47 protein-coding genes and 3 tRNA genes (2 of these 50 running past the window's edge) are annotated in these 57,671 nt (G+C 57.6%); 31 read left to right on the top strand and 19 right to left on the bottom strand.

From position 1 onward, the window contains the following. Both cobU and cobS read left to right on the top strand, forming a co-directional pair. Positions 1-344, top strand: the 3' portion of a protein-coding gene (gene cobU, locus ROR01S_RS05075; RefSeq protein ID WP_004867051.1) for a bifunctional adenosylcobinamide kinase/adenosylcobinamide-phosphate guanylyltransferase. 202 nt of this gene lie to the left of the window's left edge; only the last 344 of its 546 coding nucleotides appear in the window; its start codon lies beyond the left edge, outside the window; the stop codon is at positions 342-344. Continuing rightward, a complete protein-coding gene (cobS, locus tag ROR01S_RS05070; RefSeq protein ID WP_004867049.1) occupies positions 341-1,084 on the top strand; it encodes an adenosylcobinamide-GDP ribazoletransferase in 744 nt (247 codons plus the stop codon). Before cobU ends, cobS begins: the two co-directional genes overlap by 4 nt. Before the next feature lie 220 nt (positions 1,085-1,304). On the opposite strand, the gene ROR01S_RS05065 is transcribed toward cobS, so the two are convergent. From ROR01S_RS05065 to ROR01S_RS05055, 3 genes are all read right to left on the bottom strand, one after another. Next, positions 1,305-1,381: transfer RNA gene (locus ROR01S_RS05065), tRNA-Met, on the bottom strand. 46 nt (positions 1,382-1,427) lie between these two features. After that, positions 1,428-1,504: transfer RNA gene (locus ROR01S_RS05060), tRNA-Met, on the bottom strand. Positions 1,505-1,554: 50 nt separating this feature from the next. Beyond that, a tRNA-Met gene (locus ROR01S_RS05055) sits at positions 1,555-1,631 on the bottom strand. Positions 1,632-1,846: 215 nt separating this feature from the next. On the opposite strand from ROR01S_RS05055, the gene mltA reads away from it, so the two are divergent. Next, complete coding sequence (gene mltA, locus ROR01S_RS05050; RefSeq protein WP_004867047.1) at positions 1,847-2,944, top strand: murein transglycosylase A; 1,098 nt, start codon at positions 1,847-1,849, stop codon at positions 2,942-2,944. Positions 2,945-3,077: 133 nt separating this feature from the next. Continuing rightward, entirely contained in the window at positions 3,078-3,896 is an 819-nt protein-coding gene (tcdA, locus tag ROR01S_RS05045; protein ID WP_004867045.1) for a tRNA cyclic N6-threonylcarbamoyladenosine(37) synthase TcdA, read from the top strand. A 314-nt stretch (positions 3,897-4,210) separates the two neighbouring features. Here tcdA and csdE read toward each other — a convergent pair whose 3' ends face one another. Further along, positions 4,211-4,642 carry a cysteine desulfurase sulfur acceptor subunit CsdE gene (csdE, locus tag ROR01S_RS05040; protein WP_004867043.1) on the bottom strand — a complete coding sequence of 144 codons (432 nt, stop codon included), beginning with the start codon at positions 4,640-4,642 and terminating at the stop codon, positions 4,211-4,213. Further along, positions 4,642-5,847 (bottom strand): cysteine desulfurase CsdA, encoded by a 1,206-nt coding sequence (gene csdA / locus ROR01S_RS05035; RefSeq protein WP_064359164.1) that lies wholly within the window; start codon positions 5,845-5,847, stop codon positions 4,642-4,644. Before csdA ends, csdE begins: the two co-directional genes overlap by 1 nt. A gap of 443 nt (positions 5,848-6,290) precedes the next feature. Between csdA and gcvA the strand changes: the two genes are divergently transcribed. The 3 genes from gcvA to rlmM are packed head-to-tail and all read left to right on the top strand — an operon-like array spanning position 6,291 to position 8,716. Next, positions 6,291-7,208: a glycine cleavage system transcriptional regulator GcvA gene (gene gcvA / locus ROR01S_RS05030; protein WP_015585849.1), complete on the top strand. Its 918-nt coding sequence runs from the start codon at positions 6,291-6,293 to the stop codon at positions 7,206-7,208. Between the two features lie 19 nt (positions 7,209-7,227). Beyond that, entirely contained in the window at positions 7,228-7,623 is a 396-nt protein-coding gene (locus ROR01S_RS05025; RefSeq protein WP_004867038.1) for a DUF423 domain-containing protein, read from the top strand. Next, positions 7,616-8,716 carry a 23S rRNA (cytidine(2498)-2'-O)-methyltransferase RlmM gene (rlmM, locus tag ROR01S_RS05020; RefSeq protein ID WP_004867036.1) on the top strand — a complete coding sequence of 367 codons (1,101 nt, stop codon included), beginning with the start codon at positions 7,616-7,618 and terminating at the stop codon, positions 8,714-8,716. Before ROR01S_RS05025 ends, rlmM begins: the two co-directional genes overlap by 8 nt. Before the next feature lie 63 nt (positions 8,717-8,779). On the opposite strand, the gene fucR is transcribed toward rlmM, so the two are convergent. The 5 genes from fucR to fucP form a co-directional block, all read right to left on the bottom strand. Continuing rightward, a complete protein-coding gene (gene fucR, locus ROR01S_RS05015; RefSeq protein WP_004867034.1) occupies positions 8,780-9,496 on the bottom strand; it encodes an L-fucose operon activator in 717 nt (238 codons plus the stop codon). A gap of 56 nt (positions 9,497-9,552) precedes the next feature. Then, complete coding sequence (fucU, locus tag ROR01S_RS05010; protein WP_004867032.1) at positions 9,553-9,975, bottom strand: L-fucose mutarotase; 423 nt, start codon at positions 9,973-9,975, stop codon at positions 9,553-9,555. A 1-nt stretch (position 9,976) separates the two neighbouring features. Further along, positions 9,977-11,395, bottom strand: coding sequence for an L-fuculokinase (fucK, locus tag ROR01S_RS05005; protein WP_004867030.1), 1,419 nt, complete (start codon positions 11,393-11,395; stop codon positions 9,977-9,979). Positions 11,396-11,494: 99 nt separating this feature from the next. Next, on the bottom strand, positions 11,495-13,270 hold the full coding sequence (gene fucI, locus ROR01S_RS05000; protein WP_015585850.1) for an L-fucose isomerase: 1,776 nt from the start codon (positions 13,268-13,270) through the stop codon (positions 11,495-11,497). A 30-nt stretch (positions 13,271-13,300) separates the two neighbouring features. Beyond that, the gene (gene fucP / locus ROR01S_RS04995) at positions 13,301-14,611 is read right to left on the bottom strand and encodes an L-fucose:H+ symporter permease (RefSeq protein WP_054829051.1); all 1,311 of its coding nucleotides are present in this window, start codon (positions 14,609-14,611) and stop codon (positions 13,301-13,303) included. Between the two features lie 602 nt (positions 14,612-15,213). Between fucP and fucA the strand changes: the two genes are divergently transcribed. Together fucA and fucO are read left to right on the top strand one after the other, a co-directional pair. Further along, a complete protein-coding gene (fucA, locus tag ROR01S_RS04990; protein WP_004867024.1) occupies positions 15,214-15,861 on the top strand; it encodes an L-fuculose-phosphate aldolase in 648 nt (215 codons plus the stop codon). Positions 15,862-15,886: 25 nt separating this feature from the next. After that, positions 15,887-17,035, top strand: coding sequence for a lactaldehyde reductase (gene fucO / locus ROR01S_RS04985; RefSeq protein WP_015585851.1), 1,149 nt, complete (start codon positions 15,887-15,889; stop codon positions 17,033-17,035). Positions 17,036-17,088: 53 nt separating this feature from the next. On the opposite strand, the gene xni is transcribed toward fucO, so the two are convergent. Together xni and ROR01S_RS04975 are read right to left on the bottom strand one after the other, a co-directional pair. Further along, entirely contained in the window at positions 17,089-17,850 is a 762-nt protein-coding gene (gene xni, locus ROR01S_RS04980; RefSeq protein ID WP_032690927.1) for a flap endonuclease Xni, read from the bottom strand. Between the two features lie 120 nt (positions 17,851-17,970). Continuing rightward, positions 17,971-19,914 carry a sigma-54-dependent Fis family transcriptional regulator gene (locus ROR01S_RS04975; RefSeq protein WP_004867018.1) on the bottom strand — a complete coding sequence of 648 codons (1,944 nt, stop codon included), beginning with the start codon at positions 19,912-19,914 and terminating at the stop codon, positions 17,971-17,973. Between the two features lie 271 nt (positions 19,915-20,185). On the opposite strand from ROR01S_RS04975, the gene ssuD reads away from it, so the two are divergent. The 8 genes from ssuD (at position 20,186) to ROR01S_RS04935 (ending at position 29,692) form a co-directional block, all read left to right on the top strand. Further along, positions 20,186-21,358, top strand: coding sequence for an FMNH2-dependent alkanesulfonate monooxygenase (gene ssuD / locus ROR01S_RS04970; RefSeq protein WP_004867017.1), 1,173 nt, complete (start codon positions 20,186-20,188; stop codon positions 21,356-21,358). Positions 21,359-21,404: 46 nt separating this feature from the next. Next, positions 21,405-22,802, top strand: coding sequence for an FAD/NAD(P)-binding protein (locus ROR01S_RS04965; RefSeq protein WP_015585852.1), 1,398 nt, complete (start codon positions 21,405-21,407; stop codon positions 22,800-22,802). A gap of 71 nt (positions 22,803-22,873) precedes the next feature. Further along, on the top strand, positions 22,874-24,280 hold the full coding sequence (locus ROR01S_RS04960) for an LLM class flavin-dependent oxidoreductase (protein ID WP_004867015.1): 1,407 nt from the start codon (positions 22,874-22,876) through the stop codon (positions 24,278-24,280). Continuing rightward, a complete protein-coding gene (locus ROR01S_RS04955; RefSeq protein ID WP_004867014.1) occupies positions 24,277-25,296 on the top strand; it encodes a methionine ABC transporter ATP-binding protein in 1,020 nt (339 codons plus the stop codon). The genes ROR01S_RS04960 and ROR01S_RS04955 overlap by 4 nt, the downstream gene beginning before the upstream one ends. After that, a complete protein-coding gene (locus tag ROR01S_RS04950) occupies positions 25,293-25,991 on the top strand; it encodes a methionine ABC transporter permease (protein ID WP_004867013.1) in 699 nt (232 codons plus the stop codon). The genes ROR01S_RS04955 and ROR01S_RS04950 overlap by 4 nt, the downstream gene beginning before the upstream one ends. Then, on the top strand, positions 25,988-26,866 hold the full coding sequence (locus ROR01S_RS04945) for a MetQ/NlpA family ABC transporter substrate-binding protein (protein ID WP_004867012.1): 879 nt from the start codon (positions 25,988-25,990) through the stop codon (positions 26,864-26,866). The genes ROR01S_RS04950 and ROR01S_RS04945 overlap by 4 nt, the downstream gene beginning before the upstream one ends. 170 nt (positions 26,867-27,036) lie before the next feature. After that, entirely contained in the window at positions 27,037-28,458 is a 1,422-nt protein-coding gene (locus tag ROR01S_RS04940) for an MFS transporter (RefSeq protein ID WP_064359163.1), read from the top strand. Positions 28,459-28,468: 10 nt separating this feature from the next. Further along, a complete protein-coding gene (locus ROR01S_RS04935) occupies positions 28,469-29,692 on the top strand; it encodes an acyl-CoA dehydrogenase family protein (RefSeq protein WP_015585854.1) in 1,224 nt (407 codons plus the stop codon). Positions 29,693-29,732: 40 nt separating this feature from the next. Here ROR01S_RS04935 and ROR01S_RS04930 read toward each other — a convergent pair whose 3' ends face one another. The 5 genes from ROR01S_RS04930 to queF form a co-directional block, all read right to left on the bottom strand. Then, positions 29,733-30,671, bottom strand: coding sequence for a sulfonate ABC transporter substrate-binding protein (locus ROR01S_RS04930; protein WP_004867009.1), 939 nt, complete (start codon positions 30,669-30,671; stop codon positions 29,733-29,735). Between the two features lie 154 nt (positions 30,672-30,825). Then, positions 30,826-32,193: an L-serine ammonia-lyase gene (locus ROR01S_RS04925; protein ID WP_004867008.1), complete on the bottom strand. Its 1,368-nt coding sequence runs from the start codon at positions 32,191-32,193 to the stop codon at positions 30,826-30,828. Positions 32,194-32,248: 55 nt separating this feature from the next. Then, complete coding sequence (locus ROR01S_RS04920; protein ID WP_004867007.1) at positions 32,249-33,538, bottom strand: HAAAP family serine/threonine permease; 1,290 nt, start codon at positions 33,536-33,538, stop codon at positions 32,249-32,251. Between the two features lie 584 nt (positions 33,539-34,122). Next, positions 34,123-35,490 (bottom strand): nucleotide 5'-monophosphate nucleosidase PpnN, encoded by a 1,368-nt coding sequence (ppnN, locus tag ROR01S_RS04915; protein ID WP_004867006.1) that lies wholly within the window; start codon positions 35,488-35,490, stop codon positions 34,123-34,125. Positions 35,491-35,601: 111 nt separating this feature from the next. After that, on the bottom strand, positions 35,602-36,447 hold the full coding sequence (gene queF, locus ROR01S_RS04910; protein ID WP_064359162.1) for an NADPH-dependent 7-cyano-7-deazaguanine reductase QueF: 846 nt from the start codon (positions 36,445-36,447) through the stop codon (positions 35,602-35,604). Positions 36,448-36,515: 68 nt separating this feature from the next. On the opposite strand from queF, the gene syd reads away from it, so the two are divergent. From syd to ROR01S_RS04870, 8 genes are all read left to right on the top strand, one after another. After that, entirely contained in the window at positions 36,516-37,061 is a 546-nt protein-coding gene (gene syd, locus ROR01S_RS04905) for a SecY-interacting protein (protein WP_015585857.1), read from the top strand. An 803-nt stretch (positions 37,062-37,864) separates the two neighbouring features. Beyond that, positions 37,865-38,194, top strand: coding sequence for a YqcC family protein (locus tag ROR01S_RS04900; RefSeq protein ID WP_048023726.1), 330 nt, complete (start codon positions 37,865-37,867; stop codon positions 38,192-38,194). Further along, complete coding sequence (gene truC, locus ROR01S_RS04895; protein WP_004867002.1) at positions 38,194-38,988, top strand: tRNA pseudouridine(65) synthase TruC; 795 nt, start codon at positions 38,194-38,196, stop codon at positions 38,986-38,988. The genes ROR01S_RS04900 and truC overlap by 1 nt, the downstream gene beginning before the upstream one ends. 2 nt (positions 38,989-38,990) lie before the next feature. Continuing rightward, positions 38,991-39,434 carry a flavodoxin gene (locus ROR01S_RS04890; RefSeq protein WP_004867001.1) on the top strand — a complete coding sequence of 148 codons (444 nt, stop codon included), beginning with the start codon at positions 38,991-38,993 and terminating at the stop codon, positions 39,432-39,434. Positions 39,435-39,927: 493 nt separating this feature from the next. Continuing rightward, on the top strand, positions 39,928-41,280 hold the full coding sequence (gene gudP / locus ROR01S_RS04885; RefSeq protein ID WP_004866997.1) for a galactarate/glucarate/glycerate transporter GudP: 1,353 nt from the start codon (positions 39,928-39,930) through the stop codon (positions 41,278-41,280). Positions 41,281-41,282: 2 nt separating this feature from the next. Beyond that, entirely contained in the window at positions 41,283-42,638 is a 1,356-nt protein-coding gene (locus ROR01S_RS04880; RefSeq protein WP_071824691.1) for an enolase C-terminal domain-like protein, read from the top strand. Positions 42,639-42,653: 15 nt separating this feature from the next. Further along, positions 42,654-43,994, top strand: a complete 1,341-nt coding sequence (gene gudD, locus ROR01S_RS04875) for a glucarate dehydratase (RefSeq protein ID WP_004866993.1) — start codon at positions 42,654-42,656, stop codon at positions 43,992-43,994. Positions 43,995-44,064: 70 nt separating this feature from the next. Then, positions 44,065-45,204, top strand: a complete 1,140-nt coding sequence (locus ROR01S_RS04870; RefSeq protein WP_004866992.1) for a glycerate kinase — start codon at positions 44,065-44,067, stop codon at positions 45,202-45,204. A gap of 89 nt (positions 45,205-45,293) precedes the next feature. Here ROR01S_RS04870 and barA read toward each other — a convergent pair whose 3' ends face one another. Beyond that, positions 45,294-48,047 (bottom strand): two-component sensor histidine kinase BarA, encoded by a 2,754-nt coding sequence (barA, locus tag ROR01S_RS04865; protein ID WP_064359161.1) that lies wholly within the window; start codon positions 48,045-48,047, stop codon positions 45,294-45,296. Between the two features lie 168 nt (positions 48,048-48,215). Here barA and rlmD point away from each other — a divergent pair, with 168 nt between their 5' ends. The 5 genes from rlmD (at position 48,216) to eno (ending at position 56,034) form a co-directional block, all read left to right on the top strand. Further along, complete coding sequence (gene rlmD / locus ROR01S_RS04860; RefSeq protein WP_064359160.1) at positions 48,216-49,520, top strand: 23S rRNA (uracil(1939)-C(5))-methyltransferase RlmD; 1,305 nt, start codon at positions 48,216-48,218, stop codon at positions 49,518-49,520. 110 nt (positions 49,521-49,630) lie between these two features. Next, a complete protein-coding gene (gene relA / locus ROR01S_RS04855; RefSeq protein ID WP_004866987.1) occupies positions 49,631-51,868 on the top strand; it encodes a GTP diphosphokinase in 2,238 nt (745 codons plus the stop codon). A gap of 137 nt (positions 51,869-52,005) precedes the next feature. Beyond that, positions 52,006-52,797 carry a nucleoside triphosphate pyrophosphohydrolase gene (mazG, locus tag ROR01S_RS04850; protein ID WP_004866986.1) on the top strand — a complete coding sequence of 264 codons (792 nt, stop codon included), beginning with the start codon at positions 52,006-52,008 and terminating at the stop codon, positions 52,795-52,797. 223 nt (positions 52,798-53,020) lie between these two features. Beyond that, positions 53,021-54,658: a glutamine hydrolyzing CTP synthase gene (gene pyrG, locus ROR01S_RS04845; RefSeq protein WP_004866984.1), complete on the top strand. Its 1,638-nt coding sequence runs from the start codon at positions 53,021-53,023 to the stop codon at positions 54,656-54,658. Positions 54,659-54,738: 80 nt separating this feature from the next. After that, entirely contained in the window at positions 54,739-56,034 is a 1,296-nt protein-coding gene (eno, locus tag ROR01S_RS04840) for a phosphopyruvate hydratase (RefSeq protein WP_004866982.1), read from the top strand. Between the two features lie 68 nt (positions 56,035-56,102). On the opposite strand, the gene ROR01S_RS04835 is transcribed toward eno, so the two are convergent. Beyond that, a complete protein-coding gene (locus ROR01S_RS04835) occupies positions 56,103-56,927 on the bottom strand; it encodes a MurR/RpiR family transcriptional regulator (protein WP_004866980.1) in 825 nt (274 codons plus the stop codon). 166 nt (positions 56,928-57,093) lie between these two features. Here ROR01S_RS04835 and ROR01S_RS04830 point away from each other — a divergent pair, with 166 nt between their 5' ends. After that, positions 57,094-57,671, top strand: the 5' portion of a protein-coding gene (locus ROR01S_RS04830; RefSeq protein ID WP_064359159.1) for a PTS transporter subunit EIIC. The gene runs 982 nt beyond the window's last position; 578 of the gene's 1,560 nt are visible here — the first part of the coding sequence; the start codon lies at positions 57,094-57,096; the stop codon falls past the right edge of the window.

Genomic DNA, 57,671 nt, shown 5'->3' with positions numbered 1-57,671 from the left:
TTACGCCGCGTAACGATCCGCAAGAAGCCGTGCTGCTGGAGTGTATGACGACCATGGTGACCAACATGTTGTTTGCTCAGGGGGGCGAGAGCTCCCCGGACGACTGGGATTATGCAGCAATGGAGCGGATCATAGACGAGGAGATCCACTCGCTGATTGCCGCGTGCCAGCGCTGCCCGGCAAAAGTGGTGTTGGTCACCAATGAAGTGGGGATGGGGATTGTCCCGGAAAACCGCCTTGCGCGGCATTTTCGCGATATTGCCGGCCGGGTTAACCAGCGCCTGGCTGCGGCAGCGGATGAGGTCTGGCTGGTGGTATCAGGTATTGGAGTCAAAATTAAATGATCAAATTATTCTGGGCTACGCTCTCTTTTCTCAGTCGCTTACCGGTGCCGGATCGCTGGTCGCAGGGGCTGGAGATCGATCGGTATGTCCGGGGAATCGTCACTTTCCCGCTGGTCGGGGCGCTGCTGGGAGGGTTGAGCGGGCTGGTATTTCTTGCCGTTCAATCCTGGTGTGGTCTTCCGCTTGCGGCGCTGTTTAGCATTTTAGCGCTGGCGCTGCTGACCGGTGGTTTTCACCTCGATGGCCTCGCCGATACCTGCGACGGCGTTTTTTCCGCCCGGCGTCGGGAACGGATGCTGGAGATTATGCGCGACAGCCGACTGGGGACCCACGGCGGGCTGGCGCTCATTTTTGTATTACTGGCAAAAGTGCTGGTTGTCAGCGAGCTGGCGCTGCGTGGAACGTCGGTGCTGGCCGCGCTGGCGGCCGCCTGTGCCGCCGGACGTGGCGTCGCCGTGCTGCTGATGTATCGCCATCGTTACGCCCGCGAAGAAGGTCTGGGTAACGTATTTATCGGCAAAGTAAGCGGGCGACAAACCTGCGTGACGCTAGGCGTAGCGGCAATTCTGGCCGCCATGCTGCTACCCGGCATGCACGGCGTGGCGGCGTTGGGGATCGCCGTGGTGGCCATTTTTGTTCTTGGGCAATTGCTGAAACGCACCCTGGGCGGGCAAACCGGCGACACGCTGGGGGCGGCGATTGAGCTGGGCGAGCTGATTTTCCTGCTGGCGCTGCTGTAAGTCCGGCTATTTGCCATGTTTAGCATCGTGCGCCATTTCCGCTCCGCAAGGGGAGGCGATGGCGCATCTGACATCATCGTGGTAAGAAAAGGTCAGTATTAACGTGACGGGTATCCATCGCGCCTGACTGGCGGCGGGGAAGAAGAGTAGAGAGTATTGCTGGCGTGACCGTGACCGGTACGTAGAAACAAAAAAACACCCGTCAGGGTGTTCATTGTGTTGGTTGCGGGGGCCGGATTTGAACCGACGACCTTCGGGTTATGAGCCCGACGAGCTACCAGGCTGCTCCACCCCGCGTCCGTCTTTACTCTTCATCGAGTAAATTATGCATCAGATTTTAAATTGGTTGCGGGGGCCGGATTTGAACCGACGACCTTCGGGTTATGAGCCCGACGAGCTACCAGGCTGCTCCACCCCGCGTCCGTCTTTACTCTTCCATCGAGTAAAGCTTACTGCTATCTGATTTTAATTGGTTGCGGGGGCCGGATTTGAACCGACGACCTTCGGGTTATGAGCCCGACGAGCTACCAGGCTGCTCCACCCCGCGTCCGTGGAAGCGCACTATACTCCGCTCGCGTTTTGATGCAACCCTTTTTCAGTAAAATCATCAAATTTGTAATAAATGGTGTATAAAGAACCACTTTCGGCTTGTTTTTTGAGCAAGATTGTATTTGTGGTGCTTTCGCGCATTTCAATAGCCCTGGGGGTTTGTTATCTTCCCTCATCACGAACCGCGACTAAGCAGCATAAAGAAGAGATACCATGAAAGGATGTTGGGCAAAGTATATAGCGACGGGAGCAATGCTGGCGATGCTCGCCGCCTGTTCCTCAAAACCGACCGATCGCGGTCAGCAGTATAATGAAGGGAAGTTTACCCAGCCGTTCTCTTTGGTTAACCAGCCTGATGCGGTCGGTTCGCCGATTAACGCCGGGGACTTCTCCGAGCAGGTCCGTCAGATTCGCAGCGCCTCACCGCGCCTTTATAATAGCCAGAGCAACGTCTATAACGCGCTGCAGGAGTGGCTGCGCGCCGGTGGCGATACCCGCACCCTGAGCCAGTTCGGCATTGATGCCTGGCAGATGCAGGGGGCCGATAGCTATGGCAACGTTCAGTTCACCGGTTACTACACTCCGGTGGTGCAGGCGCGCCATACTCGCCAGGGCGAATTCCAGTACCCGATTTATCGCATGCCGCCGAAGCGCGGTAAGCTGCCGTCCCGCGCCAGCATTTATGCCGGCGCCCTGAGCGACGACTATATTCTGGCCTACAGCAATTCGCTGATGGACAACTTTATTATGGACGTGCAGGGCAGCGGCTATATCGATTTTGGCGACGGCTCTCCGCTGAACTTCTTTAGCTATGCCGGGAAAAATGGCTGGTCGTATCGCAGCATTGGTAAGGTCCTGATCGATCGCGGTGAAGTGAAGAAAGAAGATATGTCGATGCAGGCGATCCGTGAATGGGGCGAGAAACATAGTGAAGCCGAAGTTCGCGAGCTGCTTGAACAGAATCCGTCGTTCGTCTTCTTTAAACCGCAGTCCTTTGCCCCGGTAAAAGGCGCCAGCGCGGTGCCACTGATTGGTCGCGCCTCGGTGGCTTCTGACCGCAGCATTATTCCGCCGGGAACGACCTTGCTGGCGGAAGTGCCTCTGCTGGATAATAACGGCAAGTTTAACGGGCAGTACGAGCTGCGTCTGATGGTTGCGCTGGATGTGGGTGGGGCGATTAAAGGCCAGCACTTCGATATCTACCAGGGGATCGGCGCAGATGCCGGTCACCGTGCCGGATGGTATAACCACTATGGTCGCGTCTGGGTGCTGAAAAATGCCCCGGGCGCCGGCAACGTCTTTAGCGGTTAACGCGCTACCGTCTGATATTTTGTCGCCCGGACCGGCGCAACGCGCCGTCTCCGGGAGCGCCAGGCGGTCGCATTGATCTTTTATTCGCACGATGGGGCTTGCGCTGGCAGGCCCTGATGCATTCTGAGGTTTTATGTCTGTTGTAATCAGCGATGCCTGGCGTCAACGCTTTGGCGGCACGGCGCGTTTATATGGTGAAAAAGCGCTGCAATGTTTTGCCGACGCGCATGTTTGCGTGGTCGGTATCGGCGGCGTGGGCTCCTGGGCGGCGGAAGCGCTGGCAAGAACCGGGATTGGCGCGATTACCCTGATTGATATGGATGATGTCTGCGTCACTAACACTAACCGACAGGTTCATGCCCTGGGGGGCAACGTCGGGCTGGCGAAAGCCGAGGTGATGGCCGAGCGTATTCGTCTGATTAACCCCGAGTGTCGGGTGACGGTCGTGGACGATTTTGTCACGCCGGAAAACGTCGCGGAGTATCTCGGCGTCGGCTTCAGCTATGTGATCGATGCGATTGACAGCGTACGGCCCAAGGCGGCGTTAATCGCCTACTGTCGCCGTTATAAGGTGCCGCTGGTGACCACCGGCGGCGCGGGCGGGCAAATCGACCCGACGCAGATTCAGGTAGCCGATCTGGCGAAAACTATTCAGGATCCGCTGGCGGCAAAGCTGCGCGAGCGGTTGAAGAGTCAGTTCGGGGTGGTCAAGAACAGCAAAGGTAAGCTTGGCGTGGATTGCGTTTTTTCCACCGAAGCGCTGGTCTATCCGCAGGCCGACGGCAGCGTTTGCGCGATGAAGAGCACCGCCGATGGCCCGAAACGAATGGATTGCGCCTCCGGATTTGGCGCAGCGACGATGGTCACCGCGACCTTCGGTTTTGTCGCCGTGTCCCATGCGCTGAAGAAAATGCTGGCGAAGGCGGAGCGTGAGGCGGCTTCTGCCGGGTAACTCTCCCGGGCAGCGGGGTCAATCCTTGCCCGGGCGACGGTATGGCGCCGACTGTAGCCTGTAGCCCCGGTCAGCGTAGCGCCACCGGGGGTTGCAGGTCTTGAACTGGGTTTCCCGAAGGTGGTGCAGCGCAGCTGTCCTGGCTTGCCGGTTGCTTCGAACTTGTAGCCCCGGTCAGCGCAGCGCCACCGGGGGTTGCAGGTCTTGAACTGGGTTTCCCGAAGGTGGTGCAGCGCAGCTGTCCGGGCTTGCCGGTTGCATCGAACTTGTAGCCCCGGTCAGCGTAGCGCCACCGGGGGAGGTTAAAAGAGAAATTACCCCTCGCGGGCGGCGGCGAGCACCGCTGCGCTCAGCGCGCTCAGCCCCTGACTGCGCGAGGCGCTCAGCTGACCGCGTAGCCCCAGCTCATCAAACAGCGTCAGCGGATCCTGTGCCAGCAGCGCGCTGGCGCTTTTCCCTTCAACGGCAGTCAACAGCACCGCCAGCATACCGCGCACAATCCGGCCTTCGCTATCGCCGAAGAAGTGCAGCTTACCGTCAGCATCAACGCTATAGCCCAGCCAGACGCGGTTTTCACAGCCGGCAATCTCCTTCGCCCGTTCTTTCAGGTCATCCGACAGCGCAGGCAGCTGCTTACCCAATAAAATCAGCTGGCGGTATTTATCTTCCCACTGGCTGAGCGGGATAAACGTCTGGCGTAAGGTCTCTGCGGTGATGCGGGTACCAAAAGGGTGAGAAGTCGTCATTAATCCACCAGTATTTCCAGGGCGCGGTCAACGGCATGAACCAGCGCGAAAACATCATCCTGAGTATTATAGGGGGCAAACGAGGCGCGCAAGGTACCGCTAACGCCCAGGGCCGCCAGCAGCGGTTGGGCGCAGTGCTGTCCGGCACGCAGCGCAATACCCGACTCCGCCAACAGGGTTACCATATCGCTGTGATGTACGCCGGCGAAGTCAAACGCCAGCAGGCTGGACTCCTGACAGCGGAAGGAGCGAAAGCCTGGCCGCTTCGCCAGCTCATCTTCCGCCAGCGTCGCCAGGCTACGGCTCCAGCTTTCGGCCTGGGCGATATCGGTCTCTTCCAGCCACTCCAGCGCCGCGCTCAGGCCAATGACGCCGGCAATGTTTGGCGTCCCGGCCTCCAGACGATAGGGTACGGGCTGGGTTTTAAAACCTTCGAACGTGACTTCAGTAATCATTTTGCCGCCGCCGAGCCACGGCGACATGGCATCCAGCAGGGTGCTTTTGCCGTACAGCGCGCCAATTCCCGTGGGCCCGTACAGCTTATGGCCGGAAAACGCATAAAAATCGATATCCAGCTGCTGAACGTCGGCGGGAAAATGCACCGCCCCCTGAGCACCGTCAACCATCACCACCATTCCGGCGTCGTGTGCGTGGCGGATTGCCGTCGCCAGGTCCGGACAGCCGCCGGTCACGTTGGACATCTGGCCGATGGCCAGCAGCCGACTGCGCGGCGTAATAAGAGAAGGCAGGAGGGCGACGTCGGGCAGGCGATCGGCTCCGATGGGCAGCTTCACGATCCGGGCACCGGTTTGCTCTGCGACCATCAGCCAGGGAACCAGGTTGGCATGGTGCTCCGCTTCGCTGACGATGATTTCATCGCCGGGCCGCAGGCGCGGGCGAAGATAGCTCTGCGCCACCATATTGATGGCTTCGGTGGTGCCGCGCGTCCAGACGATATCTTTCGCGGACGGGGCATTCAGCAGCGCCGCCACGCGCTCACGGGCATTTTCATAGCGTTCAGTCAGGCGCTGCGCGGCGGCAAACTGGCTACGATGAACGTTGCCCGCGCTAAGGCGGTAAAACTGGTCGCTGGCGTCGATCGTGGCGAGCGGCTTCAGCGCCGTCGCCGCGCTATCAAGGTAAACGCCGGCATCGGCCAGCGCAGGAAACTGGGCGCGAAAGTGAGCAGGATTGAATGCGTTCATGGAGTTCCTCGTTGCAATACGACGATCGTCGCGCAATTTAGTCATCAGGGCAAGGCTGGCGAAAGGAAGAGAGGAGGAGATTCTGGTCAGCGCGGCGGCAGACAGGCAAAAAAAAGCACCGCTTGTTGCGGTGCTACATTAAATCACTATGGACAGACAGGGTAAATGTACAGGAAGTGAAAAGGGTAGCTTAACTACCATGGTCTGCAAACACAGACCAATTGCAAACACAACAACACAACATCACAACCGTAAGCCAAAAGCTTGTTGGAACACGCATTCCAAAAAAAGCTCTTCGTTCCGGCTCAGGAAGTGCCGCCACTATAGGTATTTGCTGGTAGAACCTCAACGGACAAATTATAATGGCTCAGATAAAAAAAACTAATAGGTTAACTGTTGTTTCCTGTTTGTTAAAACGCCTTAACATCTAAGCCAGAATAACCATGTCAAAGCGATTACCGCCCCTGAATGCATTACGTGTTTTTGATGCAGCCGCACGTCATTTAAGCTTCACTCGCGCAGCAGATGAGCTTTTTGTGACGCAGGCCGCAGTAAGTCACCAAATCAAGTCACTAGAGGATTTTCTAGGGCTGAAGCTGTTTCGCCGCCGCAATCGATCGCTGCTGCTGACGGAAGAAGGCCAGAGCTATTTTCAGGATATTAAAGAGATTTTTTCGCAGCTGACCGAGGCGACGCGTAAACTGCAGGCGCGAAGCGCGAAAGGGGCCTTAACGGTGAGTTTATTGCCCAGTTTTGCGATCCAGTGGCTGGTGCCGCGACTCTCAAGCTTTAACTCAGCTTATCCGGGGATTGATGTCAGAATCCAGGCCGTGGACCGTCAGGAAGACAAACTGGCGGATGACGTCGACGTGGCGATTTTCTATGGCCGCGGCAACTGGCCAGGTCTGCGCGTCGAAAAATTGTACGCCGAATATCTGCTGCCCGTCTGTTCGCCGGCGCTGCTGACCGGTGACAAAGCATTGAAAACACCTGCGGATCTGGCGCAACATACGCTGTTGCACGATGCTTCCCGCCGCGACTGGCAAACTTATACCCGTCAGCTTGGTCTAAGCCATATTAATGTGCAGCAGGGGCCTATTTTCAGCCACAGCGCGATGGTGCTGCAGGCGGCTATTCACGGGCAAGGGGTCGCACTGGCCAATAATGTGATGTCCCAGTCCGAAATCGAGGCCGGCCGGTTGGTCTGCCCGTTTAATGATGTTCTGGTCAGTAAGAATGCGTTTTATCTCGTTTGTCATGACAGTCAGGCTGAACTGGGTAAAATAGCCGCCTTCCGACAATGGATACTGGCGAAAGCGGCGAGCGAACAAGAAAAATTTCGTTTTCGTTACGAACAATAAATGATTGTAGGGTAAAAACATGACCAGCCGATTTATGCTGATATTTGCCGCGATAAGCGGTTTCGTCTTTGTTGCTCTGGGCGCCTTTGGCGCGCACGTTTTAAGCCGGACGTTAGGCGCGGCGGAAATGGCCTGGATTCATACCGGGCTTGAATACCAGGCCTTCCATACGCTGGCTATTTTTGGTCTGGCGGTGGCGATGCAGCGCCGTATCAGTATCTGGTTCTACTGGAGCAGCGTCTTTATGGCGCTCGGTACCGTTTTGTTCAGCGGCAGTCTCTATTGCCTGGCGCTGTCGCATTTACGCCTGTGGGCGTTCGTAACGCCGGTAGGAGGCGTGAGCTTCCTCGCCGGTTGGGTTTTAATGTTAATTGGTGCAATTCGTCTGAAACGTAAGGGCGTTGTTCATGAATAAGGTTGTCCTCTATTGTCGCCCCGGGTTTGAGAAGGAGTGCGCAGCAGAAATTACCGATAAGGCCTCCCGCCTTGAGGTGTTTGGTTTTGCCCGAGTGAAAGAAGACTCTGGCTATGTCATTTTTGAATGCTATCAGATGGAAGATGGCGACAAACTGGTGCGTGAACTGCCGTTCAGCTCGCTGGTTTTCGCCCGTCAGATGTTTGTGGCCGGTGAACTGCTGCGCGACCTGCCGCCGGAAGATCGCATCACGCCGATTGTCGGGATGCTGCAGGGCGTGGTCGAGAAGGGCGGCGATCTGCGGGTGGAAGTGGCCGATACCAATGAAAGCAAAGAGCTGATGAAGTTCTGCCGTAAACTGACGGTTCCGCTGCGCGCTGCGCTGCGTGAAGCGGGCGTGCTCACCAACTATGAAACACCGAAGCGCCCGGTAGTGCATGTGTTCTTTATTGCCCCCGGCTGCTGCTATACCGGTTACTCGTACACCACCAACAACTCGCCGTTCTATATGGGGATCCCGCGTCTGAAGTTCCCGTCTGATGCGCCGAGCCGTTCTACGCTGAAGCTGGAAGAGGCGTTTCACGTCTTTATCCCGGCAGATGAGTGGGACGAGCGTCTGGGCAACGGGATGTATGCGGTGGATCTGGGGGCCTGCCCCGGCGGCTGGACCTATCAACTGGTGAAGCGCAACATGTGGGTCTCCTCCGTGGATAACGGCCCGATGGCGCAGAGTCTGATGGATACCGGGCAGGTGACCTGGCTGCGTGAAGATGGCTTCAAGTATCGCCCAACGCGCAACAACATCTCGTGGATGGTGTGCGATATGGTGGAGAAACCGGCGAAAGTGGCGGCGCTGATGGCGCAATGGCTGGTGAACGGCTGGTGCCGGGAAACCATCTTTAACCTTAAGCTGCCGATGAAAAAGCGCTATGAAGAGCTGTCGCGCAACCTCGCCTATATCCAGGAGCAGCTGGATGAACACGGGATTAATGCCCAGATCCAGGCGCGCCAGCTGTATCACGATCGTGAAGAGGTGACCGTTCACGTCCGTCGCCTGTGGGCGGCCGTTGGCGGTCGTCGCGACGAACGCTAAGCCCGCGTCGCGTCCCGGATAACGGCTTCGTTATCCGGGCTCTCTTCTCTCTTGCCTCGCCGGCTATTTTGCCGCTATCTGCGCATCCGAAAGAATGTGTGTCACATCATCCAGGTGACCAATACTGGCCTCCCCCGAACGATTAAACTTACTTTTGTCGATCAGCAGTAGCGATTGCGCCGCGCGTTTGAGCAGCAGCGATTTAAAATCGGCGTTCACCGTATTTGAATCCCACAGCGCGCCGTGGCTATCGATGCCTTCGCAGGAAAAAATAAACAGATCGATCTCCAGCGATTTGAGCTGAGAGATCAGCGAAGGGCTGACGTAGCAGCCATATTTGCGCTGGAGCGTGCCGCCGGAACAGGTGAGCTGAATGTTTTCGCGTTTGCTCAGCTCCTGGCAAATCGGCTGGCTGTTGGTAAAGACGTGCAGGTTGATATCCGGCAGCTGGCGGGCCAGATACCAGCAGGTGGAGCTGGCGTCGAGGGCAATCACCATTCCTTCGTCAATCCAGGCCAGGGCGCCGCGGGCGATATCCGCTTTATGGGCATAGTGGCTTTTGAGGCGAATATGGAAAGGATCGCCGCTGTCCTGGCTTTCCCGATGAATGATTTTGACCCGACCGTGGTTACGCAGCACTTTTCCCCGCGATTGTAGCTCGCTCAGATCGCGACGAATCGTCTCTTTACTGACGTTGAGCTGTAGCGATAAGGCTTCCGTCGTCAGGCTGCTATGGTTGATCAGCAGGTCTATTATCGCTTGCTGGCGTGCCGCTTTCATGTTCTCACCCTGTCATTCGATGAGCGTCCGCATCAGGCGGACGCTCCGGCATGAGATTACGGCGTTACCCCTTTTTTTAAAAGAATATTCCCGTACTTAGCGCGTTCGCCTGTGATAACGATCGCAAAGGCTTTTTGCGCCCGCTCATAGAAGGCAAAGCGGTCGATACGGACGATATCCGGACAGGGACCCTGTGGTGAGAGCGCGTCGCGATAGCGCATTTCCACCTGCGGGTCGAGCGTATCGCCTTCGACCGCCGCCATCATGACCAGCGGCGGTGCATAGCTGTCGAGCTCAAACAGCGGAATGACCGCGCGTAAGAGATCGCTAACCTGCAGGCCATCGGCGCGCAGCACCTGAGGCCCGATGCTGTGGGCCGGGAAGTGCGCATCAGAAAAAATAATCTCATCCCCGTGGCCCATCTCGGCCAGGACCTTGAGGAGTTGAGGGGAAATGAGCGGAGAGATCGTTTTTAACATTTCATACTCCCTCTGACAGTTCGGGTTCGGTTTGCGGGTAGAAGTAGCGGTACTGATAGTGGACCTGTGAGCGGGCCTGCCCGGCGCTGGCAAACTCGCCGGCGCCTGACCAGGCGTACATCGCAGCCCCTGACACGGTGGTTTCGGCGTCATCCAGCACCTTAATCGGTATCTCGAGCATGTCGGCTTTGATTTGATTCCACAGCACGTTGCGACTGCCGCCGCCGACCAGCAGCAGTTCTCTGGCCTTAAAGTGGCCGATATTTTCCAGGGTGCGCAGGTTATTTTTCAGCTGGCGGGTTAACCCCTCCAGCGCCGCGCGATAAAAATGGCCGCGGGTCGTATTGAGCGTGACGCCTTGCCAGCCCGCATTCTGGCAGGCCAGCAGATCGCACTGCATCTTCACGCCTTCTGCGCCGGCGGGAATCAGCCGCGCCTCATCAATCAGCGTTTGCCAGGGCGTCTGGGGCGTCCACAGCAGCTGACGAACCCACTCCAGCACCCCGGAGGCCAGCCACTGCATCCCGGGATTTGTCAGCCCGGCCCGGCTGTCCAGCTCGCAGGTTGAGCCGGGATACTGACTAAGCAAGGCGGTGTTGACCTCGCCAGTACGTACCATCAGGATTTCCCAGGTTCCGGAGGAGAGCACCGGTTCATCCTGCTGGGCACCGGCGCCAAACAGCGCAAACTGCGTGTCGTGACCGGCGGAGAACACCGGGAGGCCGGCGGGGAGTCCCAGCCGCGCGGCGGCATCGTAGCGGAGCGAACCTATCCTGTCTCCCGCTTCGACCAGCGTAGGGAACAGACGACGCGGTATCCCGGTAGCTTCCAGAATCTCGGGGCTGAAATCCCGCTGATGAATATCCAGCATCTGGCTGGTGCCTGCCATAGTGATATCGGTAGTGAAGGCCCCGGTTAAACGGTGATTGATCAACGAGGAGATAAACAGCCAGGCGTGCGCCTTTGCCAGTAGCTGCGGGTGATGTTCCTTCAGCCACACCAGTTTATACAGGGTATTGAAGCTGAATGCCCCGACGCCGGCGATCTCCTGCAGGCGCTGCGGGGCAATCAGCCGTCCGATGTTCTCCATCACCGCGAGCGTGCGCGGGCATTTCCAGCTGATCGTCGGGTAGAGCAGTGCGCCGTGCTCATCGACCAGCGCGCCGTCAACGCCGAAGGTGGTCACCGTGATGCCGCGAATCCGGCACGCGGCCAGTTCGGCCGAGAGGCGCTGACAGCAGTCGGCGAAGCGTTGCAGAATAGCCTCCAGCGACCACTGGTGCCACGCGGGGTTCTCCGCGGCGCGCTCGCTGGCGTTGGCGGTTGAGGCCCGGGCGACAATTTTCCCCTGACGGTCGACGGCAATAACCCGCACGTTAGTGGCGCCGCAGTCGAGGACGAGGATGACTTCATTTTTCATAATAACTCCATAAACGTCGCCGGATGGCGCTGCGCTTATCCGGCCTACGGCTGATGTGCCCGTAGGTCCGGTAAGCTTGCGCCACCGGGCAAAGCCGCATTAACGTTTATACAGCGGGCCGTAGTTCTGACAGGCGCGATAATCCTGGCCTTCCGTATCCATGCCGTGGGCGGCCCAGCTGGATGGCCGGTAGATTTTGCCCTCTTCCACGTTATGCATGCAGACCGGGATCCGCAGCATGGCCGCGAGGGTAATAAAGTCAGCGCCGACGTGGCCGATAGTCAGCACGCCATGGTTAGCCCCCCAGTTGGCCATCACCGAATAGACGTCGGCAAACGGGCCTTTGCCGGTGAGGCGCGGGGCAAACCAGGTGGTGGGCCACGTGGAGTTGGTGCGGGCATCCAGCTGGTCGTGCATCGCTTTTGGCAGCTCGACGCTCCAGCCTTCGGCAATTTGCAGCACCGGCCCCAGACCTTTGATGAGGTTGACGCGGGTCATGGTAAACGGCACGCCGCCTTCGGTCAGGAAGCGCGAAGAGTAGCCGCCGCCGCGGAAGTATTCATGAATCGCCGGACACCATTCGGTTGCCGCCAGGCAGGCATCCGCCTCTTTCTGCGAAATCTCCCAGTGCGGTTTCATCGTTGGTTTACCTTCTTCATCCCGCTGTTGGCAGGAGCCGTCCAGCGCGGCGGAGCCCGAGTTAATCAGGTGAATAATGCCATGTTCCGCCAGCCCGGTGAGCGGCTGACCGGTCACCCGCTCAACCGCATCCGGCGACCAGTAGGTGCGCACGTCGGCAAACACCTGCGCGGTACCGGTCAACTGGTGGCCCATCAGCATCGCTACCCCGTTGAGGCTGTCGTTCTCGGTGGCGACGACAAAAGGCTCACGCACGCCGTTCCAGTCGAAGGAGCTGTTGAGCAGCGCCTCGGCGGTGTCACCGTTCGGGTATTGATCGGTCCAGTGGCGCTGGCCCTGGAAGCCGGCGGCGATGGCGTTGTAGCCCAGCGACTCCTCGAGCAGCCCTTTTTCTGCCAGTTTCTCGTTGCCCTGCATCATGTCGCGAATACACATCGCCATCAGCAGGCTCTCTTTCAGCACCGCGCGGCTCTGTTCTTCATCGCGCTTATAGTGCTGCGCGTTCTGGTCCTCGCCGTAGCGGAAGTTTTTGTCCGCCCAGGCCAGCGCCATTTCCAGCTCAACTTCATCATAGATTTTCTGGTCGATGCGGCGGCGCAGTTCGGTCATATCAACCGCCTGGACCTTCATCCCCAGCCAGGATTCAAAGAAGTTATGGTCGACGATGGAGCCAGCGATGCCCATCGAAACGCCCCCCACGGAGAGATAGCTTTTCCCTTTCATACTGGCAACGGCAAGCCCGGCGCGGGCAAAACGCAGCAGTTTTTCCTCAACGTCGGCAGGGATGGTGGTGTCGTCGGCATCCTGGACATCATGGCCGTAGATCGAGAACGCCGGGATCCCTTTCTGACTGTGGGCGGCCAGCGCGGCGGCCAGATAGACGGCGCCGGGGCGCTCCGTGCCGTTAAATCCCCAGATGGCCTTCGGGCGCAGCGGATCCATGTCGATGGTTTCGCTGCCGTAGCACCAGCAAGGGGTGACGGTGATCGTCACGCCGACGTTCTGGCGGCTGAACTTCTCCTCACAGGCGGCGGATTCCGCCATACCGGCGATGCAGGTGTCGGCAATCACGCACTCGATCTGCGCGCCGCAGGCATGACGGAGCTTCTCGCTAATCAGCGCAGCGGTGGCTTTTGCCATATTCATGGTCTGCGCTTCCAGCGACTCGCGTACACCCATCCGACGTCCGTCAATCACCGGGCGAATACCAATTTTTGGTAAGCTGATTCTTTTCATTACAGACTCCTCACGTTATTCGGAAAATGTTCAGTTCGTTGCCGCTTGTGAACGGAAACGGGCAAAAATAAAGATGATGGCAAAGCACAGGGCCGGAACCAGTTCAGCGGTGGGGATGTTGCCGGCGGCATCGCTGACAAAGCCCATCACCGGCGTGACGATCCCGCCGCCAATAATGGTCATGACGATAAACGACGATCCGTATTTGGTGTCCTGTCCCAGGTTCTTGATCCCCAACGAGAAAATGGTCGGGTACTGAATGGACATGAACGCGCTGCACAGCGTCAGAGCCAGCAGGCCGATATGCCCGCCGCTCAGGGCGGAGATCAGGCACAGCACCATCGACAGCAGGGCGTAGGCGGCAAGGACTTTATGCGGGGCAAAGCGGCTGATAAGCCAGGTCCCGCTAAAGCGGCCAATAAAGAAGCACACCATCGTGCCGGTCAGGTAGTTGGCGGCGAAACCTGGGGTCATGCCGGGAATCTCTTCAATGGCATAGCGGATCAGATAGCTCCAGCAGGCGGTTTGCGCGCCGACGTAGCAGAACTGCGCCAGGACCGCCCAGCGCCAGTGGCGAATGCGGGCGAGGCGGCTGAATGAGGCCACGAAGGAGCTGTGTTCGCTTTCATTGTGGTCGTCGCTTTGCAGCGCCGGAAATTTTGTCAGCATAATCAGCAGAGCGACCAGCAGCACCACGGCGACGATAATCATGTACGGGGTCTGGACCGACAAGACCAGGCTGTGTTTATAGGCGCTGAGCTGCTCGGGCGCCATTTTATCGAGCACCTCCGGCGATTGATGTGGCACATGAGACAAAATAAGACTTTGCCCAAATACAACGGCAATAATGGCGCCGAAAGAGTTAAAGGTTTGCGCCAGATTGAGACGGAAGTGGCCACCGCTTTCCGGGCCTAATACCGTGACGAAAGGGTTTGCTGCCGTTTCAAGACACCCGAGACCGGCGGCAATAATAAAAAGTCCGATGAGAAATAAAGTATAATTCATAATTTCTGCGGCGGGCCAGAATAACGCGGCGCCGAACGCATACAAAAACAACCCGGTAATTATTCCGGCTTTATAACTGAGTTTTTTCATCAATATTCCGGCGGGGATCGGAATGACAAAGTAACCAAAATAAAATGCCGACTGAATCAGACCCGCCTGGAAGTTAGTTAATGTAAAGGCCTGTTGAAACTGGGGTAGCAAAATATCATTGAGATTGTTGGCGACAGCCCAAAGAAAAAATAATGAGCACAGCAAGGCGAATGGAATAATGTAGCGCTGACGTTGACCGACATCCACCGCGCGAAAACTCTGCGTTTGTATTGTTGTATTTCCCATAGCATCCTCATCAGTTCAGAAGCGTGTTCAGCATTTCAGGCGTGCGGTTGGCATGACTCACCAGACCGTCAACCGGGTGAGTTCCTGTGCCGACGTCCTCGTTATTCTCAGCCCGCCGCAACAGCGTCTCTTGAATAATTAGGGGTGTGTGAATGAACTCATGAGGTCATTTTCAAATAAAAAAGGTCTTTTAATATGATAACGGTCACACTTCGCCCAATAACGGTGGTTTTATGTGATTGCTATCACTTTAATTTCTGTAAAACAATGACCGTTTGAGTGAAATTAATTTAAAAGCCACAGCGACGTTGCCCGATTTAATTTATTGTGGTGAAAACGGTCAGTTGTTAAATGACAAGCTAAATTGCCCGTTTAGAGCAAGAAAAATAATTACGGGCATTTTTCACGACGGAAAAAGATTGCGACCTGATTAAACCAGGGTAATTAATTGATGGCGGTCACAGAATACGCGAATGTAAATTCCCTTCTGATTATTCAATATGATGATAGCCAGTAAATATAAAACTGACTCAACACGGCCGGAAAGCAACGCGAAAGCGGTTCTGTTGGCCCGGGGTTGAATTGCTGAGAGAGGTAAATAAATGGAACGGAACAGACTGGCGCGGCAGATTATTGATACCTGCCTGGAAATGACCCGGCTGGGGCTGAATCAGGGCACCGCCGGGAACGTAAGCGTGCGTTATGACGGGGGAATGCTGATTACGCCGACGGGTATTCCTTATGAAAAACTTACTGAATCTCACATCGTGTGGATCGATGCCAACGGTCAGCACGAGCAGGGGAAACTGCCGTCGAGCGAGTGGCGTTTTCATATGGCCGCCTACCAGACCCGGCCCGATGCACAGGCCGTGGTGCATAATCACGCGGTGCACTGCACGGCGGTATCGATCCTCAATCGCCCGATCCCGGCGATCCACTACATGATTGCTGCTGCCGGGGGGAACTCCATTCCCTGTGCGCCATACGCCACCTTTGGGACCCGCGAGCTGTCAGAGTTTGTCGCCGTGGCGTTAAAAAACCGCAAAGCGACGCTGCTGCAGCACCATGGCCTGATTGCCTGCGAAGAGAATCTGGAAAAAGCGCTGTGGCTGGCGCATGAGGTCGAGGTTCTGGCGCAGCTCTATCTCAGTACCCTGGCGATCGTCGATCCTGTTCCGGTGCTGGACGACGAGGCCATTGCCATCGTACTGGAAAAATTCAAAACCTACGGGTTACGTATCGAAGAGTGATTCGCAAAGCGAGCGGGAGGCGACGATGGCGAACAGAATGATTTTAAACGAGACGGCATGGTTCGGCCGGGGAGCGGTGGCGGCGTTAGCCGATGAAGTGATTCGTCGGGGGTATCACAAAGCGCTGATAGTCACGGATAAGAATCTGGCGCAGTGCGGCGTGGTCGACAAGGTGACGCGCAGGATGGATGACGCGGGCCTGGCCTGGGAGATGTTTTCCGGCGCGATCCCTAATCCGACGATTGCCGTGGTGCAGGAGGGGCTCGGGGTGTTTCAACGCAGCGGCGCCGACTACCTGATTGCGATTGGCGGTGGTTCGCCGCAGGATACCTGCAAGGCGATCGGCATTATCCACGCTAACCCGGAGTTTGCCGACGTGCGTAGCCTGGAAGGGCTATCGCCGACCCGCAATCCGGGGGTACCGATCATGGCCATTCCGACCACCGCAGGAACCGCGGCGGAAGTGACCATTAACTATGTGATAACCGATGAAGCGCAGCGGCGTAAATTCGTCTGCGTCGATCCGCATGATATCCCTCAGGTGGCCTTTATCGATGCCGATATGATGGACGGTATGCCGCCGGCGTTAAAAGCCGCGACCGGCGTGGATGCGTTGACCCATGCGATTGAAGGCTATATCACGCGGGCGGCATGGGCGCTGACCGATGCGCTACATATTAAAGCCATTGAGGTGATTGCCGGCGCGCTGCGAGATTCGGTAGCCGGCGATAGTCAGGCAGGGGAAGCGATGGCGCTGGGGCAGTACATTGCCGGCATGGGATTTTCCAACGTCGGGCTGGGGCTGGTGCACGGTATGGCGCATCCTTTAGGGGCGTTTTACAACACGCCGCACGGCGTGGCGAATGCCATTTTGTTACCCCACGTGATGCGCTACAACGCCGACTTCAGCGGCGAGAAGTTCCGCGATATCGCTCGCGCGATGGGGGAGAAGGTGGATGGCGTGAGTCTGGAGCAGGCGCGCCAGTCCGCCGTTGATGCCGTCTTCCGTCTTAACCGCGATGTCGGTATTCCCCCGCATCTGCGTGACGTCGGGGTCCGTAAAGAGGATATTCCGGCGCTGGCGCAGGCGGCTTTTGCTGATGTCTGTACCGGGGGGAATCCACGGGAGGCCAGCCTGGAGGAGATTATTACCCTCTATCACACCGCGTGGTAGTGCCTCAGGCGGTCACTGCACAGGGCGATGCCGGCATCGCCCTGTCAGTTTGTTTATGCCTGGGGGGCCAGCCGCAGCTGCTGTAAGTTGCCGTCGAGCTGTAAATCGGTCTGCAGGCGGGCTATCTCGCGGCAGGTAAAGGCCATCTCTTTATGCTCTTCCAGTTTTTTGCGCCATTTTTCAGGCACCTTCGCCAGCTGAGCATAGATGCCCTCCAGATCCTGATACTCCGTTAACAGCTGTGCCGCGCTCTTTGGGCCAATCCCCGCCACGCCCGGGACTTTAGAACTGCTGATCCCCGCCAGCCCCCAGTAATCAGGCAGCTGCTCCGGCGTGACGCCAAACTCTTTGGCGATGAAAGGGGCATCCAGCCAGCGTTTCTGAAAGTAGTCGCGGATCAGAATCGTCGGCGACAGCAGCTGGCAATAGCCTTTATCGGTAGAGACGATCGTCGCCTGATGTCCGGCATGGGCGACTTTGATTGCCAGCGTGGCGGCGAGGTCATCCGCTTCGTTGCCTGCTAAAGCCCAGCAGCGGATCCCGCGCTGCTCAAAGGCCGCGCGCAGGGCGGGCATTTCGGCTTCGAGGGTTTCCGGCATGGGCGCGCGTCCGGCTTTGTATTCCGGCAGGCGCTGGTGTCGCCAGCCGTGTGCGCGATCTTCGTCATCAAAAACCGCCACTGCATGGGTTGGCTGGCTATGAACGATGAGCTGCTCCAGCGCGTGCAGGCAGGTGTCAACGCAGGGGGATCCCTGCACCGCATGAATACGGCGGATCAGATTGAGTGCGTCGACAATTAACAGATGAACGGCCACAGATACCTCCAGGCGAGCCTGTCGAAACCGGCCCTTATTCACAGAACCTTAAGGGTATCATTGCCGTGGCGGAGAGGCTATCGGCACGGGGGCATTCAGGAAGATGCGCCGCAAAGAGGCTTAATCAGCGTGCAGCAGCAGGCCCGGTTCGCTGTTGGTGGCCTCGCCGTACCAGACCGCTTCGCGGACCGAAACCGGCTTGCCGATCAGGCCCAGCGCATAAAAACGGTCGGCAATGGTTTGCTGCGCGCGGATCACTTTGAGATCCATCATCCGCGGGCGATGGCTGCGGCGGGCCAACGCCAGCGAGAGCGATGCGACGTTAATCCCCAGCTCCGCCGCCAGCAGTCCGGCGGCTTCATCCCGCCGTCGATCGATAAACTGTCCGGTTTGCGTCAGCTCGTGCAGCAGGCGTTGCATGATATCGCCGTGACGCGTTACGTAGTCGCGGCGCGACAGGTAGAACTGATGGTTTTGCACCCGACCTTCGCCGTTGGCCACCACCCGTAACTCCCCGGTGTGTTCGGCGTCGCTTAACAGCGGATCCCACATCATCCAGGCATCCACCGCCAGATAGTCGCTGGCGGTCAGCGGGTATTTGGGCGGGGTGTAGACAATCCTGACGTCATTTAAGCCCAGCCCCGCCTCCTCGAGAATCTGCAGCAGCAGCCAGTGCACGTTTGACCCTTTGTTCAACGCAATACGTTTTCCGCGCAAGTCGGCAATCGTGCGGATCGCGCTATGTTGCGGGACAACCATCGCTACGCTCTGCGGCGCGGGCGGTTCCCACGCCACGTACACCAGTTCGCTGTTCGCGGACTGGGCAAAGACCGGCGGCGCTTCGCCGGTGGTGCCAAAATCGATTTCGTGGCAGGCGAGGGCGTGCAGCAGCTGTGGCCCGGCCGGGAATTCGCTCCACAGCACGCTGACGCCGAGATGGGCGAAGGCGCTTTCCAGGCTCTGTCGGGCCTTTAAAATGCCCAGGTTGCCAAAACGCTGATAGCCAATACGTAGCTCGCGGTCGGCGGAAACGGTGCCGGACAGCGGGCGCGGCGTGGTTTCTACCCGCCGACGGCTTTTAATCAGTCCAATGTTGGCCAGCTGTGTGCGTAAAGTATGGCGACTGATGCCCAGCAGCGCCGCCGCCTGGCTTTGATTGTCATCGCAGTGGGCCATCGCTCCGCGGATCAGCGCCCCGGTGATGCGCTCCCACAGCGCCTCGCCTGGTTGGTTAATTTGCTGATAGATAAAGCTATCCAGTTCATTATCCGTGGCTGTCGCCGGCGTATCGTGCAACGTGCTCAGCCGCAGCTGCGCGGGCGTAATCTCCTCCTCTTTGCTGAGCAGAACCGCGTTATGTAACGTATTTTCCAGTTCGCGAATATTGCCGGGCCACGGATAGTCCATCAGTCTCGCCAGCGTTTCCGGCGCCAGGCGGCGGGTCGGACGACCCAGCCGGCGGGCATACAGCGTTAAAAAGTGATTGGCCAGCTGAGGAATATCCTGGCGGCGCTGGCGCAGCGGCGGCAGCGGCACGATGGCGATATTCAAACGGTAATAGAGGTCTTCGCGGAAGCGGCGTTCGCGGATTGCCTGGGCTAAGTCGACATGGGTGGCGGCGATGACCCGCACATTCACTTTGATGGCCTTGCGCGAACCGACGCGGGTAATTTCCCGCTCCTGCAGCACGCGCAGCAGCTTGACCTGCAGCGGCAGGCTCAGTTCGCCGATCTCATCGAGCAGCAGGGTCCCGCCCTCGGCGGCTTCAAACCAGCCGGGGTGGCTCTGCACCGCGCCGGTAAAGGCGCCTTTTTCATGGCCGAAGAGTTCAGCTTCCGCCAGGCTTTCGGTCAGCGCGCCGCAGTTAACGGCGAGAAACGGCTGGTGGCGACGCGTGCTGTGATGATGAAGATAGCGGGCAACCACCTCTTTACCGGTGCCGGTTTCGCCGACGATCAGGACGGTGGCTTCCGTTGGCGCCAGCTTGTCCAGCAGGCTCTGAAACGCTTTCGACGCCGGGTCGATGAGCACGGGCGTATCGGACAGGGATTCAGGATTGAGCATGGTGGACCTCCGTTAAATGACGCCTTGAACTTATCCTCTGCCGGCGACAGACACCAGAGGGGGACGCCGCCGGTTTGTTGCAAATGCGTCAGTGCCCACGCAGGCGCTGACGCATTTGCAACAGCATGGATGTCGGCTGTGTTTTTTAATTAATTGATTTTATTTGATTTATTTTTATCTCGTCGTTGGCACGATAATCGCTAACACTCATATAACCAAATTAAAACATCTCTTCGATAAATATCGAATATGGTTATATAGGAAATGGATAATGACGCAGAAAGCGAGCGAGAAGATCAATGTGTTCTGGTTTTTGCCCACCCACGGCGATGGCCGTTATCTGGGTACTACCGAAGGCGGCCGCCCGGTGGATTTGCCTTATCTCCAGCAGGTGGCGCTGGCCGCCGATAGCCTCGGCTACTACGGCGTGCTGATTCCGACCGGGAAAAGCTGCGAGGACTCCTGGCTGGTGGCGTCGGCGCTGGCGCCGTTGACCCGTCGCCTGCGCTATCTGGTGGCGGTGCGCCCCGGGCTACAGCCGCCAACGCTGGCGGCGCGGATGGCGGCCACCCTCGATCGTCTGTCGGAGGGACGGCTGCTGATCAACGTAGTGACCGGCGGCGATCCGGTGGAGAACAAAGGCGATGGGATCTTCCTCAACCACAGTGAACGCTACCAGGTGACCCGCGAATTTCTCGACGTGTACTCCCGTTTGCTAAAAGGCGAAAAGGTGGACTATCGCGGGGAGCATATTCATGTCGAAGGGGCGGAAGTGCTGTTTCCGCCGGTGCAGGAAGATGGCCCGCCGCTGTACTTTGGCGGCTCGTCGGAGGAGGCCATTGACGTCGCCGCTGAGCAAATCGATAGCTATCTGACCTGGGGGGAGCCGCCGGCGCTGGTGGCGGAAAAGCTGGCTATCGTCCGTGAACGCGCCGCCGCCCGCGGACGTACCCTGCAATACGGTATTCGCCTGCATGTGATTGTCCGTGAAACGGAAGAGGAGGCCTGGGCCGCCGCCGACCGGCTGATTGCCCACCTGGATGATGACACCATTGCCCAGGCGCAGAAGATCTTCGCGCGTATGGATTCCGCAGGTCAGGCGCGGATGAGCGCCCTGCACAACGGCTCCCGCGACAATCTGCGTATTGCGCCAAATCTGTGGGCGGGCGTCGGGCTGGTGCGCGGCGGGGCGGGGACGGCACTGGTGGGTAATCCGCAGCAGGTGGCGGAGCGCATCCGTGAATATCAGGCGCTGGGGATCACTAACTTTATCTTCTCCGGCTATCCGCATCTGGAAGAGGCGCACCGCTTTGCCGATTTGGTGATGCCGCTGCTGCCGCTGGCCAGCAACGCCCAGCCAAAAGCGCGCGGCGTTAATACCGGGCCGTTCGGTGAAACCATCGGCGGCGATAAGCGCCCGGTAAAACAGGTCAGCGCCAGCTGAGCGGAGGTCGCTATGTTTCGCTTCTTCTTTTATAAGGCGGTGACCTATGCCAGCTGAACCTCATATCACGATCGTCGGCGGCGGCTTTAGCGGCGCGGCGGTGGCGATTCATCTGCTTGGTCTGATGCCGGAAGGGCTACGGGTAACGCTGCTGGAGCCGCGTACCGTTCCCGGGGCGGGCGTCGCCTATTCCACCGCTGAACCCAGCCACCGAATCAACGTGCCCGCCTCGCGGATGCAGTTGGCCGGTGAGGAAGAGGGCGCTTTTGACCGCTGGTACCGTAGTCAGCCTGCTTTTGCTGACGATCCGCAGGCGCGGCGTGAAGACGGCTCGCTGTACCCCCAGCGCGGCCAGTTCGGGCGCTACGTCAGCCAGCGTTTTGCCGAGGCGGTACGGACGAGCGGCGGGCGACTGGTTCACCTGCGTGAACAGGCGCTGGATTTTGACGAGAGCGCTATCACCACCGATACCGGTCGTCGGCTGCAAAGCGATCTGCTGATTCTGGCGGTGAGTCATCCGCCGCCGGCGCTGCCGCGGCTGGCGGTGCCTTTTCACGACCACCCGGCGCTGATTGCCAACCCGTGGCGTGCGGACACTCTCACCCCGATCGCCGCGGATGCGCGGGTGGCGGTGATGGGAACCGGGCTGACGATGGCGGATTGCATCGCCACGCTATCCCGGCTCGGCCACCGCGGGCCGATTACCGCCTTTTCGCGCCGCGGTCTGTTATCCCGGGGCAACACCGGCAGCGCTGCGGCGCCCTGGCCGGGTGAGTACGATCAGGGCTCGCTCCGTCAGCGGCTGCGGCTGGTGCGCGCCGATGTGCTCCGCGCGGCAGAGCAGGGGCTTCCCTGGCAGGTGGTGCTGGACGCGGTACGTCAGCAGGGACAGCGCATCTGGCAGACCCTGACGTTTGCCGACCGTCAGCGCTTCCTGCGTCATCTGCGGCGTTACTGGGATGTGCATCGTTATCGCATTGCGCCGCAGGTCGCCGAGGTGATTGAGCAACGTCAGCGCGAGGGGAGCCTGAAGGTGCTGGCCGCACGGCTGACGGCGCTGGAGAGCGAGGCTCGTTCCCTGACGCTTACCCTGACCTTGCGAGAGGGCGAGCGCATTGCCCTGACGGTCGATCGCCTGATTCTGACTACCGGCCCGGCCCACGGCGGGCTGATCGACAGCCAGCCGCTGCTGCGCGAACTGGCCCGGCGCGGTCTGATTCGCGCCGATAAGCTGGGTCTTGGGCTGGACGTTGATGCTCACTCCCGGGCGATTGGCCGGGAGGGGCGCGCGATACCCAATCTGCTGATCTCTGGCCCGGCGGCTCGCGGCTATTTTGGCGAACTGATGGGGCTGCCGCAGGTTGCCGATCATGCTGCCGCCGTCGCCGCTGAGGCTTTACAGGCGCTGGGGATTGGGCAATCCGCCCGATGTCCCACGATTTAACCCCCCATTCCCCTTATTCCTTGATGTGTTAAGCGTGCGTTCCGTTGATGGAATGCACCGTGGAGAGCGCTATGTCATCACAACGTGAAATTCGCCTGAATGCTTTTGATATGAACTGCGTCGGTCACCAGTCGCCGGGGCTGTGGACCCATCCGCGCGACCGCTCGTGGCAGTATAAGGACCTTGATTACTGGGTTGACCTGGCGCGTCTGCTGGAACGCGGTAAGTTCGACGGCCTGTTTATTGCCGACGTGCTGGGCATCTACGATGTGCTGAACGGCAACGGCGATGCCGCCATTCGCCAGGCGACGCAGGTGCCGGTGAACGATCCGCTGGCGCTGATTACCCCGATGGCGCTGGTGACGGAGCATCTTGGCTTTGGCCTGACCGCCTCGCTGTCGTTTGAGCACCCGTACCCGTTTGCCCGCCGTCTCTCGACCCTTGACCACCTGACCAAGGGCCGGGTGGGCTGGAACATCGTCACCTCGTATCTGGAAAGCGGGGCGCGCAATATTGGCCATCAGGCGCAGACCGATCACGATGCGCGCTATGACTACGCCGATGAGTATCTCGACGTGGTTTATAAGCTGCTGGAAGGGAGCTGGGAAGATGGCGCGGTACTGCGCGATCGCGAGCGCGGGATCTTCAGCGATCCGCAAAAAATTCATCCGATCAACCACCAGGGCAACTTCTTCACCGTGCCGGGGATCCACCTCTGCGAACCGTCGCCGCAGCGCACGCCGGTGCTCTATCAGGCCGGGGCGTCGAGCCGCGGGAAGCAGTTTGCCGCCGGGCACGCCGAGTGCGTGTTTGTCGCCGCGCCGTCGAAAGTGCTGCTCAAAAAGACGGTAGCGGATATTCGCCGTCGCGCCGCCGAAGCCGGGCGCGACCCGCGCAGCATTCTGATTTTCAACCTGCAAACGGCGATCGTCGGTGAAACCGACCGCGAGGCGCAGGCCAAATGGCAGGAGTATAAATCCTACGTCAGCTATGAAGGGGCGCTGGCGCTGATCTCCGGCTGGACCGGGATCGACTTCGGCCAGTATCAGCCGGATCAGGTACTGAAATACCTGCATACCAACGCCATTCAGTCGGCGGTTGAAGCCTTTTCCACCGCCGATCCCGATCGTCAGTGGACGGTACAGGCGCTGGCCGACTGGGTGGGGATCGGCGGCTTCGGCCCGCTGATTGTCGGCAGTGCGCAAACCGTCGCCGACGAGCTGCAATCGTGGGTTGAGGAGACCGATGTTGACGGTTTCAACCTGGCGTATGCCGTCACCCATGAAACCTTCCGCGATGTGGTGGAGCTGCTCATTCCCGAACTGCAAAAACGCGGCGTCTTTAAGCAGGAGTATCGCGAAGGCACCCTGCGCGAAAAATTGTTTGGCGCCGGGCCGCGACTGGTGGCGCCGCATCCGGGCGCCGGATACCGGCGTGGTACCCGCATCGATGTCGGGGCAGAGGAGAAGGTGACATGATCGAAATAGACAACCTGCATAAGCGCTATCGTACGGCAGACGGGCGGTTCAGCGAGGTGCTGAAAGGGCTGTCGCTGCGGGTACCGACCCGCTCCATCACCGCGGTGGTGGGGCCGAGCGGCGCGGGAAAATCGACCCTCGCGCGCCTTATCAGCCTGCTGGAGCGTCCCGACAGCGGCAGCATCCGGGTTAACGGCAACGACCTGTCGTTGCTCAGCGGCGAGGCGCTGCGTCGCGAGCGGCGCACGATCGGTACCGTTTTTCAGTCCTCCGCGCTGCTCAGTCGTAAAACGGCCTGGCAAAATATCGCCCTGCCGCTGGAATACCTCGGGGTGGTCGAGCGCGATATTAAAGCCCGGGTCGGCGAACTGCTGGAAAGCGTTGGGCTGAGTCATAAGGCGGACGCCTGGCCGGCGCAGCTTTCCGGCGGCCAGCGTCAGCGGATTGGTATTGCGCGTGCGCTGGCGCTGCGCCCGTCGGTGCTGCTGGCGGACGAGGCCACCTCCGGGCTGGACCCGCAGGCCACCGCCGCGGTGCTCAATTTGCTTAAACGCCTGCGCGATGAGTATCGCCTGGCGATCGTGCTGATTACCCACGAGATGGACGCGGTACGGGCGGCGGCGGATGCGGTGGCGGAAATTCGTGATGGCGCAATTGTGCAGTTTGGTCAGGTGAAAGAGCTGCTGGCGCGCCCGGATTCGCTACTGGGTCAGCAGCTGCTGCCGCTCTCTCCGGTGGCGGCCCATAGCGATCTGCTGTTGCGGTTGAGCTATCGCTGGGATGTGCCGGTGGCCACCGACTGGATCAGCCGCCTGAGCCAGCAGTTTGCGCTGCAGATCGACCTGCTCGGCGGCCACGTTGAGACGATCAACGGCCGGCTGGCGGGAAGGTTACAGGTGGGGGTGCGCTTTCAGGGCGAGCGTCTGCCGGCGGCGCGGGTGCTGGCGCTGCTGGCGCAGCTCGGTATCGCGGCGGAGGTGCTTGACGGCGCGCCCGAACTACAGGAGGCGGTATGAAACCTTCGGTAATCAGCCAGGATACCCCCTGGAGCGAGATCCATACGCTGCTGCTGCCCGCCTACGGCGAAACCTGGCTGATGGTGGCCATTGTAATGCTGTTTGTGGTGACCCTCGGCGGCGTGGTCGGGGTGGTGCTATTCAATGCCTCGCCGCGCGGATTATTCCCGCATGCCGCGCTGTACCGGGTGTTGAACTGGGTAGTGAATATGGGGCGCTCTCTGCCGTTTCTGGTGCTGATGGCGGCGATTATTCCTTTCACCTTCTGGCTCACCGGGACGACGATTGGCATTCCGGCCGCCGTGGTGCCGATGATTGCCGCCGGGGTGCCATTTTTTGGCCGGCTGGTGGAAAACGCGCTGCGCGAACTGCCGGCGGAGGTCACCGCCGTGGGGATCGTCTGCGGCGGCTCGCGCTGGCAGATTATCCGCAGCGCCCAGCTGAGTGAAGCCCTGCCGGCGCTGGTGGCGGCGGTGACGCTCAACCTGGTGTCGATGATCGAATACTCCGCCATTGCCGGCACCATCGGCGCGGGAGGCATCGGCTATCTGGCGGTGGTGTACGGCTACCAGCGCTTCGACAATCACATCATGATCGCCACCATTATCGCACTGATCGCCACTATCCAGCTGATTCAATTTTTCGGTGACCGTCTGGTCAACAAACTTCGCCACACGCAGGGGATCGCTTCATGACAACAGAACAGTTTGAGTTACGTAAGGCCCGACGCTGGCCGTGGCTGGCGGCGCTGGTAGTGATTGTGGCGCTGGCCGTCGCCTTCTGGTGGTGGCGAGGGCAGGCCCAGTCGCAGCAGGTGGTGTTCGGCACCACCCTGAAAATTCACTATGAACCGGCGATGGCCGGTGAACAGCGAATTATTGAGTACATCGGCCAGCATATTGCGCCGGATTACGGCCTCAAGCTGGAGGCGGTGGGGGTGCAGGATCCGGTGCAGGCGGATCGCGCGGTGGCGCAAGGGGAATATGCGGGAACCATCTATCAGCATCAGTGGTGGCTGAAGCAGGTGGTGGATGCCAACGGCTTCGCGCTTTCCACCACGGTACCGGTGTTCCAGTGGGCCTTTGGCATTTACTCCGATCGCTATAAATCGGTTAAGGATCTGCCGAACGGGGCGACGATCGTGGTGCCGGATGATGGCGCCAACCAGGGACAGGCGCTGTGGCTGCTGCAGCGCATCGGCCTGATTACGCTCGACCCGGCGGTAGAGCCGCGCACGGCGAAGCTGAAAAATATCGTCGGCAACCCGCATCAGTTTAATTTCAAAGAGCTGGACCTGTTAACCATGCCGCGGGCGCTCAATTCGGTGGACGCGGCAATCGGCTATGTCTCGCAGTTTGATGCCGGGAAAGTATCGCGCGATAAGGGCATCTTATTCCCGCCTGCGCCGCGGACTTTTGCGTCGCAGCTGGTTATCGGGACGCCTTATCTGTCGCAGGAGAATATTGTCAAATTGCAGCAGGCGTTTTCCGACCCGCGCATTCAGAGCTGGCTGAAAACCACCGATGACCCGCTGGTTAAGGATGTGCTGGTGCCTGTTTCCGCAGAATAAGTTTGCCAATCGATGACCTTGCAGGACGGGCGGAAGCACGTCCTGTTTTTGTTTTTTTATTTAATTAACTTATTGAATATATTGATTTTTATATGCATTTTTATTGGTTGGGTTTTATCGGCTGACGGCCTATAACTGCGATCACCTGCACAACATAACAAGGTGAAAACATGAGTACGCTGTCTGTTGATAATCCCGGCGTGGCCTCCGCACCGGTGAGTAGCGTCGGGGATGTGGCGCGGCTGATCAATTCGGGCAAGGATCAGGCTAAATATGCGCGGATGATTGTCTTCCTCGCTCTCGGCGGGGTCTTTCTCGACGCCTATGATTTAACCACGCTCTCCTACGGCATCGACGACGTGGTACGTGAATTCCAGCTCTCGCCGCTGCTGACCGGCCTGGTCACCTCATCCATTATGGTTGGTACCATTATCGGCAACTTAATCGGCGGCTGGTTGACGGATAAATATGGCCGCTATTCGGTGTTTATGGCCGACATGCTGTTTTTCGTCGTCTCGGCCATCGCCGCAGGTCTGGCGCCCAACGTCTGGGTGCTGATCGGCGCGCGTTTCCTGATGGGCATCGGCGTGGGCATCGATCTGCCGGTCGCCATGTCCTACCTCGCTGAATTCTCCCGTTTTACCGGCAAAGGCAACAAGGCCGCGCGCCTCGCCGCCTGGTGCCCGATGTGGTACGCCGCTTCAACGGTCTGCTTTCTGATTATCTTCGGCCTCTATTTCCTGCTGCCGCAGGAGCACCTCGACTGGCTGTGGCGCGCCTCGCTGCTGTTTGGCGCCGTCCCGGCGCTGCTGATTATCGCCGTGCGCAGTAAATTTATGAATGAGTCACCGCTGTGGGCGGCAAACCAGGGAGACCTGGCTTCGGCGGTGCGTATTCTGCGCGACTCTTACGGCATTGCCGCCCATGAAGCGCCGGCTGAACGCCCCGCGCCGCCGCCGAAAGTGAGCTTCCGCGTACTGTTTGAAAAGCCGTACCGCGAGCGCACCATCGTCGCCGGGGTGATGAATATCTGTATCTCCTTTGAGTACACCGCCATCGCCTTTTTCCTGCCGTCGATCCTCGCCCAGTTTCTCGGTGCCGGGGTGTTTGAAACCATCTCCGCGTCATTGGGGCTGAACGCGCTGTTTGCCTTTACCGGCGGGCTGCTGGGGATGCATCTGGCGTGGAAATATCCGTCGCGCCACGTGGCGATTGCCGGCTTCGCGCTGCAGTTTATCGCCCTGATTGTGCTTGCTCTGGTCGGCCAGCCGCAGGCCACCGTCGGGGTGGTGCTGGCAATTGCGATGCTTGGGCTGTGGCTGTTTGCCGAGGGTTTCGGCCCCGGCGCGCAGCTGATGATCTATCCGGCGCTCTCCTATCCCACCGCGATTCGCGCCACCGGCGTCGGCTTCAGCCGGGCGCTCTCCGGGATCGGCAGCGCGCTGGCGCTGTTCGTGCTGCCGTTGCTGCAGGCCTCCCTCGGCACGCAGATGTTCTGGGTGGTGTCGCTGGCCGCCATTATTCCGATCTTCTTCCTGCTTGCGGTCCGCCACGAGCCGACGCGTCACGATATTGACGATAGCCACCATTAAGGAACAGATGATGACATTACTCTCTACCGGTACCGATTATGAACAGCTGGCCGCGGCCTTCCGGCCGATTTTTTCCCGCATTGCGCAGGGGGCGGCGAACCGCGAACAGCACCGTATTTTACCCGACGAGCAGATTCGCTGGCTGAAGGAGGCGGGCTTTGGCACGGTGCGTATTCCGCGGGAAAAGGGTGGCTGGGGCGCGTCGCTGCCGCAGCTGATTGCCCTGTTGATTGAGCTCGCCGAGGCTGACTCGAACCTGCCGCAGGCGCTGCGCGCCCATTTTGCCTTTGTTGAAGATCGCCTGAATCAACCGGACTCCGCGCAGCGCGATCGCTGGTTTCAACGTTTTCTCGACGGGGAGCTGGTGGGCAGCGGCTGGACCGAAACGGGGGCGGTGAAGCTTGGGGAGGTGAATACTCAGGTGACGCCGGATGACCGCGGATGGCGCTTAAGCGGCGAGAAGTTTTACAGCACCGGGACGCTGTACGCCGACTGGATTGACGTCTTTGCCCGCCGCAGCGACAACCACGGCGATGTCATCGCACTGGTCAGCACCCGGCAGAGCGCGGTGGAACGCGATGACGACTGGGATGGCTTTGGTCAGCGTCTGACCGGCAGCGGCACCACCCGCTTTAAGCAGGCCCTGGTTGAGCAGGAACATGTCTATGATTTTGCCGAGCGCTTTCGCTACCAGACCGCCTTCTATCAGCATATCTTACTGGCGACGCTGGCGGGTATCGGCCTGGCGGTAGAACGCGATGCCGCCGAAGGGGTGAAAAAACGCTCCCGTATGTACAGCCACGGCAATGCCGCCGTGCCGCGCGACGATCCTCAGGTGCTGCAGGTGGTCGGGCAAATCAGCAGCTGGGTGTGGGCGACCCGTGCGGCGGTGCTGCAGGCGGCGGAGTCTTTACAGCAGGCCTATATTGTTCATGCCAGCGGCGACGAGGCGCTGATTGAACAGCGTAATCGGCTGGCGGAGGTCGAAGCGGCGCAGGCGCAGGTGGTTGCCAGCGAATGGGTGCCGCGTGCGGCGACCGAGCTGTTTAACGCTCTCGGCGCGTCGGACACCCGGGTGGGTAAAGCGCTCGATCGCCACTGGCGCAACGCGCGTACCGTGGCCTCGCATAACCCGGTTATCTACAAAGCGCGCAATATCGGCAACTGGCTGGTCAACGGCGAGGCGCCGACCTTTATCTGGCAGATTGGCGACGGCGAAAAGGCGCAGGGTTAGCAAGAGGGAAGGCGACGGGGAGGCCCGTCGCCGGCAAGGGTTATTTATCCTGCGACCAGGTGGCGCTGCGCACGTCCACTTTCACCGGCAGCAGGCCGATACGCGTGAAGGTATCCGCCAGCGCCTGCTGCTCGTTATAGACCGCGGGCGTCATGCGTTCGGCGCCGTAGGGCAGGCGGGCGAGCGCTTTCAGCCAGATAGCCTTATCCAGCCCGGTGGAGGTTGACAGAATTCCGGCGGCGTCGTCCTGATGGGCGTTCGCCCAGTCGCTGAGCTGGCGTAACTCATCCACCACCTGTTTGGCGGTATCCGGGTGGTTTTCGGCAAATTTGCGGCTGGCGAGATAGAAGGTGTAGTGCGGTACCAGCCCTTCAGCGTTGCGGATCTGCCGCGCCTTAGCGTTGGTTTCAACTTCGGCAAGGTACGGGTCCCAGATAACCCAGGCATCAATCGCCCCACGCTGGAAGGCGGCGCGGGCATCGGCCGGAGGCAGGTAAACCGGGGTGATATCTTTATAGCTCAGCCCGGCTTTTTCCAGCGCGGCCACCAGCAGGTAGTTGACGTCAGAACCTTTATTCAGCCCCACGCGCTTACCTTTCAGGTCGGCCACGTTGTGAATCGGCGAGTTTTCCGGTACCACGATAGCTTCGGTTTTGGGGTTTGCCGGCGAGTGCGCGAGGTAGACCAGATCCGCCTGAGCGGCCTGGGCAAAGGCCGGCGGCGCATCGCCGGTGGCCGCGAGGTCAATACTGCCGACATTCAGCCCTTCCAGCATCTGCGGGCCAGCCGGGAATTCCACCCAGCGTACGGCGATGCCCTGTTTTTTAAACGTCTCATCGAGGGTGCCACGATACTTAAGCAGGGCGAAGATATTGGCCTTCTGATAGCCAATGTTCACGGTTTCCGGCGCCTGAGCCAGCGCGGACGCAGACAGCCCGAGCAGCAGCGGCAGCGCGGCCAGATGCAACCTTTTGGACATGATATGTTCTCCTTTGGCGGTTTGCCGTAAGGTAACAAATTGTCTTTATAACCAATAAATAACTAAATTTTAATTTATATAACTGAAATGCCTGGTGGGGGAGACGATGTTGCGGGGAAGCTGCCCGGCAGAATCGGCCGCCGGGCATGTATCGTTAATCGCAGGCGACGATTTTCATTGCCAGGCCGCCGCGAGAGGTTTCGCGGTACTTGGCGTTCATATCTTTGCCCGTTTCATACATGGTTTCGATCACTTTATCGAGACAGACGCGCGGTTCGCTGGTGCGGCGTAGCGCCATGCGCGCGGCGTTGACCGCTTTGACGGCGGCGATAGCGTTACGTTCGATGCAGGGAACCTGTACCTGGCCGGCAACCGGATCGCAGGTCAGACCCAGGTTATGTTCCATGCCGATCTCCGCCGCGATGCACACCTGGCCCGGGCTACCGCCCAGCAGCTCCGTCAGACCGGCTGCCGCCATTGAGCAGGCCACGCCGACCTCGCCCTGGCAACCGACTTCGGCACCGGAAATTGAGGCGTTCATCTTATACAGCGAGCCGATAGCGCTGGTTACCAGCAGATAACGCGCCAGCGAATTGGCATTCACCTTGCGGATAAACTTGTCGTAATAGGCCAGTACCGCCGGCACGATGCCGCAGGCGCCGTTGGTCGGCGCGGTCACTACGCGTCCACCGGCGGCATTCTCTTCGTTGACCGCCAGGGCAAACATGTTGATCCAGTCAACCACCGCCATCGGGTCGCTGTTGGTATTGTCCTGGCTAACCAGCATCCGGCGCAGGGCGGCGGCACGACGCGGAACCCGCAGCTTGCCCGGCAGTACGCCTTCGGTGGTAATGCCGCGCTCGATACCGCCGCTCATCACTTCCCAGACGGCGGCAAAGTGCTGCTCAAGCTCTTCTTTGGTGTGCAGCGCCAGCTCGTTTTGCATCATCAGGCCGGAAAGCGAGAGCCCGCTTTCGCGGCAGTGTCTTTGCAGGTCGGCCGCATTTTTGTACGGATAAGGCACCACGGGCGGCGCTTCATTGCTCAGGCCGAAATGTTCTTCATCGACAATAAACCCGCCGCCGATGGAGTAGTAAGTCTGGGTGTAGAGCACCTTGTCGCCACCCAGGGCGGTAATGCGCATACCGTTCTCATGCAGCGACAGGTTGTCGGCATGGAAATTCATGCACTGGTCGACCGGAAATTCAACTTCCTGCTGGCCGTTTGCCAGCATCAGGCGGCCGTGGGTGTTGACGTCCTGAATGAACGCCGGGATGGCGTCGATATCAACGCTGTCAGGCAGGTTGCCCGCAAGACCCATAATAATGGCGATGTCGGTATGGTGGCCTTTACCGGTGAGGGAAAGAGAGCCGTAAACGTCGACAACGACTTTGGTGACGTTGGCAAGCAGCCCGCGCGCGATAAGATCGTCCGTGAATTGCTTGCCCGCTTTCATTGGTCCAACGGTATGGGAGCTGGAAGGGCCAATGCCGATTTTAAAAATATCGAATACGCTGATCATGTTGCATCCAGTACTGTCGGGGAGCGCGCCGCCTGCTGGCGGCGCGGGGGAGAGATTAGCTGAACAGAGAGTAGAAAATCGCGGAGATAGCAATCAGGCCCATAATCACAACGAAGACGTTGCTGATGTGGCCGCTGTATTTGCGCATGGCCGGGACTTTCTGGATGGCATACATCGGCATCAGGAACAGAATCATCGCGATAATCGGGCCGCCGAGGGTTTCGATCATGCCGAGAATGCTTGGGTTCAGCGTGGCCACAATCCAGGTGGTCACCAGCATGAACAGCGCCGTGATTTTGTTCAGTTTATTGATTTCGATGGATTTGCCTTTACCGCGCAGGGATTTAATCACCATGCCGTTAAAGCCTTCACGTGCGCCCAGGTAGTGGCCGAGGAAGGATTTGGTGATGGCAATCATCGCGATGATCGGCGCCATCCAGGCAATAACCGGTGCGTTAAAGTGGTTCGCCAGGTAAGACAGAATCGAGATGTTCTGCGCTTTTGCTTCTGCCAGATCGGCCGGAGACAGGCTCAGTACGCAGCTGAAGACGAAGAACATCACGGTCAATACCATCATGATATGAGCGCGAGCCAGGATGCTGGAGCACTTCTTCTCTGCGCCCTGACCGTACTCTTCACGCTTCGCCACGGCGAAGGAGGAGATGATCGGCGAGTGGTTAAAGGAGAACACCATCACCGGAATCGCCAGCCAGAGAGTCATCCACAGACCATTACCGGTAAAGGTCGAGCTGTTCAGGGAGAGGGTTTCCAGCGCCGCGCCGTTCCACTGAGGAATCAGGTACAGTGCGAGGATCATCAGAGCGATAACGAACGGGAACACCAGAATACTCATCGCTTTAACAATCATCTGCTCGCCGAAACGCACGATGGTCATCATGCCCACAATCAGAATCAGCGACAGGATCGCCCGCGGCGGCGCGGTCATCTGCAGCTGGTGGGTCATAAAGCTTTCGACGGTATTGGTGATAGCCACGCTATAAACCAGCAGAATCGGGTAGATGGCGAAGAAGTAGAGCAGGGTAATCAGCTTACCTGCGCCGACACCGAAGTGCTCTTCTACCACTTCCGTGATGTCTTCACCCGGATTTTTACCGGAAAGGACAAAACGGGTCATTCCGCGGTGGGCGAAAAAGGTCATCGGGAAAGCAAGAATTGCCATGATGATCAGGGGGATCATACCGCCGACGCCGGCATTAATCGGCAGGAACAATACGCCCGCGCCGATTGCCGTACCGTACAGTCCCAGCATCCACATGGTATCTGTTTTGCGCCATCCGCTACGGGTTTCACCCGTTACGATAGTGCTGGTTTGAGTGGTTTCCATCTGTATCTCCTGGAGGAAGCGACCAAATATAATGATTAAAATCAATTAAGTAATATGAAATGCGTTTGATTACGGTTTTTTAATGATTTTCTCCGTAACAAGTGGGGCGGAAAGATACATTTATCTGGTAAATGCATCAGTGATCGCGATCCCAATTGCAATAATCCACTTTCGATGTGGGTATTTTTAGTTCAACAGTCTGTTTCTGGTGATCAGCCAGGTATTTGTGGCGCGAAGGCTACCATTTACAGGATATGAGATAAAAGAAGGGAGGCTTAATAACGATGTTTTTACTGTAAAAATGAGATACTGACGATGTTTTTGCGCTTAAATGCCTTTTTATCAGTGATATTTATTGCTTCTTATGGAAACGCAAACGATTGGCTTTGTGAAAAAAGTTACAAAGCATTCTTAAAATAAATGAATCATTGGGAAAGCGGGCCTCAGCCGTTAAAGGAGGTTAAACGTGGTCAGAGGAGGTAAAGGGGGCAAGGGAGTAAAGGGAGTAAAGGGAGTTTAATACGGGAGGAGGGAGAACCGGATTACGGCAGCATGCGCCGTAACCCGAGATGACAGATTAGCTATCAGGAACAGATTTCGTAGCAAGGAATATACGCAGTGCCGCCCGGAAGCTTCATGCGGTGCTGGGCGACGAAGCCCTGCAGCAGGTCATCCATCCGACGCATCATCTGCGGATCGCCGTGTAGCTTGTAAGGGCCGAATTTTTCAATCGCCTGGATACCCACCTCTTTGACGTTGCCGGCCACGATACCGGAGAACGCGCGCCGCAGGTCTGCCGCCAGCATCTCAACCGGCTGATCCGGATAAAGCTTGAGGTTGGCCATGTTTTCGTGCGTCGGGTCGAAGGGCATTTGCAGATCCGGGGTGATACGAATCGACCAGTTAAAACTGTAGGCATCGTCGGTTTCGCGGCGACTCTCTTTCACCAGCGGCATCGCTTTCTTCATCTGGCGCGCCACTTCGCTGGCGTCGTCGATAATGATGCGATAGTGGCGACGTGCCGATTCGCCCAGCGTGTGTACGATGAACTCATCCAGCACGCGGAAATAGTCGGCGCTCTCTTTCGGACCGGTGAGGATCAGCGGCAGGACCTGCGATGTGTTGGCCGGGTGCATTAAAATCCCCAGCAGATAAAGCAGCTCTTCCGCGGTGCCGACGCCGCCCGGGAAGATAATAATGCCGTGGGCGATACGGACAAACGCCTCAAGACGTTTTTCGATATCCGGCATGATCAGCAGCTCGTTAACCAGCGGGTTAGGCGGTTCGGCGGCAATAATTGATGGCTCGGTCATGCCGATAAAGCGGCTGTCTTTGTAACGCTGCTGGGCGTGACCGACCGCGGCGCCTTTCATCGGTGCTTCCATCGCGCCCGGACCGCAGCCGGTGCAGATATTCAGTTCGCGCAGACCCAGCTGGGTCCCGACGCGACGGGCGTACAGATATTCGTTTTCGTTAATCGAGTGGCCGCCCCAGCAGACAATCATATTCGGTGCTTCGCCGACGTGCAGCGCACGGGCGTTACGCAGAATAGAGAACACCAGGTTGGTGATATGCACCGAGCTTTCAAGATCGAGATTCGGGAAGCGAACGGTGTTGTGAATCTGTCCGTAAACGAACAGGATATCGCGCAGTACGGCAAACAGGTTGGCCTGCAGGGAACGGATAATACGCCCGTCAACGAAGGCCTCTTCCGGGGGATTGATCAGTTCCAGCTTCACGCCGCGTTCACGGCGCAGCACGTTGATATCGAAGTTTTCAAAACGAGACAGCAGCTCCTTGCTGTTATCGGTCAGGCTCCCCGAGTTGAGTACAGCAAGCGAGCAGTTACGAAAGAGTTGATAGAGGTCACTGCTGGCGGTGCGTTTAAGCATATCCACTTCCAGCTGTGACAGCATATCCATTGAACCAAGCGGGCTAACATGTGTAATCAAGTGAACTCCTTACAGGACGATTATCGTCTTCCTGTGATTACAATAGCCTTGCTGGTGGCGTTTTCACAACCTTGCGCGCGGGTTAACGCACGCAAATTGTGAAAATGTTGACTATTGACGAGCGAGGCGACCGATGGCCGGAACAAAATCGGTGTTGCTGCGCCACGGGTTGATGTCCAGACCGCCGCGTCGCGTGTAGCGCGCATAAACGGAAAGGGCTTCCGGCTGACAGAAACGCAGAATATCGTTGAAGATGCGCTCTACGCACTGCTCGTGAAATTCGTTGTGGTGACGGAAGGACACCAGGTAGCGCAGCAGCTTTTCGCGATCGATTTTGGCGCCGCGATACTGAATTTGCACCGAACCCCAGTCCGGCTGATGGGTGATCAGGCAGTTGGACTTCAGCAGATGGCTGACCAGCGTCTCCTCGACGACTTTGCCGCTCGCGGCATCCTGCAGATAGTCGGCGCTGAACTGGTAGTTATCGATTTCAATATCCTGATCGTCGATGCAGGCGCCGTGCAGATGTGCGACCGGCTGGCCTTCGAGTTCATCGAGACGATACAATGACACTTGCACTTCCCCCTCCGCGCAGGCGCTGAGATCGCGCATCAGCGTCGCCTCGACCTCCTGCCAGTCGGCGAAGCGGGTCTGATTAAAGCTATTGAGATAGAGCTTAAAGCTCTTCGACTCTACCAGGTTCACGGTGGTGTCATTGAGTTCAACATGGCCCACGGCGACCTGCGGTAGCCCTTTAGCGTTAAGCCAGGAGAGTTCGTACAGCGTCCAGATATCACCGCCGTGAAAAGGCAGATTGTCCGCGTGCAGGCCCAGCGGATCGCGGTTCAGGCTGCGCGGCACGCCCTGAAGCAGCGAGGCATCGTAAGTATCGCGGTAATCAGTTGATTTACCGAGCGTCAGGCCGGCAAGCGCCTGATGATTATCGTAAGAAGACATGTTTCACCATAGTAAAGCGGGTACACTATACGCCAAGTGTATCCTGTCTGACGTGAAGAGAGAAACCGGTGGACTATCAAACCGCAGAAGCGCTGCAAGCCTTCACCCAACGTTATTGCGCTGCCTGGCAGCAGCAGCGCGCCAGCCTGCCGCGTAGCGAAGAGCTTTATGGCGTACCGTCACCCTGCATCAGCGCGACGGATGACGACGCCGTTTACTGGCAGCCGCAGCCCTTTACCGCAGAACAAAATATCAGCGCGGTTGAACGGGCGCTGGATATTGTGATACAACAGCCGATTCATAGTTATTATACCACTCAGTTCGCCGGTGATATGGCCGCGCGCTTTGCCGGTGAGACGATGCTGCTGCTGCAAACCTGGAGTCCGGATGACTTCCGGCGCGTGCAGGAGAATTTAATCGGCCACCTGGTGGTACAAAAACGGCTGAAGCTGTCGCCAACGCTTTTTATCGCCACGCTCGAGAGCGAGCTGGAGGTCATTTCGGTGTGCAACCTGAGCGGCGAAGTGCTCAAAGAGACGCTCGGCACGCGCAAACGGATAATTCTTTCGCCTTCTCTGGCGAGCTTCCTTGACCAGCTTGAGCCGGTGCTGTAATCCATTTTCCCCACCCGTTTGTGAGAGATCTCTTACAAGACCTGTAAGAGATCGTCATCATTTAAGCCAATTTTTCGCGGCTTTATTTCTGGTAAATCAATATAATTCAGTGAGTTATTCTTTGTTTCGCCTTTTTAGCCAGGGATTAACCTTAAGAGATTCTCTTAAGAAGGCTTGTAAGACGAAGCGGAATCAGTGATCCTATGTGTGTCGACAGGGAGTCGCAAAATGAAGTGAACATCAGGATGATGACTCTTCATGCAGGACCCGCCGGGAAGGCGTTGCAAGGACAGGCTTCAGGATGAAGCGCAGGATAACGCAGGAACGCGTAAAGGACACCTCCAGGATGGAGAACGTGAGCCGCTCATGATGAACGGTGGATCAGGAAGATCGGGACAGACTTAAGGATAAGTGATTTCGCATCGGGGTGGTGTGGAAGCAGGATGCACAAGTTTATGGATGAACATGGTCAGGAGACCTCAGGAAAAGTTTTCATGGACGAGCAGGGAGCACCAATGTAGCTGGATTGCTGCGAAACGAACCGGGAGCACTGTTTATACAGTGCTCCCTTTTTTTATGCCTGTTTTTAGCGCATCACCTTTGGCGGTGGCCGTTGGCGAAAGGCGAATTGTCTGGGCGATGCTTCAGGTCAGGCTGGCGCAACCTGTCTGGCCCATGCCGCTCTGACGCATGGCCGTGCACGCATTGTCCTGACTGGACGGGCGACGGCGCCATGATTTTGAGTAGTTTTCGCTGCTGTATTTGCTATCCTGCGTCCGGTTTACAACTCATCGAGGTTTCCCATGACTCTTCACCTTAGCGTGCGCGAGCGTTTGCACGCCCTTGAAGCGCTGCTGCGCGAAACGGACCACTGGCAAGACAATGCGCCGGAAAGCCGCGCTTTTGCCAGCGATCAGCCTTTCTGTATGGACACGCTTGAACCGCTGGAGTGGCTGCAGTGGGTCCTGATTCCTCGTCTGCACCACTTACTCGATAGCGAGCAGCCCTTGCCGCAGAATTTCGCCGTCGCCCCCTATTATGAGATGGCTCTCGATGCCGCCCATCCGCTGCGCGAGCGGGTGCTGGCGGAGCTGCTGCTGCTGGATACGCTGTTTGCCGGTGATGACGCCTGATGCTGGAGATTATCTATCAGGATGAATGGCTGGTGGCGGTGAACAAACCCTCCGGCTGGCTGGTTCATCGCAGCTGGCTGGACCGCGATGAAAAAGTGGTGGTGATGCAAACCGTACGCGACCAGATTGGTCAGCACGTGTTTACCGCCCATCGCCTTGACCGCCCGACATCGGGTGTCCTGCTGATGGGGCTGTCGAGCGAAGCGGGAAGGCGCCTGTCTCAGCAGTTTGAGCAGCATCAGATGCAAAAGCGCTACCACGCGGTGGTGCGCGGCTGGTTGACCGACGAAGCGGTACTGGATTACCCGTTGGTAGAAGAGCTGGATAAGATCGCCGATAAATTTGCACGTGACGATAAAGAGCCCCAGCCGGCGGTCACGCACTATCGCGGAATGGCGACCGTCGAAATGCCGGTGGCGACCGGACGTTATCCGACAACGCGCTATAGCCTGGTTGAGCTGGAGCCTAAAACCGGGCGTAAACACCAGCTGCGTCGCCACCTTTCTCATTTACGTCACCCGATTATCGGCGACAGTAAACATGGCGATCTCCGACAAAACCGCAGCGCCGCAGAGCATTTTTCCGTTGACCGCTTGATGCTTCACGCCAGCCAGCTATCGTTAACGCATCCCTTTACCGGCGAGCCGTTGACGATCCGTGCGGGCCTTGACGACGTCTGGATGCGGGCGCTGTCGCAGTTTGGCTGGCGCGGTCTTCTGCCGCTAAATGAAAGGGTTGAGTTTGCTGACGACAGCGGTCAGGATGAAGAGATTGAGGTCAATTCAGGGAGATAATCATGGCAGATATCGGTATTTTTGTAGGCACGATGTATGGAAACGCGCTGCTGGTGGCCGAAGAGGCTGAAGCCATTCTGAGCGGCCTGGGGCATAAAGCAAAGGTGTTCGAAGACCCGGAAATTCAGGACTGGGAACCGTATAGCGGCAAATATGTGCTGGTAGTCACGTCCACCACCGGTCAGGGCGATCTGCCGGACAGCATCGTTCCGCTGTATGAAGGGATGAAAGACATGTATCAACCGCACCTGCGTTACGGGATTATCGCGCTTGGCGATAGCACCTACGCTAATTTTTGCGGCGGCGGTAAGACGTTCGATGCATTGCTGCAGGAGCAGGGCGCCAGACGTATCGGCGACATGCTTATGATCGATGCCAGCGAAGACCCTGAACCCGAGAGCGTGTCTAACCCATGGGTTGAACAGTGGGCGAGTCTGCTCGAATAAACCCATCCATTAACGGATAAAAGTTGCGCCCTCTCCCTACATAGAGGGCGTCACTTCCTGATGCCAGTGCCAGATAAACGGTCAATAAAATGTTAACCCTTTTACCTGTCCCGGGCATCGGGCATTTGCACGACAAGCGGTTCACGCGGGCGGTTTTTTCCGGGAGTTTCCACCGGGTCAAGTGAAGCATTTCACACTCCTGTCGTTTGTCCTGCGATTTCCGCTGTTCCTTGCGCCCGCTTTTCATTTCCGTGAACTATCCCCCATCCAGTCAGGCATAAGCCATAAATCTATTTCTAAATCTCCGCTAAAGCTGTGTGTATGCACGGTGAGCCGGTCAGGTCCTCTTTTTATACTTTCCCTGCCAGTTAAAAAGGCAGCACGCCAGATATAACGAAAACAATGAAAAACTCAAACGCGTCATTCTGACTACCCTACAGGTTGTGCCATTCAGAATGAACGTAGCTAACGGCTATGATTCAGGAGTGCAACAATGAGTACATTAAGTCAGGCGGCTAGCGGCGCGGAAAAACGCACCAATGCCCGCTACTGGATAGTGGTGATGTTGTTTATCGTCACCTCTTTCAACTACGGTGACCGCGCAACGCTGTCGATAGCCGGTTCGGAAATGGCCAAGGATATTGGCCTGGACGCGGTGGGTATGGGCTACGTTTTTTCCGCGTTCTCATGGGCCTACGTTATCGGTCAGATCCCCGGCGGATGGTTGCTGGACCGCTTCGGTTCAAAACGGGTCTATTTTTGGTCTATCTTCATCTGGTCGATGTTTACCCTCTTGCAGGGCTTCGTCGATATCTTTAGCGGCTTCGGTATTATTATCGCGCTGTTTACCCTGCGATTTCTGGTCGGGCTGGCGGAAGCGCCCTCGTTCCCAGGCAACAGCCGAATCGTCGCGGCCTGGTTCCCGGCGCAGGAAAGAGGAACCGCGGTGGCGATATTCAACTCCGCGCAATACTTTGCCACCGTGATCTTCGCGCCCATCATGGGCTGGTTAACCCATGAAGTGGGCTGGTCGCATGTCTTCTTCTTTATGGGAGGGCTGGGGATTGTCATCAGTTTTGTATGGCTGAAAGTCATCCATGAACCGAACCAGCATCCCGGCGTAAACAAAAAAGAGCTGGAGTATATTGCCGAAGGCGGCGCGCTGATCAACATGGATCAGAAGAAAAATAGCCGAAAAGTCCCGCTTAGCGAAAAATGGGGGCAGATCAAACAGCTGATTGGCTCCCGGATGATGGTCGGGATCTATATCGGTCAGTACTGCATCAACGCGTTGACCTACTTCTTTATCACCTGGTTCCCGGTCTACCTGGTGCAGGCGCGCGGCATGTCGATTCTGAAGGCCGGATTTGTCGCCTCGGTGCCGGCAATCTGCGGTTTTGCTGGCGGTGTGCTGGGCGGAATTATCTCCGACTGGTTAATGCGTCGCACCGGCTCGCTCAATATTGCCCGTAAAACCCCGATTGTGGCAGGCATGCTGATGTCGATGGTTATGGTGTTCTGTAACTACGTTAACGTGGAGTGGATGATTATCGGCTTTATGGCGCTGGCCTTCTTCGGCAAAGGGATTGGCGCCCTCGGCTGGGCAGTGATGGCCGATACCGCGCCGAAAGAGATCAGCGGTCTGTCGGGCGGCTTGTTCAATATGTTCGGCAATATCTCCGGCATCGTGACGCCAATTGCGATTGGTTACATCGTCGGAACGACGGGCTCATTCAACGGCGCGCTGATTTACGTCGGGGTGCATGCGCTGGTGGCGGTACTGAGCTATCTGGTGCTGGTGGGCGATATCAAACGCATTGAGCTTAAACCGGTCGCGGAGCGCTAATGATGAACACTCAATCCAGTCCGACGATTGTCGATATGAAAGTCATTCCGGTGGCCGGTCACGACAGCATGCTGCTGAACATCGGCGGGGCGCATAGTGCCTGGTTTACCCGTAATATCGTGGTACTGACCGACAATGCGGGGAATACCGGCGTCGGCGAGGCGCCCGGCGGTGACGTTATTTATCAGACGCTGGTGGACGCTATTCCGCTGGTGCTGGGAAAAGAGGTCGCCCGTCTGAATAACGTGGTTCAGCAGGTACATAAAGGCAACCAGGCGGCGGATTTTGACACCTTTGGCAAGGGGGCCTGGACCTTTGAGCTGCGGGTCAACGCGGTCGCGGCGCTGGAGGCCGCGCTGCTGGATCTGCTAGGTAAAGCGCTTAATGTCCCGGTTTGCGAACTGCTGGGACCAGGTAAACAGCGTGATGCGGTCACCGTGCTGGGCTATCTCTTTTATATCGGCGATCGAAATAAAACGGATCTCCCTTATCTGGACGCTACCCCTGGGCATCATGAGTGGTACCACCTGCGCCATCAGGAAGCGATGAACAGCGCTGCGCTGGTGCGACTTGCCGAGGCCGCGCAAGATCGCTACGGCTTTAAAGATTTCAAACTTAAGGGCGGTGTTTTGCCCGGCGAGCAGGAAATAGAGAGCGCACGCGCGCTGAAAAAACGCTTCCCGGATGCGCGTATTACGGTCGACCCGAACGGCGCCTGGCTGCTGGATGAGGCGATTGAACTGTGCAAGGGCCTGCAGGATGTGTTGACCTATGCGGAAGATCCGTGCGGCGCCGAGCAGGGCTTCTCCGGGCGGGAGGTGATGGCGGAATTTCGTCGTGCCACCGGGCTACCGGTCGCCACCAATATGATTGCCACCAACTGGCGGGAAATGGGGCACGCGGTGATGCTCAACGCGGTAGACATTCCCTTAGCCGATCCGCACTTCTGGACGCTCTCCGGCGCGGTGCGAGTCGCCCAGCTGTGTGATGACTGGGGGTTGACATGGGGTTGTCACTCGAACAACCACTTTGACATTTCACTGGCGATGTTTACTCACGTAGGCGCCGCCGCGCCGGGCAACCCGACGGCAATTGATACTCACTGGATCTGGCAGGAAGGCGACTGTCGTCTGACCAAAAATCCGCTGCAGATTGAGAACGGCAAGATTGCCGTACCGGATGCGCCAGGCCTTGGTATCGAGCTGGACTGGGCGCAGGTGCAAAAAGCCCATCAAGCCTATCAGGCGCTGCCGGGAGGCGCGCGTAATGACGCGGTGCCGATGCAGTATCTGATCCCCGGCTGGAAATTTGACCGCAAGCGTCCCGTGTTCGGCCGCACCGCTGTCGCCAATCAATAACAAAAGGATTTCATCATGACCACGCAGTTTTCTACCCCCGTCGTCACCGCGATGCAGGTTATTCCGGTTGCCGGCCACGACAGTATGCTGATGAATCTTAGCGGAGCCCATGCCCCGTATTTCACCCGCAATATTGTGATTATCAAAGATAACTCAGGCCATACCGGCGTAGGGGAAATCCCCGGCGGAGAGAAAATCCGCCAGACGCTGGAAGAGGCCGCTGAGCTGGTCGTCGGGAAAGCGCTCGGCGAGTATAAAAACGTCCTCGGGGCGGTACGCGGCCGCTTTGCCGACCGCGACGCCGGCGGCCGCGGGTTGCAAACTTTTGATCTGCGTACCACCATTCACGTTGTCACCGGGATTGAGGCCGCGCTGCTGGATCTGCTGGGGCAGCATCTGGGCGTCAACGTCGCCTCTCTGCTGGGCGATGGCCAACAGCGTAGCGAAGTCGAAATGCTGGGCTACCTGTTCTTCGTCGGTAACCGTCATGCCACGCCGCTGGCCTATCAAAGTCAGAGCGATGAGAAGTGCGACTGGTACCGGCTTCGTCATGAAGAGGCTATGACGCCGGACGCCGTCGTGCGTCTGGCGGAGGCGGCCTACGAAAAATATGGCTTCAACGATTTCAAACTCAAAGGCGGCGTGCTGGCGGGTGAAGAAGAGGCGGAGTCGATTGTGGCGCTGGCTAAACGTTTCCCGCAGGCGCGCGTGACGCTCGATCCCAACGGCGCCTGGCGCCTGGATGAAGCCATCAAAATTGGCAAACAGCTGAAAGGCGTGCTGGCCTATGCGGAAGATCCCTGCGGCGCTGAACAGGGCTTCTCGGGCCGCGAAGTGATGGCGGAGTTCCGTCGTGCCACCGGCCTGCCGACGGCCACCAATATGATTGCCACCGACTGGCGTCAGATGGGACATACGTTGTCTCTGCAATCGGTGGACATTCCGCTGGCGGATCCGCACTTCTGGACCATGCAGGGATCGGTTCGCGTGGCGCAGATGTGCCATGAATTTGGTTTGACCTGGGGCTCGCACTCCAACAACCATTTCGATATCTCGCTGGCGATGTTCACCCACGTTGCGGCGGCGGCGCCAGGCAACATTACCGCCATCGATACCCACTGGATCTGGCAGGAAGGGAATCAACGATTGACCCGACAACCTTTTGAGATCAAAGGTGGTATGGTGCAGGTGCCCACCGCTCCGGGCCTCGGCGTTGAGCTGGATATGGACCGCGTGATGCAGGCGAATGAGCTATATAAAAAGCACGGGCTGGGCGCGCGTGACGATGCGATGGCAATGCAGTATCTGATCCCGAACTGGACGTTTGATAATAAGCGTCCGTGTATGGTGCGCTAAGGAAAATCCGGTTCCTGCGGGAACCGGAATGGTTTTGCTACCGGGTGTTTGTTCATATTAAGGACAGCGGATGAAAATAGTGATTGCACCGGATTCATACAAGGAGAGCCTGAGTGCCCTGGATGTTGCGACGGCGATAGAAGCGGGCTTTCAGGAGATTTATCCTGATGCGGAGTATGTCAAGTTGCCTGTTGCCGATGGCGGCGAAGGGACCGTCGAAGCGATGGTTGCCGCCACTCAGGGGCGTCTGGTGCAGGTTACGGTTACCGGTCCGTTGAATAAACCGGTAGACGCTTTTTACGGCCTTTCCGGCGATGAGCGCTGTGCTTTTATTGAAATGGCGGCGGCCAGCGGACTGGAAAGCGTCCCGCCGGCGTGCCGTAACCCATTGTTAACGACCACCTGGGGAACCGGGGAGCTGATTCGCCACGCGCTGGATGCCGGCGTACAGCAGATTATTATCGGTATCGGCGGTAGCGCGACGAATGACGGCGGCGCCGGAATGGTGCAGGCGCTGGGCGGAAAGTTACTGACGGCGGATAATCAGCAGATTGCCTCCGGCGGCGGAGCGCTGGAACAGCTGGCGCGAATTGATCTGAGCGAACTGGATAGCCGTCTGGCCGATTGCCGCATCGATGTGGCCTGCGATGTGACCAATCCGCTAACGGGTCCGGAAGGCGCTACGGCGGTATTTGGGCCGCAAAAAGGGGCGACGGCAGAGATGATTGTCCGTCTCGACCGCGCGCTGGCGCACTATGCGCGCATCATTCAACGCGATTTAGCCGTCGACGTACTTCATCTTGAGGGCGGTGGCGCGGCAGGCGGTATGGGCGCCGCCCTGTATGCTTTCTGTGGCGCGCGGCTACGTCCGGGGATTGAGATTGTGACCGATGCGCTGCACCTGGCGGAGCTGGTGGCGGACGCAGACCTGGTGATTACCGGTGAAGGGCGCATTGACAGCCAGACGATCCATGGCAAGGTGCCGGTGGGGGTAGCAAAGGTTGCGCAGCGCTATAACGTACCGGTTATTGCTATTGCCGGCAGCCTGACCGCGGACGTGGGGATTGTTCACCGGCACGGGCTGGATGCGGTATTCAGCGTGATTTATTCGGTCTGTACGCTGGAGGAGGCGCTGGAGAACGCGGCAGATAACGTGCGCATGACGGCGAGGAATGTTGCCGCGGTGCTGAACATGGGACGCAAGCGGTAAGACGGTTTTCCCGGTCGCGTGATGCCTGCCGGGGCGATGCCGTTTACATGGCCGCCCGGACAGGCACCGCGCTATCCGGAGAAGGGGATTTATATGCCCAGCATTTTGCACGCTTCCCGCGTGACATTATCCATTTCATCCAGCAATTCCAGCAGCTCCGGCTCCAGATCTTCGGCGGCGGTTCCGGCGCGCAGCTGGCTTTCAAGGGTCTGACACAGCTTTTTCAGCCGCGGCACCCCGCTATAGCTGCAGCTTCCGTGAAGCTTATGAATCAAATCCAGCAGCCCCTCCGGCTCTTCGCCAACCAGCTGCTCTTCCACTTTATTACGCACTTCTGGCATAAAGGCGATCAGCATTTGCAGCATCTCCCGCGCCAGGTCCGGTTTCATGGCGGCCTGGCGTAGCGCCAGCTGCCAGTTGAGCGTCACGTTGTAGTCGATGGGCGGTTCGACAGGCTCCGCTGCCTGCAGCGGCGCGGTATGCCTTCCCGGCTGATAGCGCAGCAGCAGGTTGTGCAGCTTATCCTCTTCGATGGGCTTCGCCAGATAGTCGTTCATCCCGGCCTTCATCAGCTTCTCTTTTTGCCCGTCAAACGCGTGGGCGGTGACGGCGATCACCGGCGTTTGTTGCTGATGAGGAAGGTGGCGAATCAGCTCGCAGGCGCGAATGCCGTCCATATCCGGCATCTGGATATCCATCAGAATCAGATCCAGCTGCATCTCCTTGGCCTGCTCTACGGCGCGCTGGCCGCTATCACACAGCGTGACGTGCTGGACCAGATCGTCCAGCAGCACGCCGATAAGCTTCAGGTTCGCCGGATTATCGTCCACCGCCATCACCGTCATTGGCAGCTTGCTACTGTCAGAATGGGGCAGGACGATCGGGGTCCTGGCCCGGCAGGAGGCGGTGAGCGCCGGGATTAACCGCGTGGCGGTCAGCGGTTTGAGCAGGCAGGCGGCAACGCCGTCTTGCTTCAGGGTTTCGGCATTAATCTGTGCATGGCAGGGGAGCGCCAGCAGTAAGTGGTCGGCCATGGCGCAGGCTTTCGCCAGGTTATCCTTTTGCTGGCTCAGGTCACGCATCGATACCGGAAGACCGGCCAGCAGGATATCGTAGTGGGCTTCCGGCAGCGCGGAGAATGTCGGGCTGTACACCACCTCCAGCGGCAGGGTCGTCAGCACCTCCATGGTGCACTGCGCCGCCGCCGCATTGGCCTCGATGTAGGCCAGCGTTTTACCCGCCAGACAGTGGGTTAACGGGCTCTCCTGAACCGCGTTGGGATTGAGGTCGAGGTTGATATGGAACCAGAACGTGGAGCCGCGATTCGGCTGACTGTGGAATGAGATATCGCCGCCCATCTCTTTGACCAGCCGCTGGGTTATCACCAGCCCGAGCCCGGTGCCACCGTGGCGGCGGGAAATACTGGCATCGGCCTGGCGGAACGCCTGGAACAGACGGGACTGATCGCGCTCCGGGATCCCGATCCCGGTATCGTGGATTTGAATTTCGATTTGTACGCTGGTGTTGCTCAGCGCTCGCTGCTCGACCAGCACATCAATATTGCCATGTTCGGTAAACTTGATGGCATTGCCCACCAGATTGGTGATGATCTGCTGCAGGCGCAGAGGATCGCCGATAATATTGTCCGGAACATCATTTTTGATGTTCAGCGTCAGCTCCAGCCCCTTATCGTGGGCGGAGTGCGCCAGCAGAGTCACGACCTCATCCAGCGCATTACGCAGCAGGAACGGGATGCTCTCGAGAATCAGTTTACCCGCTTCCAGCTTCGAGAAGTCCAGCACGTCGTTAATGATAGCGAGCAGGTTGTTCGCCGAGCGCTCGATAGTGGTGAGGTGGTCGCGTTGAGTGGTATTTAAATCGGTCTTCAGGGTCAGACGGGTAAAGCCAATGACGCCATTGAGCGGCGTTCGTAGCTCGTGAGACATATTGGCGAGGAATTCTGATTTGATGCGGGCCGCTTCCTGGGCGCGCTTCTTCGCCAGATCCAGCTCAACGTTCTGAATCTCCATCTGCTCGAGGGTTTCGCGCAGATCGGAGGTCGCCTGATCGATATTGTGCTGCATCTCTTCGTGGTAGGCCGCCAGCGACATGGCCATGGAGTTGATGCCGTTTTTCAGCATATCCAGTTCGCCGAGCATAAACCCTTCGACGCGACTGTCGAGCTGGCCGCGACGAATACGATCGACGGTATTCACCATATTGCGGATCGGCCCGGTGACGTCGCGCATCAGGCGCCAGCCGAAGATCAGCGCGATGCCGATACAGAACAGCATCATAACGCTGGAGATGAAAATCTCTTTGTACTGCTGCAGTCGCACCGATTTGAGATCCAGTTCGAGGGCGACATAGCCCAGCATGTTGCCGGGCATTTTGGCATCGGTCATCGGCGATTCATCGGGTGAATAGCTTTCCGAGACGATAGGCGTACGCAAAATCATGACGTCGCCCTTGCGCACCGCGCTCAGCTGGCGAGGAAATTTTTCCCCATTTTCCAGACGTAGCTCGCTGGGATTGAGCTGAAAATTGGAGGTGACGAACAGCTTGTTTTGCGAATCGTAAATGGAAATAGCGCGTACGATATCGGAATGACGGCGATGCAGCACGCTAATCAGCTGGCCGATAGACTCGCGGTTTTGCAGATTCATGCCATATTCACTGGAGACTGCCAGGGGTTCAATAATACTGGCCCCGGCGTCCTCCAGCTGACGCTGCAGGTCGTGATAGCGATGCGCGACGAAGAAAATACTGAGCAACAAACCGATCAGTACGGTTGGCGCCAGGATAAGAATCATCATGCGAGCACGTAGGCTGTAGTTGGTCATGCGGTTCCGTTATGGGAGAATATACTCTTCATCCATCAAGTGCCTTTGCGTTGGCGGTTTCGGCGACGGGCCGATCTTCGCCGCCGGGAACGCTTACCGGCTGCCCTGACGCACCTTGAATGGACTCGTGTATAGAGTCAGTTTATTTGATTGAGACAAATCTCTACGATGGCGCAATTCTACTCTGCAAAACGGCGTGTGACGACGCGCCAGATCATAACCGTAACAGTCAATGACCTCGACCCCTTTGGTCAGGGCGTTGCTCGTCACCATGGTAAAGCGCTATTTGTTAATGGCTTATTGCCCCAGGAACAGGCTGAAGTTGTCGTGGTTGAAGACAAAAAACAGTACTCCCGGGCGCAGGTAAAACGCCGTCTTAATGACAGCCCGCAGCGCCAGACGCCGCGCTGCCCGCATTTCGGTACCTGCGGCGGCTGCCAGCAACAGCATGCCAGCGTTGAGCTCCAGCAGCAAAGTAAACGCGCAGCGCTTGCCCGGCTGATGAAGCGGGATGTCGACGACATTATAGCCGCTTCGCCGTGGGGATATCGCCGGCGCGCACGTCTGAGCTTGAATTATCAGCCAAAGACCCAACAATTACAGATGGGCTTTCGCCAGGCTGGCTCCAGCGACATTATCAATGTGGTGCAGTGCCCCATTTTGGTGCCCGATCTTGAGGCATTGCTGCCAGCGGTGCGCGAGTGTTTGTCCGGCCTGAAATCAACGCGTCAGCTCGGGCATGTCGAGCTGGTGCTGGCGGACAATGGCCCGCTGATGGTCCTGCGCCACACGGCAGCATTACCGGCCGGCGATAAAGAAAAACTGGAACGATTTTCGCAATCTCACGGTCTCGCTCTGTACCTGGCGCCGCAAAGCGAGATACTGGAACATATTAGTGGGGAAGCCCCATGGTATACCTCAGACGGGCTACGCTTAATGTTTAGTCCGCGCGACTTTATCCAGGTGAACGATGGCGTCAATCAGCTGATGGTGCAAACGGCGCTGGCGTGGCTGGATATTCAGCCTCAGGATCGGGTGCTCGATCTGTTCTGCGGGATGGGGAATTTTACCCTGCCGCTGGCTACGCGTGCGGCCAATGTCGTGGGCGTTGAAGGCGTCCCGGCGCTGGTTGCGAAAGGGCGGGAAAACGCCGCGCTCAATCAGCTGCACAACGTGACATTCTTTCATGAAAATCTGGAAGAAGATGTGACCCGCCAGGTCTGGGCGCAGCATGGTTTTGATAAAATATTACTCGACCCGGCGCGAGCCGGAGCGCCGGGCGTGATGTCACACATTATAAAACTTGCCCCGCGTCGCGTCGTCTATGTCTCCTGTAATCCGGCGACCCTGGCGCGCGATAGCGACCTGCTGCTGCAGGCGGGGTATCAGATTCAACGCCTGGCAATGCTGGACATGTTCCCGCATACCGGACATCTGGAATCAATGGTGTTGTTTGAGCACAGAGATACATAGAATCGTTCGGATCAGGCCGAGGCAGCCAACCCCCCCGGCGTACTGAAGGATGAAGTGTCAACGTTGAGGCTTGCCGACTTCGGCAGGCCAGGTCCCTTAAGGAGAGGACAATGGTTGCGGTAAGAAGTGCACATTTAAATAAAGCTGGTGAATTTGACCCGAAGAAATGGATCGCGAGTCTGGGAATTTCCAGCCAGCAGTCGTGTGAACGCTTAGCCGAAACCTGGGACTATTGTCGCGAGAAAACGCAGGGACATCCTCGAGCGGATCTGCTGTTATGGCGCGGTGTCGAGATGGTGGAAATCCTTTCTACACTGAGCATGGATATCGATACGCTGCGGGCCGCGATGCTGTTTCCGCTGGCGGATGGCAATGTCGTCACCGAAGAGGTGATGCAGGAGAGCGTCGGTAAGTCCGTCGTGACATTGATTCACGGCGTGCGCGATATGGCGGCGATTCGCCAGCTTAAAGCCACCCATACCGATTCGGTCTCATCCGAGCAGGTCGATAATATTCGCCGCATGCTGCTCGCGATGGTCGACGACTTCCGCTGCGTGGTCATCAAGCTGGCCGAACGTATCGCCCACCTGCGGGAAGTCAAAGATGAGCCCGAAGACGAACGCGTGCTGGCGGCAAAAGAGTGCACCAATATCTACGCCCCGCTGGCCAACCGTTTAGGCATTGGTCAACTGAAATGGGAGCTGGAAGATTATTGCTTCCGCTACCTGCATCCCGACGAATATAAGCGGATTGCTAAACTGCTGCACGAGCGTCGCATCGATCGTGAACACTACATTGAAGAGTTCGTCGGTCATCTGCGTTCAGAAATGAAAACCGAAGGCGTGAAGGCTGAAGTCTACGGCCGGCCGAAGCATATCTATAGTATCTGGCGCAAAATGCAGAAAAAACACCTCACCTTTGATGAGCTGTTTGATGTGCGCGCGGTACGTATTGTCGCGGAGCGCCTGCAGGACTGCTATGCCGCACTGGGGATAGTACACACTCACTATCGCCATCTGCCGGATGAGTTCGATGATTACGTTGCCAATCCCAAACCAAATGGCTATCAGTCGATTCATACCGTGGTGCTGGGGCCGGGCGGTAAAACGGTGGAGATCCAGATTCGTACCCGGCAGATGCATGAAGATGCGGAGCTGGGCGTCGCCGCGCACTGGAAGTACAAAGAAGGTGCCGGCGCGGCGGCAGGCGGCGGACGTGGCTATGAAGATCGTATTGCCTGGCTGCGTAAGCTGATCGCCTGGCAGGAAGAGATGGCCGACTCCGGCGAAATGCTCGATGAGGTGCGCAGCCAGGTCTTTGACGATCGGGTGTACGTCTTTACGCCAAAAGGCGACGTGGTCGATTTACCTGCCGGCTCCACGCCGCTCGACTTTGCCTACCATATCCATAGCGACGTCGGCCACCGCTGCATCGGCGCCAAAATCAGCGGGCGCATTGTCCCCTTTACCTATCAGCTGCAAATGGGCGATCAGATTGAAATCATTACCCAGAAACAGCCAAACCCAAGCCGCGACTGGCTGAACCCAAACCTCGGCTATGTCACGACCAGCCGCGGACGTTCCAAAATCCACGCCTGGTTCCGCAAGCAGGATCGCGACAAGAATATTCTCGCCGGGCGGCAGATTCTTGATGATGAGCTTGAGCACCTGGGGATTAGCCTCAAGGAGGCAGAGAAGCATCTGCTGCCGCGCTACAACTTCAATGAGCTGGATGAGCTGCTGGCGGCCATTGGCGGCGGAGATATCCGCCTTAACCAGATGGTCAACTTCCTGCAGGCGCAGTTTAATAAGCCGAGCGCCGAAGAGCAGGATGCGGCGGCGCTGAAACAACTGCAGCAGAAAACCTGGGCGCCGCAGAATCGCAGCAAAGACAATGGTCGCGTCGTGGTGGAGGGCGTGGGCAACCTGATGCACCACATCGCCCGCTGCTGTCAGCCGATTCCAGGCGACGAGATTGTCGGTTTCATCACCCAGGGGCGGGGGATTTCCGTTCACCGGGCGGACTGCGATCAGCTGGCTGAGCTGCAATCGCACGCCCCGGAGCGTATCGTTGACGCGGTCTGGGGAGAAAGCTACTCCGCAGGCTACTCGCTGGTCGTCCGCGTGGTGGCAAACGATCGTAGCGGCCTGCTGCGCGATATCACCACCATTCTTGCCAACGAAAAAGTGAACGTGCTTGGCGTGGCCAGTCGCAGTGACACCAAACAGCAGCTGGCTACCATCGATATGAATATTGAAATCTACAACCTGCAGGTCCTCGGCCGCGTGCTCGGGAAACTGAATCAGGTTCCGGATGTGATTGATGCCCGCCGCCTGCACGGTGGCTAACCGCTTTTCCTCCCATGCTGACCCGCTCTCCGACGGAGAGCGGGTTTTGCGCGTCTTTTATCCGCGAACCTCGCTGATTTTTCCCCGTGTTTTATCCGGGGAAGGTAAATAAAACCAATATGTTGCAAGGAAACACTATGACCCAAATCGATCGCCTGCTTGGCATTATGAAACGCCTGCGTGATCCGGAAAACGGCTGTCCGTGGGACAAAGAGCAGACCTTCGCCACCATCGCCCCGTATACCCTTGAAGAGACGTACGAAGTGCTGGATGCCATCGCCCGTGAAGATTTCGACGATCTGCGTGGCGAGCTGGGGGACCTGCTGTTTCAGGTGGTGTTCTACGCCCAGATGGCACAGGAGGAGGGCCGCTTTGCATTTGACGACATCTGTGCCGCCATCAGCGACAAACTGGAGCGCCGTCATCCGCATATCTTCGGCGATGCGACTGCCGGCAACAGCGCCGAAGTGCTGGCACGCTGGGAGCAAATCAAAAGCGCTGAGCGTGCGCAAAAGGCGCAGCATTCCGCGCTGGACGATATTCCGCACAGCCTGCCGGCGCTGATGCGCGCGCATAAAATTCAGCGTCGCTGTTCGGCGGTAGGCTTTGACTGGACGTCGCTCGGCCCGGTGCTGGATAAAGTGCATGAAGAGATCGATGAGGTCATGCACGAGGCGCAGCAGGCGGTCGTAGATGAAGCTAAACTGGAGGAGGAAATGGGCGATCTGCTGTTCGCAACGGTCAATTTATCCCGCCATTTAGGGGTAAAAGCTGAAGTCGCCTTGCAGAAAGCGAACCTGAAATTCGAACGTCGTTTCCGGGAAGTTGAACGAATTGTCGCCGCTCGCGGGCTGGAAATGACCGGCGTAGACCTCGATATCATGGAAGAAGTGTGGCAAGAGGTAAAACGCCAGGAAACTGATCTCTAACGAAATTTTGCGATCAAGCGCTATTTGTGTGATTTTTTAAATGACAAGCGCTTGATTTGCGTCAAAAACATTTACCCAAAAGGGGCTATTTTCTCACTCCTTATGTTTGTCATGACCTGGAAAGGAGACGGAGAATGAAAGTTTGTGGCGCTCGTCGTGTTCGGGTATACTACTTTCCCGTCCTGGTTATTCCATCGTTTCACCCTAACTTCTCAGGTTCAGCATGACAACGAACTATATTTTTGTGACCGGCGGGGTCGTATCCTCTCTGGGTAAAGGCATTGCCGCAGCCTCCCTGGCCGCTATTCTCGAAGCCCGTGGGCTTAACGTAACCATGATGAAACTGGATCCGTACATCAACGTCGATCCGGGCACCATGAGCCCAATCCAACACGGGGAAGTGTTCGTTACTGAAGACGGCGCTGAAACCGATCTGGACCTGGGTCACTACGAGCGCTTCATCCGTACCAAAATGAGCCGCCGCAACAACTTCACCACGGGTCGTATTTACTCCGACGTTCTGCGTAAAGAGCGCCGCGGTGACTATCTGGGCGCAACCGTACAGGTTATCCCGCACATCACTAACGCGATTAAAGAGCGCGTGCTTGCCGGTGGTGAAGGTCACGATGTGGTGCTGGTTGAAATCGGCGGTACCGTCGGTGATATCGAATCCCTGCCGTTCCTCGAAGCTATCCGTCAGATGGCGGTAGAAATCGGTCGCGAGCATGCTCTGTTTATGCATTTGACCCTGGTGCCGTATATGGCGGCAGCCGGCGAAGTCAAAACCAAACCGACCCAGCACTCCGTAAAAGAGCTGCTTTCCATCGGTATTCAGCCAGATATCCTGATCTGCCGCTCCGATCGCGCGGTACCGGCCAACGAACGTGCAAAAATTGCATTGTTCTGCAACGTTCCGGAAAAGGCTGTTATTTCTCTGAAAGATGTCGATTCCATTTATAAAATTCCAGGCCTGTTGAAATCTCAGGGGCTGGACGATTATATTTGTAAACGATTCAGCTTAAACTGTCCGGAAGCGAACCTGGCCGAATGGGAGCAGGTGATTTACGAAGAAGCTAACCCGGCAGGTGAAGTCACGATCGGTATGGTCGGCAAGTACATTGAACTGCCGGACGCGTACAAGTCCGTGATTGAAGCGCTGAAACACGGTGGTCTGAAAAACCGCGTGACCGTGAACATCAAGCTGATTGATTCGCAGGATGTGGAAACGCGCGGCGTCGAAATTCTGAAGAATCTGGATGCTATCCTGATCCCTGGCGGCTTCGGCTACCGCGGTGTTGAAGGGAAGATCGCCACTGCGCGCTATGCGCGTGAAAATAACATTCCATATCTGGGTATTTGTCTGGGTATGCAGGTTGCGCTGATTGAGTTCGCGCGCAACGTAGCGGGGATGGAAAACGCCAACTCCACAGAATTTGTGCCAGACTGTAAGTACCCGGTAGTGGCACTCATTACTGAATGGCGTGATGAAGAAGGCAACGTTGAAGTGCGCTCTGAGAAGAGCGACCTCGGCGGCACCATGCGCCTGGGCGCGCAGCAGTGCCAGCTGGACGACGCGAGCCTGGTTCGCCAGCTGTACGGCGAGCCGACCATCACTGAACGACATCGTCACCGCTATGAAGTCAACAACATGTTGTTGAAACCGATTGAAAATGCGGGCCTGCGTGTTGCGGGCCGTTCCGGGGATGATCAGTTGGTCGAGATCATCGAAGTGCCGAATCACCCGTGGTTCGTTGCTTGTCAGTTCCATCCGGAGTTTACTTCGACGCCGCGTGATGGCCATCCGCTGTTTGCAGGTTTTGTGAAAGCGGCAAGCGAGTATCAAAAGCGTCAGGCGAAGTAAAAGAGTTAGAACGGCAATGCACCCATTCGGGTGCATTGTTTGTCTGGAGTTTTAGTTTAACTTGTACTGAGGAAAACCTAATGTCCAAAATCGTTAAAGTCATCGGTCGTGAAATCATCGACTCCCGTGGTAACCCGACTGTTGAAGCCGAAGTACACCTGGAAGGTGGTTTCGTTGGTATGGCAGCAGCTCCGTCAGGTGCTTCTACTGGTTCCCGCGAAGCGCTGGAACTGCGCGATGGCGACAAATCCCGTTTCATGGGTAAAGGCGTACTGAAAGCTGTTGGCGCTGTCAACGGCCCGATCGCTCAGGCTCTCCTTGGCAAAGACGCCAAAGATCAGGCTGGCATCGATAAAATCATGATCGACCTGGACGGTACTGAAAACAAATCTAACTTCGGTGCGAACGCAATTCTGGCTGTGTCTCTGGCTAACGCCAAAGCAGCCGCTGCCTCTAAAGGCCAGCCGCTGTACGAACACATCGCTGAGCTGAACGGCACTCCGGGCAAATACTCCATGCCGGTTCCGATGATGAACATCATCAACGGTGGTGAGCACGCTGATAACAACGTCGACATCCAGGAATTCATGATTCAGCCGGTTGGCGCTAAATCCCTGAAAGAAGCCGTACGTATGGGTTCTGAAGTGTTCCACAACCTGGCTAAAGTTCTGAAAGCTAAAGGTATGAACACTGCAGTTGGTGACGAAGGTGGCTACGCGCCGAACCTGGGCTCCAACGCAGAAGCGCTGGCTGTTATCGCTGAAGCGGTTAAAGCTGCAGGTTACGAGCTGGGCAAAGACATCACTCTGGCGATGGACTGCGCAGCGTCTGAATTCTACAAAGACGGTAAATACGTTCTGGCCGGCGAAGGCAACAAAGCGTTCACCTCTGAAGAGTTCACTCACTTCCTGGAAGAGCTGACCAAACAGTACCCGATCGTCTCTATCGAAGACGGTCTGGACGAATCTGACTGGGATGGCTTCGCATACCAGACTAAAGTCCTGGGCGACAAAATCCAGCTGGTTGGTGACGATCTGTTCGTAACCAACACCAAGATCCTGAAAGAAGGTATCGAGAAAGGCATCGTTAACTCCATCCTGATCAAATTCAACCAGATCGGTTCTCTGACCGAAACTCTGGCTGCGATCAAAATGGCGAAAGACGCTGGCTACACTGCCGTTATCTCTCACCGTTCTGGCGAAACTGAAGACGCTACCATTGCTGACCTGGCTGTGGGTACCGCTGCAGGCCAGATCAAAACTGGTTCTATGAGCCGTTCTGACCGCGTTGCTAAATACAACCAGCTGATTCGTATCGAAGAAGCGCTGGGCGAAAAAGCACCGTACAACGGTCGTAAAGAGATCAAAGGTCAGTAAGACTGACTTTCGCTCTTAATCTAAAAAACCCGCCCTGGCGGGTTTTTTTATATCTGAAGCTAACCGATTTACAGCAGCAGCGGCAGCGTTGCGCTGGCCGTTTGCTGGTTGACGTCGCTGTAGTGCTCATCAAGTGCAATCAGCGAAGTCGTCAGCAGTTCCACCAGCAGCATTACGCCGACTTTAGCATTGAGTGCGCCTGCGCTCAGCGGCCCTTCGGGCTTTGCCGCCACCAGCTGAATATCGCTCAGCGAAGCCAGCGGGCTACGCGGGGTGTTACTGAGCGACAGCACCTGCACGCCGCGCTTGCGGGCAAGCTTCACCACGTGCAGCAGATCCCGTGTGGAGCCGGAGCTGGAAATCGCCACCACCAGCGTGTTTTTTGAAAGCGTGGTGGCATTCATTGCCGCGCGATGCATGTCGCTGAAAAGCTGCGCGGGCTTGCCGAGGCGCAGCAGCTTGTAATGCAGATACTCGCCAAGAATGGCGCTGGCCGCCACGCCGTATATTTGCACCGCATCTGCCTGATGCAGCGCCTGAGCCGCCTGTTCGAGCAATGCCCTGTCGAGCAGCTTTGCGGTGTCCTGTAAGGCCTGAACGGATTCATTGACCACGTTATCAATTTCATCGCCGCTGCGCTGAGTTGGTTGACCCTGCTGAATATCCAGCGCCAGCGCCATCTTAAATTCGTTGTAGCCCTTGCAGCCCAGCGTGCGGCACAGGCGGGTCACGCTGGCTTCGCTGGTCTCACTCTCTCGCGCCAGTTCGGTGATCGTCAGGTAAAGCACCTTTGCCGGATCGCCCAGCACAAACTCCCCCAGCTTTTGCTGTGTCGGGCTGTAGCCGGACACGCCCTGACGCAGCCTTAACAGCAGATTTTCATTTTCAGACATGCAGGATCCTTAATGCGTTTCTCTGTGGCTAGTGTGGCGGAAAGCAGGGGATCGATGCCAGTCATTTTAAAAAAGTATGATCGTCCTCCTGGTTTGTGATGATAATTTTCACATATAAATTAAATTGTGGTAAAAATTTTCATCACTACAACAGGGGAATGAAAAAATGAATCAAATGTTCAGCGGTGCCTCCTCCGGAGCATGGTTTGAAAAGGCACAGCGCTTCGGGAAATCGTTCATGCTGCCGATCGCTGTGCTGCCTGCCGCAGGCTTACTGTTGGGAATTGGCGGCGCGCTCTCTAACCCGAACACCTTAACGGCGTATCCGTTCCTGGATGTTGCCTGGCTACAGGCAATCTTCACGATCATGAGCAGCGCAGGCTCTATTGTGTTTGCCAATCTCTCGGTGCTGTTTGCCGTCGGGGTTGCCGTTGGTTTGGCGAAAACCGACAAAGGGACCGCCGGGCTCGCGGCGCTGCTGGCGTTTCTGGTGATGAACGCCACAATTAACGCATTGCTTATCCTCAACGGCACGCTGGCGCATGAGAACCCGGGCGCGGTGGGACAGGGGATGACGCTGGGCATTCAGACGCTGGAAACGGGCGTTTTTGGCGGCGTGGTGATTGGCCTGGTGACCTGCGCCCTGCATCATCGCTTTAATAAAATTGCGCTGCCTCAGTTCCTGGGATTCTTTGGCGGCTCGCGCTTTGTCCCGATTATCAGCTCGCTGGCCGCGATTCTGGT

Source organism: Klebsiella ornithinolytica NBRC 105727 = ATCC 31898 (genome assembly GCF_001598295.1).
GTDB lineage: Bacteria > Pseudomonadota > Gammaproteobacteria > Enterobacterales > Enterobacteriaceae > Klebsiella > Klebsiella ornithinolytica.
This window is presented reverse-complemented; position numbering and strand designations above follow the sequence as displayed.

Coding starts and splice junctions, on each gene's coding strand:
- cobS (WP_004867049.1), top strand. CDS start 341: ATGATCAAATTATTCTGGGCTACGCTCTCTTTTCTCAGTCGCTTACCG.
- mltA (WP_004867047.1), top strand. CDS start 1,847: ATGAAAGGATGTTGGGCAAAGTATATAGCGACGGGAGCAATGCTGGCG.
- tcdA (WP_004867045.1), top strand. CDS start 3,078: ATGTCTGTTGTAATCAGCGATGCCTGGCGTCAACGCTTTGGCGGCACG.
- csdE (WP_004867043.1), bottom strand. CDS start 4,642: ATGACGACTTCTCACCCTTTTGGTACCCGCATCACCGCAGAGACCTTA.
- csdA (WP_064359164.1), bottom strand. CDS start 5,847: ATGAACGCATTCAATCCTGCTCACTTTCGCGCCCAGTTTCCTGCGCTG.
- gcvA (WP_015585849.1), top strand. CDS start 6,291: ATGTCAAAGCGATTACCGCCCCTGAATGCATTACGTGTTTTTGATGCA.
- ROR01S_RS05025 (WP_004867038.1), top strand. CDS start 7,228: ATGACCAGCCGATTTATGCTGATATTTGCCGCGATAAGCGGTTTCGTC.
- rlmM (WP_004867036.1), top strand. CDS start 7,616: ATGAATAAGGTTGTCCTCTATTGTCGCCCCGGGTTTGAGAAGGAGTGC.
- fucR (WP_004867034.1), bottom strand. CDS start 9,496: ATGAAAGCGGCACGCCAGCAAGCGATAATAGACCTGCTGATCAACCAT.
- fucU (WP_004867032.1), bottom strand. CDS start 9,975: ATGTTAAAAACGATCTCTCCGCTCATTTCCCCTCAACTCCTCAAGGTC.
- fucK (WP_004867030.1), bottom strand. CDS start 11,395: ATGAAAAATGAAGTCATCCTCGTCCTCGACTGCGGCGCCACTAACGTG.
- fucI (WP_015585850.1), bottom strand. CDS start 13,270: ATGAAAAGAATCAGCTTACCAAAAATTGGTATTCGCCCGGTGATTGAC.
- fucP (WP_054829051.1), bottom strand. CDS start 14,611: ATGGGAAATACAACAATACAAACGCAGAGTTTTCGCGCGGTGGATGTC.
- fucA (WP_004867024.1), top strand. CDS start 15,214: ATGGAACGGAACAGACTGGCGCGGCAGATTATTGATACCTGCCTGGAA.
- fucO (WP_015585851.1), top strand. CDS start 15,887: ATGGCGAACAGAATGATTTTAAACGAGACGGCATGGTTCGGCCGGGGA.
- ROR01S_RS04975 (WP_004867018.1), bottom strand. CDS start 19,914: ATGCTCAATCCTGAATCCCTGTCCGATACGCCCGTGCTCATCGACCCG.
- ssuD (WP_004867017.1), top strand. CDS start 20,186: ATGACGCAGAAAGCGAGCGAGAAGATCAATGTGTTCTGGTTTTTGCCC.
- ROR01S_RS04965 (WP_015585852.1), top strand. CDS start 21,405: ATGCCAGCTGAACCTCATATCACGATCGTCGGCGGCGGCTTTAGCGGC.
- ROR01S_RS04960 (WP_004867015.1), top strand. CDS start 22,874: ATGTCATCACAACGTGAAATTCGCCTGAATGCTTTTGATATGAACTGC.
- ROR01S_RS04955 (WP_004867014.1), top strand. CDS start 24,277: ATGATCGAAATAGACAACCTGCATAAGCGCTATCGTACGGCAGACGGG.
- ROR01S_RS04950 (WP_004867013.1), top strand. CDS start 25,293: ATGAAACCTTCGGTAATCAGCCAGGATACCCCCTGGAGCGAGATCCAT.
- ROR01S_RS04945 (WP_004867012.1), top strand. CDS start 25,988: ATGACAACAGAACAGTTTGAGTTACGTAAGGCCCGACGCTGGCCGTGG.
- ROR01S_RS04940 (WP_064359163.1), top strand. CDS start 27,037: ATGAGTACGCTGTCTGTTGATAATCCCGGCGTGGCCTCCGCACCGGTG.
- ROR01S_RS04935 (WP_015585854.1), top strand. CDS start 28,469: ATGACATTACTCTCTACCGGTACCGATTATGAACAGCTGGCCGCGGCC.
- ROR01S_RS04930 (WP_004867009.1), bottom strand. CDS start 30,671: ATGTCCAAAAGGTTGCATCTGGCCGCGCTGCCGCTGCTGCTCGGGCTG.
- ROR01S_RS04925 (WP_004867008.1), bottom strand. CDS start 32,193: ATGATCAGCGTATTCGATATTTTTAAAATCGGCATTGGCCCTTCCAGC.
- ROR01S_RS04920 (WP_004867007.1), bottom strand. CDS start 33,538: ATGGAAACCACTCAAACCAGCACTATCGTAACGGGTGAAACCCGTAGC.
- queF (WP_064359162.1), bottom strand. CDS start 36,447: ATGTCTTCTTACGATAATCATCAGGCGCTTGCCGGCCTGACGCTCGGT.
- ROR01S_RS04900 (WP_048023726.1), top strand. CDS start 37,865: ATGACTCTTCACCTTAGCGTGCGCGAGCGTTTGCACGCCCTTGAAGCG.
- truC (WP_004867002.1), top strand. CDS start 38,194: ATGCTGGAGATTATCTATCAGGATGAATGGCTGGTGGCGGTGAACAAA.
- ROR01S_RS04890 (WP_004867001.1), top strand. CDS start 38,991: ATGGCAGATATCGGTATTTTTGTAGGCACGATGTATGGAAACGCGCTG.
- gudP (WP_004866997.1), top strand. CDS start 39,928: ATGAGTACATTAAGTCAGGCGGCTAGCGGCGCGGAAAAACGCACCAAT.
- ROR01S_RS04880 (WP_071824691.1), top strand. CDS start 41,283: ATGAACACTCAATCCAGTCCGACGATTGTCGATATGAAAGTCATTCCG.
- gudD (WP_004866993.1), top strand. CDS start 42,654: ATGACCACGCAGTTTTCTACCCCCGTCGTCACCGCGATGCAGGTTATT.
- ROR01S_RS04870 (WP_004866992.1), top strand. CDS start 44,065: ATGAAAATAGTGATTGCACCGGATTCATACAAGGAGAGCCTGAGTGCC.
- barA (WP_064359161.1), bottom strand. CDS start 48,047: ATGACCAACTACAGCCTACGTGCTCGCATGATGATTCTTATCCTGGCG.
- rlmD (WP_064359160.1), top strand. CDS start 48,216: ATGGCGCAATTCTACTCTGCAAAACGGCGTGTGACGACGCGCCAGATC.
- relA (WP_004866987.1), top strand. CDS start 49,631: ATGGTTGCGGTAAGAAGTGCACATTTAAATAAAGCTGGTGAATTTGAC.
- mazG (WP_004866986.1), top strand. CDS start 52,006: ATGACCCAAATCGATCGCCTGCTTGGCATTATGAAACGCCTGCGTGAT.
- pyrG (WP_004866984.1), top strand. CDS start 53,021: ATGACAACGAACTATATTTTTGTGACCGGCGGGGTCGTATCCTCTCTG.
- eno (WP_004866982.1), top strand. CDS start 54,739: ATGTCCAAAATCGTTAAAGTCATCGGTCGTGAAATCATCGACTCCCGT.
- ROR01S_RS04835 (WP_004866980.1), bottom strand. CDS start 56,927: ATGTCTGAAAATGAAAATCTGCTGTTAAGGCTGCGTCAGGGCGTGTCC.